The following is a 57,671-nucleotide window of genomic DNA, read 5'->3' on the forward strand; positions in this document are numbered from 1 at the left end:
TTCATTAAGGTCACGTTTGTAGCCAAAGTAGGGCAGAGGTGTCCAGAATGAATTGAGGAACAAATGACGAGTTTTCTCGCCACAATCTTCATTCCCCCCTAAAGCTAGTGATTCTGGTCGCAAAATCCGTTTGCAAATCGGGCAGAGGCAACCATAAAGCGCCCCGCGCGTTTTTGAACGCAGCAGAGTGTCTGTGTGTCACAGTGCACTCCCTGTTAAGACAACCCCAAACAACCATGATAGTGACAGTATGATCCAAGTGCAAAACCTCCGAAAAGTGTTCGGCAGTAAGGTGGCGGTGGACGACGTCTCCTTCTCTGTCGAAAAGGGTCAGGTCCTCGGCTTCCTTGGCCCTAACGGTGCTGGCAAATCCACCTCCATGCGCATGGTTACGGGCTACTTCCGCCCGACTTCCGGCAGCATTAAAATTGGGGGTATCAATATGCTGGAGGAGCCAGAACTGGCTAAGCGATCTCTCGGCTACTTGCCAGAAAACGCCCCTCTTTATTCCGATATGACCGTCGCGAGTTTCCTCGGCTTCTGTGCCGAAATCCGTGGCGTTACGGGTGCTGCTAAAATCAAAGCGGTTGATCGAGTCTTAGAACTTTGCTTCCTAGAAAGTGTGCGGAACCAGAGTGTGGACACGCTTTCAAAAGGTTACCGTCACCGCACGTGTTTTGCCCAGAGCATCATTCACGATCCCGAAGTGCTCATTCTCGATGAACCCACGGACGGTCTGGACCCAAATCAGAAGCACGAAATACGTGGCTTGATCAAACGCATGGGCGAGACAAAGGCCATCATCTTCTCCACACACATCTTGGAGGAGGTGGAGGCGGCCTGTTCACGCGCCATCATCATTGACCGTGGTAAAGTCATCGCGGACGGCACGCCTGACCAGCTCAAAAAACTCGTCCCAGGCGTCAATACCCTGGATGAAGTGTTCCGCGCGATCACTCGCCCTGACACCGTGAAGTAAGAACTTCTTCAACCCTCTTTCGACCTTTTTTAACAACCTCATGAAAAGCAGAGACCTGGAAAACACTCTGGCGATTTTTAAGCGGGAGTTCCTCTCCTACTTCAATTCCCCGGTGCTTTACGTCATCGTCGTGATCTACCTTTTGGCCACGATGGCTTTCACCTTCTTCTTCGGTCAGCAGTTGCTGGAGACGAATAACGCCTCACTTACGGAAACCTTCTTTGTCTGGCATCCCTGGATTTATGTAGTGCTGGCCCCTGCTGTGGGCATGCGCCTGTGGTCCGAGGAGCATCGTCTGGGCACCTTCGAACTCCTGATGACCATGCCGCTGTCTCCCTGGCAGGCCATCATTGGCAAATTCTTTGCCGCAGCGATGGTCTGGCTTATCGGTCTGGCCCTTACATTCCCGGTGATCATCACCGTTTGCTGGTTGGGTAATCCAGATCCTGGTCCCATGATCACTGGGTATGCGGCGAGTTATCTGTATGCCCTCGGCTGCCTGGCGGTGACGAGCGCGGCGAGTGCCTACACTCGCAGTCAAGTGGTGTGCTTCATTGTTTCTGTGGCCCTTTGCATCGCCCTGACTTTGATCGGCCACCCAGGTATTTTGAATACGGTGCTTAACACTGTGCCTTCAGTTCTTGAACCCGTGGTGCGTTTCATCAGCTACCTGAGCTTTATGGATCACTTCTTTGAAATGACCCGTGGCATCTTTGTGCTGAGAGACGTGCTCTACTTCGTTTCGGTGATCATCGTGGCGCTCATTGTGACTCACATGGGACTGCGTTCCAAACGTGCTTAAGCTAGGTGTTACTTTTCAACCCTTTCAGAATCCTTTTATGAATTTGAATAGCAAAGAAGGCACCGCAGGCATCACGGCACTGCTGGTCATCGCCATCGTGTTGGCCGTGAACTTCCTGGTCGGTGGGCTAGGCCTAGGCAATGCCCGTGTAGATTTGACTCAAAACAAACTGTACACCTTGGCCGATGGCACACGCAATATTTTGGATCGTCTGAATCCAGATAAACCCGTCACTATTCGTTATTACGAAACGTCTGATGATCGCATCATGCCCCCGCAGCTCAAGATGCGCGCCACGGTGGTTCGGGATCTTCTTTTGGAGTTTCAAACCGCTGCCAAAGGCAAAATCATCTTGGAGCGGTTGACGCCAAATCCGAATACGGAAGATGAAGACCGTGCCCGTGAAGATGATCTCCAGGGCATCCAAGTGAACCAAGATGGCGATACCCTTTACTTCGGTATGGCGATTCAGTCGGCCGCACAAAAAGAAGTGCTGCCTTTCCTGAATCCCGGTGAAGAAACGTCTCTGGAATACAACATCACCCGTGCCATCCAGAAAGTATCTAAAACATCCAAGACCGTAGTGGGTGTGATGACTTCCATGCCGATCATGGGCTCTCCAATGTTTCCTTTCCAGCAGCAGCGGGGGCAGCAGCCTTGGGTTCTCATCCAACGTTTGCGCATGGATTACGAGGTGCGTGATGTGCCCATGAGTTCTGATAAGATCGATTCCGATATCAACACTCTGGTCGTGATCCACCCTGCCGATATCACTGAGGCCGCCGAGTACGCGATTGATCAATACCTCCTCAAAGGTGGTAAAGTGATCGCCTTGGTGGATCCGCAGAGCATCGTGGCGAAGCGGGTTTACAGCAACCAACCCAACCCCATGACTGGTCAACCAGGTGGGGTGATCAATCCGACCTCAGATTTGCCTAATCTTTTAAAGGCATGGGGAGTCTCTTTCTCCAAAACGCAGGTCGTAGCAGATGTGAATTATCGCAGTGCTCAAGGGGGACAAAATCCTCTGGATCTCGAACTTCCTGCGGAAGCCTTAAGCCAAACGGATCGTATCACCGCCAGCTTGCAACCTCTGCGGGTGCTGGTTTCGGGGGCATTTACTTTGGATACTCGAGATGGGATTGAATCCACCATTCTTGCAAGCAGTTCTAAAGCCAACGAAATGCTCGATGTCTCAGAAGCAGAATCGCTGACTCCGGAACGCATGAATACTTTCAGCCCCACCGGTCGGCCTCAGATTTTGGCGGTACGGCTGAGTGGAAAATTCAAAACAGCATTTCCTGGCGGTCGTCCAAAAACCCCGGCGGCAGGATTGGAATCCGGTGGCGCACAAGAGGATACAACGGCCCCCAAACCTGCGGATGCTCCAGCTCCGCCTGTCGTGACAACATCACCTGCTGCACCAGTTGCTACACCAAAGGTGGAAACTCCTGCTAAGCCGGCCGAGAAGAAGGAAGAGTTTAATATCAGTGACGGCACCATCAAGGAATCCGTCAGCAGTGAAGGTATGGTCGTTTTGTTTGCGGACGCCGATATGATGTATGATGAACTCTGCGTGGCGCGAGATCGCTTGGGTGAAATGGTCGCTGCCAACGCAAACCTGCCTTTGATGCTCAACGCCATCGAGGTTCTGAGTGGTGGCGGAGACCTTCTCCAAGTGCGTAGCCGTGCTGCCACTCAGCGTCCATTCCTGAAGATGGCTGAATTGCGTGAAAAGGTGGATCAAAAGTTCCGCCCTCAACGTCAAGCTCTCCAGACTAAGCTGGATGAAACCGCTCAGAAAATGGGTCCTCTGCGCGTGAAAGACGGTCAGTTGGCTGATCCTAGTCAGATCAAAGAGCTCAATGAGTTGATGAAGACGCAATCGGATATCAACCGCAAGATTCGTGAAGTGAAACGTGAACAGAATAAGGAAATCGAGTTCACCAAATCCATGATCGTGCTGCTGAACTTCCTGGTTGTGCCTTTGCTGGTGGTCTCCCTGGGGATTCTGTTGGCCATTCGTCGGCGTGTGATCACCGCTGCAGTTTGATTTCTATTTTTTACACTCTTCAATTTGAATTGATCCATGAAGAAAATTCTCACACTTCTTATCATCCTTGTTGGGCTGGTCGGAGCCGGGCTTGTTTATCAAAAACAGCAGAATGAGGGGCTGAATACGGCCGCGAATCGGGGCGTAAAAACGCGCGAAATGTTGCTGCCAGATCTAGACATCCAAGGAATCAAAAAAATCCGACTGAAGGATGCGACTTCGGAAACCACTGTGAAAATCAGTGAAGATGGCAAATCGGCTACGGTGCTAGAACGTGGTGGGTATCCAGCCAGCATGGACCGAATCAGCTCCGTGCGTAGCGAACTCTACCAGCAGCGGATTGCCAACAAACAAGAAGTCCGCAAAGGTGCCTGGGCCGAAATCAAGGTGCAACCACCTGGGGAAGCTCCTGAGGGCGTAGGCACTCAAGTGGAACTGTCAGATGCCGGTGGTAAGGTCATCAAATCGTTCGTCTTGGGTAAAACCATTGACACCGCAGGTGGACGCACGAGCAACCAGTTCGGTGGCGGCAGCCAGCGTTTCGTTCGCATTCCGGAAGATGGTGATACCATCTGGGTGGTCAGCAATCCATTCACGGATTTGGAAGCCAAGCCTGATTCCTGGTTGGACAAGGCCTTCATTGATATCCAGAAAATCAAAGAGATCACCGTTGTTCCTCCTCAAGCTGAAGAAGGCTGGAAAGTCGGCCGTAAAACGGATGCTGAGTTGGAGTTTGCTCTTTTGGATGCTAAAGTGGGTGAGGCTCTGGATGGAACCAAGCTGGCTGTGAGCAATCTGCTTTCGACTCCGGTCTTCAACGATGTGGTGACGAAGGACAAAACGGCTGAAGCACTCAAAGGCGCGATCAAGGTTAACATCGTGACCTTCGAAGGTTTTGTCTATGATTTGCTGGTGGCTAAACAGCCTTCTGAAGATGGAGTTGGTCGCTTTTATCTGAGCGTGAAAGTAACGGGGAACTTCCCAAAATCACGTCCGCCAGTGAAAGACGAGAAGGAAGAAGAAAAGAAAAAAGCGGATGAAGCTTTCGCGACTCAGATCAAAGGCCTCGAAAGCAAGTTGGCCAAAGAGCAGAAGTTTGCAGACTGGGTGTTTGAAGTGTCTGAATACACCGTCAACAATATCTTCAAAAAGCGCAGTGAGATCGTGAAAGTCGATGCGAAAGCAACCCCTGCTCCGGCAGTGGCCAATCCACCTGTTTTCCCAACTCCTACTGCTGCGCCCTCGGCAGTAGCTACGCCACCGATTCAAGTGCCTGTAGCACCCACACCTCCAGCACCGGCTGCGCCTGCGACCGAAGAAAAGAAATAGAGCTTTTTCACAAAGCGAAGTGCTTCAACGGCAACCCGCGCAACACGGGTTGCCGTTTTTACTGCGAATGAACGACAGGGACAGTTATCAAGGTGCGTATCCCTTTTCTCCTCCTGATTATGTCCTCACGTCGCACTTTTTTCCGTCAGACTCTGGGCGTTGCTGCGCTCAGCCTCGCCCCGCATGTTTCATCGGCAGCCGTTGCACCTCGTAAGCTACGCAAAGCCATCATGGGCGGAACATTGGGAATCAAAGGAACTTTGATCGAAAAATACACCGCCGCTAAAGCTGCGGGTTACGAGGGAGTCGAGCCTGCTGGTGGTATGAATCAACAGGAGGTATTGGATGCTTTAGGTGTGACGGGTCTGGAGGCTGCTAGCGTGTGCTGTCACACGCATTGGAAGCAGACTCTGACGCACAATGATGAGTCTTTAAGAGAAGAGGGCCTGCAGGGCGTTCTCACGACATTGCGAGATGCGAAAGCTTATGGCGCGGGATCTATTTTGGTGGTCCCTGGGGTGTGCAATGAAGAGGTTCCGTATGATGTGGCTTGGGAAAGGTCCATCACTCAGCTCAAAAAAGCCGTGCCTTTGGCGAAGGAATTGGGGGTGAAGATCTCCATCGAGAACGTGTGGAATAATTTTATTCTGAGCCCCCTGGAGGCAGTGCGTTTTCTAGATGAAGTCGGTGACCCGATTGTTGGCTGGCATTTCGATATTGGCAATGTGCTGCGTTACGGATGGCCCGAACAATGGATCAAGGTACTCGGGCCACGGATCAATCGAATCCATGTCAAAGAATACAGCACCAAAAAGATGAAGGACGAAGGCGTGTGGAAAGGCTTTGATTGCGATCTCACAGAAGGAGACAACAACTGGCCTGCCATCATGAAGGCGCTTGATGATATCGGTTACACGGGCTGGGCGATTAGCGAGCAGCGAGGCGGGCTGAACCCAAACGGGCTCAAAATGCTGACGGAGCGAATGGACCGTATCTTTGCCATGTAAGATAGGCGTTGGAAAGATTCAGCAGCCTATCATCAGGGGGGCTTGGTGAATGGATAAGGTGGATAAACTGTCACCATCTTTTTTTTGGTTCAGGCTGGGGGAGCTGTTACGAAGCTCTCCCCCCCATGAAAACCAAGTTCAATCACTCTCCCCTGATCCATCTTTTAGCTTTGGGTCTCGTCGCCTTTTTTAGCTGGATGGCTTATCGTTCATCAGTAGATCACTTCGTTCGTGGCGGCCTGTTTCTGCGTGGGATCATGGTCGGAGGATGTGGACTGTTTGCATTGCTGACACTGGCGCTTTACTTGCGCAGCGGGGTCAATCGTTATCTCGTTGAAGAAGGAGGGTTGCGTATTCAGCGTCTTGGACAAAATACCTTTCATGCCTGGTCGGAAATCAGCCGAATAGATCACAACCAGCCGCTTCATTATCTCGTCATTCAAGGTCGTGATGGTGCTTTGGCTTTGACCTCTACAGATTACTTTCCTCGTCTTATGGATTTCGTTCGGGCTATTTATTTGCGTAGTCGCTGTGAACTCTCTCCATCACTGGCGGAAATGCTCGCCAGTGAATCAAATGAAACTGAAACTCCCACGGTCGCTTTAAGCATGGGGCTCTGATGAGTGTTCGCGGAAAACTCGAAAACCTTATTTAAGGGCTGAGCCGTTCCATCTTCCAGCCTCCCTCATGGCGGGTGTAGCGCAGGCGGTCATGCAGGCGACTTACGCGGCCCTGCCAAAATTCGATCTCAGAGGCCAGTAGGGTGTAGCCTCCCCAGTTGGGGGGGCAGGGGATGGGGCCAGTGCCGAAACGAGCTGCCATTTCGGTTTCACGCTGGTGCAGCCATTCACGTCCTGGGATAACCGCGCTCTGGTCCGAAACCCAAGCCCCTATCTGGTGACCGATAGGGCGGCTGTTGAAGTAGCTCTCCGCATCTTCACGGGGGAGTTTGGAAATCGTCCCTCGCACGCACACTTGATGATGGCGCTGCGTCCACAGGAAGGTAAGCGCTGCGCGTGGATTTGCAGCGATGTCCCGCCCTTTGCGGCTGTCGTAGTTGGTGAAAAAATGAAAGCCACGCTCATCCAGTCCCTTTAAAAGGACGGTGCGGCTGTTGGGCCCGCCATCACTGCCAATGGTGGAAAGAGTCATGGCGTTCGGTTCAGGCAGAGCATGAGCCAAGGCATCTTGGAGCCAAAGATTGAAGAGGATATGCGGATCGCTTGGGGCAGTCTCCTCGGTTAGGCTATCCAGATCGTAGCTCACGCGGAGGTCGCGTAGGTTGGTGGGTGGGAAGTCTAGCATGGGCTCAGCGAAAGAAACGTGCGTCAGGCCGTTGCGGCAATCCCATGTTTGCGCCTTTATCCAATATTCTTGCTATGCCTGTCCTTTCTGGAGTCTTGAGCGATCTACACCGTGTGCTGCTCAGCGCGGAATCCATTCGCAGTCGTGTCACTGAAATGGCCCGGACGATTGAGCGCGATTATGCAGGAAAAGAGATCACCGTGGTGGTGCTCATGGACGGTGCCTTGTTTTTTGTGGCAGACCTTCTTCGGCAGATTGACCTGCCGATGCGCATTGTCACGCTAGGGGCCAGCAGTTACCACGGAGGCACAGAATCTACGGGTCAGGTGAAGATTAACTGGCCGGCTGGGGTGGAGTTCTGTGGTCAGGATATTTTACTCTTGGATGATATTTTAGACACAGGACTGACTCTCAAAGCCCTGCGTGACCGATTGCAGGGAGAGTCCCCAGCCACACTGAAAACGGCCGTCTTGCTCGATAAAAAGCGGCCTCGGCAACATGTTGTCCCGCTGAATTACTGCGGGTTTGAAATCGAAGACGAATTTGTCGTGGGCTATGGCATGGATTATCAGGGACGATTCCGTAACCTACCGTGCATTGGTATTTTGAAGCCATGATCACACGTGTACTTTTTTTCTCAGTGTTACGCGACATCACGGGTCACGAAGAAATCACCTGGCAGATGCCAGAGGGTGCAAGTGTCGCAGATTTGCTGGACAGTCTTTACCGCCGATGGCCCAAGCTGGAGGATTGGGACTCTAGCCTACTGGTGGCGGTGGATCTAACCTATGTGAAGAAAACGGAACTTTTACATCCTCAATGCGAGGTCGCACTGATGCCTCCTGTGCAAGGAGGATGATCCTGCATTGACCACAGCCTAGAACCGTGCGAAACACCGCGCACTCTGCAATGAAGGACATCGTCGATAACCGCCGCCACATCTCGTTAGGTAAAAAACTGAGCCTTGCTTGGCTCATTGTGAAGGAGAACGGCATCATCTGGTGTGCCGCCTTTGCGACCTATTATCTCGCCAGTGCTGTGGGAGCCCGCGCCTTCAAGTTAATGGATCACATCCGCCGTCGTGATGGCGTGCCTGGGATGAATAGTCGCGCATTGAATAAAGCCATCTGGGAGGCCTGGGACTGGCAGGCTGGTGGTGAGGAATGGACGCCAAATGAAGCCTGGAAGACAGGAATCATTGAGCATGTCCTGCGTGGTTACATGCCGCAGGGTGGGCAGGTTTTAGAAATTGGCCCTGGTGGGGGGCGCTGGACGGGCGAACTCATCCAGCGTGCGGATGGACTGCTCGGTGTGGATATTTCAGCTTCCTGTGTGGAGGTGTGTGCAGAAAAATTTGGCAGCACGGGCAAAGCTAAATTTGTGGTCGGCTCAGGCAATGACCTTTCCGGCGTGCCAGATCGCAGCATGGATGCCCTATGGAGTTTTGATGTCTTCGTTCATATCAATCAGGCTGAGGTTGAGCGTTATGCAGATGAGTTTCGCCGAGTCTTCAAACCCGGTGCTGTGGGTATCATTCACCACGGCAGCGTGGGTGGTGGTCTCGGCGGCTGGCGCAGTAATCTGACCCATGAGGCTATGCTGGACCTCCTCAAAAAGCGTGGCTTTGAGATTGTGGCTTCCTTCAAGGAATTCACTCATGCGGGAGTGACGCATCAGACTGGCCTGTATGAAGATGTGGTGACGGTCTTTCGCCAACCAGCCTGATCGAGTGACGGACGAAGTTCTCGCTTAAACGGCAGGAGTTGCAAACTTTAGCCAGGCTTTCCAGCATGTGACAAAGCCTTTGGCAAAGTCTTGGGGACGGGCCTCAACCCAGGCGGTGATCTGGGCGGGGCTAAACCATTCCCCATAAGGAACTTCTTCTGGCAGGCAGCGTACGGGCCCATTGTGACGGGCGATGTGGAGTTCTACAAACTCGTGATCCGTGTGCTCCCCAGCCGGTAATTGAGCAGCTAGTTCTGTACCTGTGATTTCCAATCCCACTTCCTCACGGACTTCGCGGATGGCACAGGCGGCATAGCTTTCCCCGACATCCAGGTGGCCAGCGGCGCTGCTATCCCACTTCAATGGAGATACATCTTTGAGGTGTGATCGCATTTGCAGAAAAACATCGCCACGGGGGTTGATGACAAAGACATGCACTGCCCTGTGGAGCAGACCCTGCGCATGGACTTCGCCCCGCGGCTTTTGGCAGATGACCTCGTTTCGCTCGTTCACCACATCAAACATCTCGGAGGCCTTCTGCCCGGCATCGACCGAGTGGCGACCTTCATACCAGCGCGAGAGGTTCACCCATTGGCAAACGGAAAGTTCCTCCGCCCGCATCGTTACTGGCATCTGGAGGGATTCGCACAAAGCCTCCCAGGAATCTGGAGGTGGGGGAAGCAGATTCTTCATCTGCTTGCGACGTTGGCTAAAGCCCATGCGCACGAGTTTTTCAAAAGTGCGCCGTTCATACACCGGGAGGGTGGAGGGATCGCGCGGGGTAAACCGTACAATGGCACTGTCCACCTTGGGCTTCGGAGAAAAGGCTTCTGGTGGGATGATGCGTAGCAGTTCCACATCCCAATCGCGCTGAACGAGTACGGAGAGCGCTCCGTAGCCATCCTTGCCATGCTGGGCGGCGAGGCGTTCACAGACTTCCTTTTGCAGCATGAAGACGGCGCTCTTCACCGGGGTGGGTGGGGTGAGCATGTGCTTCATGATTTCGCCACCCACAGAGTAGGGTAGATTGCCGATCACGCGCACGTCGCCATACTGGTACCAGTCTCGCAAGTCCACCTGAGTGGCATCTGCGTGCTGCACGGCGACGCCTTGATGCCCATACTTTTTTTCCAACTGAGGGGCCAACTGATTGTCTTTCTCAATGAGCAGCAGCTTTTGAGGGCGGTTAACCAAATGTTGTGTCATGGCACCGAGGCCAGGCCCAGGCTCGACCACAAAAGCTGCGCCATCCGGCAGAATTTGGTCTGAGATCCAGCGTGCCACTTCCTCATCCACAAGGAAGTTTTGCCCCATGCTCTTGCGGGGGGTTACTTCCTGGCCGCCGATGATGCGGGTGGAGCGGAATTTGGGGCGTCGGTTGAATTGCATGGCTGCTCCATCGCATGGCAGGGGAAGGACTGGCAACAGGAAAGCACGGCACCTGCGGACTTCTCAATAGCTGAGCTTTTTGAGTAACGGGCAATCAATTTTCGAAAATACTAAATTCCCTTGGAATTAGGTTAAAAGAAAGGCACTGGATGAGTAAGTGATAATCATTCGCCATTTTTTATGCGTTGCTCTTTCATCTGCCTAAAAGCTTCTTTTTTCCTGCTTGGTCTCATGGTGTCTTTAGATGCTGCCGGTGCTGAAACGCCAAAAGGGGGAAACCACTCGGCGATCAAATTCACCGTAGATGGGATTCCTCTGACTCTCCCTGCCATTCCTGGGTATGGACGGTTGGATGGAATTTTGGACGAACTCGATGAAGGATTCCAGAAAGTAGCTGGTGCTTCAGGCGCAGAGGTGCTTGTCGTGCTGGCACCAGACATGGATGTGAGCCTTGCCCGGGCGGGCCAGATACCGCAGATGAAACAGAAAATTTTTATTCAGCGCAACGCAAAGGTTTCCGGGAAATTGCTGGCCAAGGAATTTCATAAACTCCGCAACGGGTTTGCTGCTGAGGCGGAGGCAACGAAAACTCGCACAAAAGACGAGACGGTGGAAGGCAGAGAAAAAGCCATCAACGAAGCGGTCTCTTATCTAGAGGTCAACCCGAAGAAGCGCAGGATCAACACGCCTGAAATGCTCGGCTTCTTCGATGAGGACGAATCCAGCTTCTGCTATGCGATGTTGGCCTCTCACACCATTGGTAATCCTGGAGAGGGAGTGAAGCTAAAGTCAAATGTGGTCTGCTTAGCTTTTGTCAAAGTCTCTGGCACGGTGGTCTTCGTGAGTGTGAATACTCCTTTCGAAAATAAGAAGAGTATGGACTGGGCCATGAAAATGACGAAGCAAGTTAAAGCAGGACTATTGGGGCGTCGTTAGTTGACGCGCTTCTTTTTGCGGTCGGATTCCCAAGCGCGTTCGGGATCATATTTCTCGTTCGCGACGGGGAGTTGGGCTCCCACCTGAGTGCGCCAATCGCTGAGTTGTTTTTGCATCTTCTGCGCGATGTCTGGTTCTGCAGCGGCCACATTGTCAGCCTCGCCGACATCGCGACGGAGGTTATAGAGCTCGACGTGCTGGTCTTCGAAGAATTCGATGAGCTTCCAGTCGCCGGCGCGGATGGCGCTGTAAGGTGTGGCGCTGCCAGGATGATAATGCGGGTAGTGCCAGTAAATGGCCTCCCGTTTAAGAATGTCCTTCTGAGTGAGTAGCGGCATCAATGATTCACCATCCACCACTTGGCCTTCTTTCAACGGCGTACCAGTCGCCTCAAGAAGGGTGGGGACGTGGTCATAGCTGATCACAGGAGAATCATTGATGGTTCCAGGTTCGATGGTGCCCGGCCATGCAATGATGAGTGGGATGTGTACCCCGCCATCGTAGGGGCCTCCTTTGCCTAAGCGGGAAGGACTGTTGTCCGTAGGCCCTGGTTTCCACCCCTGGGCCCCGACCATGTGGCTCAGCCCTCCATTGTCACTAGTGAAGACAAAAAGAGTGTTCTCGCTCAGGTCGAGTTTCTTTAATGTTTCCCGCATGCGACCCACACCATCGTCCACGCTTTCCACCAGGGCTGCATAAACGGGATTGCTGTGACCGCCGTCGGCTTTTTTGGCCTGATACTTGGCCACGACGTCGGGCTTGCCCATGATCGGTGTATGAACAGCGTAATGGGGTAAATAAATGAAAAACGGCTGGTCTTTATGCTTTTCAATAAACCCAATGGCTTCGGTGGTGAGGCGGTCAGTCAAAAATTCGCCTTGGGGCCCGTCCGGCAAAGTGGCGATCTTGTAAGGAGAGAAATAACTGGGCGGAGAACCTGCATCGGTGCCGCCGATATTAACGTCAAACCCATGTTTTTCGGGGTAGTGGTCGGTGCCGCCTAGATGCCATTTGCCGATGCTTGCGGTGGCGTAACCTCGTGTTTTTAAGCGCTCAGCCAGGGTTTCTTCGTCCTCAGGCAGATGTTTGGTCCATTCGGGAATGCTGAGGCGAGCATTGGGGCGATTATGTCCGGCGATCCAGTCTGTAACATGCAGACGGGCAGGGGACTTGCCGGTAAGGATGGCCGCCCGGGTGGGAGAGCAGACTGTACACGCGGAATAGGCTTGGGTAAAACGCATACCATCCTTGGCCAACTGGTCTAGGTGAGGCGTCTCGTAGTATTTGCTGCCGTAGCAGCCTAGATCCGTCCAGCCCATGTCATCAATCAAAATGAAGATGATGTTGGGGGGGCGATCTTGCGCCTGACTCGTGAGTGAAAAGGCAATCGCCAGTGTGAAAAGAAATCTAAGCAGCATGGTTGTGGCAGGAACGATGAATAAGACGCAAAGATTGCAACGATCTGTATGAGCAAAACCTGAATTTTAACCGGGAACGACACATCTGAGGAGGCTAAACACCACGTTTCAAACGCCAGCCTTGCCAGCTTTAAAACCCAGCCTAGTCTGAGTCATACATGGTGGTGCGAATATTTGACCGTTATCTGGGTAAGCAGGTTCTCTCAGCGACGCTGATGGGCGTCCTGCTGCTCAGTGGCGTGATGGTGCTGGGTAACGTTTACAAGAAGCTTGACGAACTCCTGGGGGATACACAACTGCCCCTAGGCTTTGTCTTGGAGTTCGTCGCCCTCATCATTCCGTTCTCGCTGATTTTTACTATTCCGTGGGCCTTTCTGACGGGCATCTTGCTCGTGTTTGGACGGCTCTCAGCGGACAATGAATTGGTTTCGCTACGGATGACCGGCTGGTCCATGTCTCGGATCTGTGCCGCCGTGTTTGTTTTAGCCTTTGGGCTATCCAGCGTTTGTTACTGGGTGAACGTCAGCGTCTCGCCCATGGCGAAGGATCGTATCAAGCGGATGTTCTTTGAAGTGGCCTTGGATAATCCTGCCGCTCTTTTCCAGGAAGGCCGTGTTCTGGATAAAGTGCCAGGTTTCCGCATCCATACAGGAAAACGGGACGGGAATGTGTTGAAGGATTTGGAAATTGTCGAAGTGGAAGGACGGCTGCCTCAGCGTGTGATCCATGCTCAACAAGCCACCCTACAGATGCAGCCTGGAGTGCTGGATTTCATCATGCAACTGGAAGGAGCAGAGATCGAAAACATCACCTACACCGAAGATAAAAAGGTGGATAAGATTGAGTTCGTCAATGCAGGCAAGATGGCCATGCTTTTTCCACTCTCGCGGCTCAAAGAGGATACCGTCAAAGTGAATGCTAGCATGAAGTCCACCAGCATCCTATGGGGGGAAGTGCGTAGCTGGATGGATGGGGTGACGGGCAAAAAAATGGATGAGAAAGAACATAGCAAGTCTCTGACAGAGCTGAGCAAAAGGTACAGTTTTTCTCTTGCCTGCGTAACGTTTGCCTTGGTCGGCATTCCGCTGGGTGTTACGGCGCAACGCCGAGAAACGTCCACAGGCTTTGCCCTCAGTCTCATCACCGCGACACTCTACCTGGTCTTCATCATCCTCGCAGACACCTTGAATAGTAAACCTGCGGCCATGCCACACCTCATCATGTGGGCACCGAATGTTCTTTTTATGGGCATTGGGGGATGGCTTTTTTACCGTTTGAGCCGTCGCTAGCTCTTGCTTGTTTGTATGAAAAACCGTCTTTTTGTGGGGTTGTCTCTAGGGGCTTTGAGTGCAGCCTTCTTGGTTGGGTGCGACCCAAAAGGGCCTGTGCAAACACAGCTGGAGGAACCTCGCAAAGTGGTCTTCCTCTCGGCGCATGGCGATCGTGCCTTTGAAACAGGGCAGCGCAATCTCTTGGCACGCTTGATGGCTAATGAGCCCTTTTATCAACTGCAAACTTTGGATGCAGGAGTCAGCCCAAACACTCAGCTCCAGCAGTTTCGAGATGCTGTGGCGAGTCAGCCTTATGCAATCATCTTGGATCCACTGAACGCCGAGCTCCTCGAAACCGAAGTGAAGGCAGCGCTGGCGCGAGGGGTTTGGGTGATCGGGCTTGGGGAAACCAGTGTGTCTTTGGGCTGCACGTCCGCGTTAGTGGCCGACCAGAAAAAAGTGGGGCAACTGGCGGGTGAATTGGTCATCAATGCTTTAACGGCAAAAGCTAGTGCCGCTGGGCAAACGGAGGTCTCCGGGCGAGTGATCGAGATCCGAGGGGATGATGAAAATGGCGTCTGTCAGCAACGACACGAAGGTTTTGAAGCCGCACTAAAAGCTGTGCCTGGCATCATTCTGGTGCATGACGCACCAGGTTTATGGAGCATTGCCGGAGGGCGCGAACGCACCCAAGATGCGTTGCGTTTGCAGCAAAGTTTCGACATTGTTTACGCTCACAATGACCTGATGGCCTTGGGGGCTGCATCGGCGCTTCAAGATCGCCGAGAGGATGTGATGATCATCGGCACGGATGCTTTTCGTGGCCGTGAAGGGGGCCTGACCTTGGTCGGCGACGGTGAAATTGACGCGACGGTTTATCAGTCACTTCTGGTGGATTTCGCCTGGGTGATTTTAAAAAAGCGAGCTGAAACAGCTGAGTTTAAACCTCAGCCGCGATACGAAATGCCCATGCGTTCCATTTTGCCCAAGGATGTGGACGACATCCGCTGGAATGGATGGCCCAAATACCCGGAGTTTTGAGGTGTATTTCACTCCCACCAGTGGAACCACTGATTCATCCAGCCGACAGCTGCAACGAGGGATGTGACCACCACCCCAAATTCTAGCATGAGGGCCATACGACGACGTTTAGCCGCACGAAGCTGGTGCAAGGGAACACGCTGCGGGGAACGCAGGGCTTTTTTGGAAAACATCGCTTCTGGGGCTGGCAAGACGTCTTTCGAGGCTATGCGACGCCGACGCAGGGTGTGAGGAGCCGCCACGATGGCACACTCCAGAGAATGAATTTCTTCCTGGAGGGCGAGTGAGCGAGATTTCATCTGCTTCAGCTTCGCGGGCTTAGCTTCCTGAGCCAAAGCCTGAACCGTTCTCGGACGACGTGTGGCGACGCGTTTGTTCATAGCGGAAGACATTTAAAACATGAGCTTGATCAAGATCACGGCAATCAAGATCGTGGCCATCAATGGTAAGGTGAAGGCGAAACCTCGACGCACCCATGTGCCGAGATCATCAGCACCGGAGAGCGCATTGGCCAAGCGGCCACTGGCGCTGTATTCCCCTTCGTCCTCGTCTTCACGTTCTGAATTTAAATGCAGAGGTGAAGTCTCTACGGGGCGATGGGAAGTGACACGACGGATGCCTTTTTCAAAGCTCGTTTCAGCCTCAATCAGCGCTGAAATGGCTTTGTCCAGTTCTTGATCGAGCTGGCTGCGGTGCCAACGCTCAGGCAAGAAGAGTTTGAGTTCATCCAGACGATCACGGAAGTCCTGCTGAGTGGAAGACATGTCCTCCACACGACGGCGGGCATCTTCAAGGTCTTCAGTAATGGCGCGCAGGCTGCGTTCCAGCTTTTCGGTGATGTCTTTGCGACCCGCGATGAAACGCTCCTGCTTTTGCTTGAGGTTTTCTAGAATTTTACGTTGGTGTTCCAGCTCTTCCTGCTCAGCGCGCAGCTTGGTGAGGCGGTGCTGGGCTTCACGGACTTGCTGGTCCATGTCCTCCATGGGAGATTCTTCGGCGTGGCCGATGGTGAATTCTGGGGCCTCATCGAAGCGGAGGATATTGTTATCCTCTGATGTGGGGACCGAAGCGAGAGCGGGAGAGCGGCGGGCCATGGCTGTCATGAATTTTATTTCAGTGACAGTAATATTACAGCTTTTTTAAATAATCTAGACTTTTCGTGCGCTTTTTCGCCATCCAGTAAGGAATGGCCCCAAAAACGAGCGATAGGAAGAGGACGGCCCCCAAACCGGAGAGATCCTGGATGAGGATCATGCGGGGAGACATGGGAAGCCCTGCTGCCTGGGCTTTCCAACGGAGCGCTTCTGGAAGGGCTAGAGCGGTGGCACTGAAGAGAATGTATAAAAAACTGCTGATGAGGCAGAGTGTACCGCCAAATCCCGAAATGATGCGAGCGGGATTTGGCTCACGAAAGTTAGGTAAAAGAGCTCCTAGAGACAGGGCTAAGGCATTCAGTGCATAACTCATCATCAAAACCGCTGCACAGAAGAACACCGTACGTTGCCAGGGAAGTGAGAGAGAGAGGCTGGAAGTAAAAACGAGAAGGGTGGTCAGCAAGCCCATGATGCCTGCACTGAGCCGGAGTTTGAGGCTTAGCACTCTTTGTAAAGACAAGGGGGAAAGACCCAAAATCCAGAGGCGCTGCCCCTCCATACTAAACTGGGGAAAGATGAAGCGTGTGGTCAGGGTGGAGAGCGCGAGGCAGCAGACGAGGAGATTTAAATGACTGATGACGATGATCCAAAAGGGACTTTGGAGGTCATACCCCAGCCGCCGCAGATTGGACGTATACATGAGCAGCAGACCGAAGATGAGGAGGCTCTGCCCCCACTGAGTGGGTTCGCGTAAAAAGGTGCGGATGTCTTTGAGGATGGCTGCATGCTCGGCCCGTTTTAGACCCCAAACCCGCGCGATTACACTGCGTTCCCTTAGTTTTTCTGGTTGTTTAAACCAGGCCTCTTCAGCAGCTTGTGCTCGCGTCATGGGAACGGCAGACATGACACGGTGCCAGGCTGGGTAAAAAAGGTGACTGCCTAATTTGGCGGTGAGAGTGAGCGCGAAGAGGGCATTGGCAAGCAAGGCAAAACTGAAAAAAGTAGCCTGAGGATATAGACCACGACCTGAAGCAAAAATGACCTCTGCGACCCATGAGCTAGGTAGCAGAGGATGCATGCAGATTTCCGTATGTTGCAGCACCCCATGCAGGCTAGAGACGATGTCATTACCATTGATGGATTCCAAATCTGCTTTGGAAAAAAAACTGTAGATGGTGGTCAGGACGATGTAGATCCCCAAGGCTGCGATGGGCTTCCACCACCAGGGGCGAGCATGGCGCACGAGGATGAGAAGAATCCAGGAAGAGAGATTGGCCGCAATGGTAACGAGGCAAAGTAGGGCAGGGGCTCCCAGGATGTAAAAGGATGGGCCGGCATCGTAGATACGGCCCAAGGCGACCAAAATGGGAGCGCTAAGTACCAATAATCCCCAACTGGCCAGTGCCATGCCTTCCAGTGTTTTCCACAGAACTAAACTGCGATAAGGCAAGGGCAAGGCTACTTGCCAATCCATGTCTTTTCTTCGGAATAGACCCATGCCTGTGATGGTGGCGTTCGAGATCACCAGCATGACAAAAAAGAAAAAGAACAAGATGTAGATGAGCCGCTCCAACAACAGGGGGCCGAAAAGTGGCATGCGGCTGATGAATTCTAGCCCGCGAGAAACCAATACGTAAGCAGCCACGCAGTAAAGCGCCAGAAAACAGCCGATCGTGAGAACCAGTAGCCGGTTTTCGGAAAGCCCATGCTGCACGCGATGCCGGAGCATCTGCCCGTGGACGCGGGCCAGCAAGAGCGTGGCGGAGGCAGATGACATGGGGGAGACGCGGCAGTTGCCAAGCTATGTTGACAGGTTGGGCGTGAGGTTGCTGCATTATTTATAATATTTCCGGCGATGTTTGTCCATCCGGCACAAAAGGGTGATCTATCTTCTTTCTTGGTCTGCAGGGTGTTTCTTCGTCCTTGCCGGAGCACGGATGCTGAGGCAGAGCTAAAGGACCCCATGCGTATCCTTGGCCTTTCAGCCTACTTCCATGACTCCGCCGCCTGCCTGATTGAAGATGGCGAGGTCGTAGCCGCCGCGCAGGAGGAGCGTTTCAGCCGGAAAAAACATGATGAGAAGTTCCCTCGTCACGCCGTGGATTTTTGTCTGAAACAGGCGGGTGTCACCATGCAGCAGGTGGATCATGTAGCCTACTACGAGAAGCCCTTTTTGAAGTTTGAGCGCATTCTGGAAACTCACCTCGCCTTTGCCCCGAAGGGGTTGAAAAGCTTCATGATGGCGATGCCGAGTTGGTTGAGTCAAAAACTTTGGCTACCGCAGGTTATTGCGGACGAATTGGGCTGGGACGGGCGCGTGCTGTTTGCAGAGCATCATGAGTCGCATGCAGCATCAGCCTTTTTCCCTTCTCCCTTTGAACGTGCTGCCATACTTACTCTGGATGGCGTGGGAGAATGGGCGACGGCTTCATACGGTGTGGGCCGTGGAAATCAGGTGGAGATCCTTCATGAAATGCGCTTTCCGCACTCGTTAGGATTGCTCTATTCGGCCTTCACTTACTTCACAGGCTTTAAAGTGAATTCGGGCGAGTATAAGCTGATGGGTTTGGCCCCATACGGTGAGCCACGGTTTGTGCAGACGATCCTAGATCATGTCATTTCGCTGAAGGCGGATGGCTCCTTTGCCATGAATCTGGAGTACTTCGACTATGCGGCAGGGCTGAAAATGACGAGTTCCAAGATGAATTCGTTGTTAGGCGGCCCCCCACGCCAGCCAGAGTCGGCTTTGACCCAGCGTGAAATGGATATTGCCAGATCCATTCAGGTGGTGACGGAGGAGATCGTACTTCGCATGGCCCGTCATGTGCGCCAGGAAACGGGAGAAAAGTACCTCTGCTTAGCCGGGGGCGTGGCATTGAACTGCGTGGCCAATGGCCGACTTTTGAGAGAGGGGATCTTTAATGATCTATACATCCAACCGGCCTCTGGGGATGCAGGGGGGGCTTTAGGTGCAGCGCTGGCGATTCAGCATCACTTCCTGGATCAACCCCGGGCTTTTAAAACCACAGGAAACTGGCAGCGCGGAAGCTACCTAGGCAGTGAGTATGGGCCTGAGGAAGTGAGGCAAGCTTTAATCCCTCTGGGGGCTAAGATGAGCTGCTGCGCTTCCATGTCTGAAATGGCGACGAAGACTGCTAAATTGATCGCAGAAGGGAAGGTCGTTGGCTGGTTTCAGGGACGGATGGAATTCGGTCCACGTGCGCTAGGAGCGCGTTCCATTTTGGGTGATCCACGTGTGGCAGATATGCAGCGCAGGCTGAACGTAAAGATCAAGTTTCGTGAGGGCTTTCGTCCTTTCGCGCCGGCCATTTTATCCGGGCGTGAGGCGGAGTGGTTTGACCTGGATCGCCCGAGTCCCTACATGCTGCTAGTGGCTCCAGTGGCAAAAAAGCATCGTTTGTTAGTCTGTGAGGCCGATGAGGTGGCCCTGTCCGGCTTGCATAAGCTGCGTTTACCTCGCTCTACAATCGCCGCCGTGACGCATGTGGATGGCTCTGCCCGCGTCCAGAGTGTGGATGCTGAAACGCATCCTGCGTTTCATGAGTTGATCCAGCGTTTCGATGAATTGACGGGATGTCCGATGGTGGTGAATACTTCCTTCAATCTACGTGGGGAACCGATGGTAGAGTCTCCTGCCCAGGCTTACACCTGTTTTATGCGGACCGATATGGACGTCTTGGTTATCGGCCCTTGGTTACTGCTCAAGGAAGAGCAACCCGCTTGGGCAGAAAAGGAAAACTGGAGGGAGCAATTCCAGCCTGACTGACATGGTTAGACAAAACATCATTCTTCAAGAACTACGCGAAGTGGAGCAGTCGCCACGCGCTTGGCGTGCTTTTGGTTGGGTCATGGCGGCGGCATTGGTAGTTCTGGCGGGAATCTCTTTTTGGAAACACGGCCAGATAACTCTCTGGACACTGGGCTTAGGCAGTACTGCGGTTGCATTTGCCTTGACGGGGCTGATCCTCCCAAGATTGCTCAAGGAGCTTCATCTGAGCTGGATGTTTATATCGCTTTGTTTGGGGTGGGTCATGTCGCGAGTGATCTTGATCCTGCTCTTTGTCTTGGTGGTGATCCCGACTCATGTGGCGGGGAGGGTATTTAACTTATCTTTTATGCAGATGCGTTCAGGTGCTGAAAAGGATAGCCTATGGGTGAAGCGGAAACCCCGTGAGAGAAGGCATCACGAAAAGTTATTTTAACCGAGCTAATATGCTCTAAAGCTAGAGACTTTCGCTCTGCATGAAACGCACCCAAATCATTCGCCAATTTCTGTCGTTCCTGGTTCAGTCCGGCAAGTGGTGGTTGATGCCTTTGGTCTTGATGCTTTTGCTGTTGGGTACGGTTCTGGTCTTTGCGAAAGGCAGTGCGATTGCCCCCTTTATTTACAGCCTCTTTTAGCCCGAAGCCAAGCCCCCTTCATGCTGCGCTGTCTTTGTGGAACTGAATGGCGGCGATTTTATCGGCCATGTCGTGGCTGGCACAGAAGGCGATTTCTGCACTGGCAGCACGGCTGAGGCGTGCACGAAAGGTAACGATTTCCCCCAGGCTAAGTCCATCCACAAAAGCTTCAACCGGACGGTGGTCGGGGCTAAGGCTACGAATCTCAACCGTGGTATCTACGGAAAGAAGCGCGCTACGCCAGTGGGCCGGTTCCATGACATTGGACCCGACCAGCAACCACGCGGGGGTATCTGCTAGCAAGGGGCTGGCCCCCATGCTCCGGGCATAGGCGGTGGAGCCTGCCGCAGTGGCGACGAGGGCACCATCACTGACGAGTTTTGGAATACGCTCGACCCCATTAACGATGATTTGTAGCCAAGCACTTTGACTGGTAGCTCGCTCCAGCCAGGCATCGTTAAAGCCGTACGATTTGTGAATCGTGCCCGCCTTGTCCTCCACTTCAATATAGAGCATAGGCATCTGGCGCAGAATGACATCGGAAGGCGGAAATGGGCAGCCGAGGACTTGTTCTGGCGCATTCATCAAGAAGCCGAGGTGGCCTGCATTGATTCCAAAAAATGGGCGGCGTTCACGCCAATTTTCACGAATGCAGCGCAGCATGGCCCCGTCGCCGCCGAGCACGGTGATGAAATCAGGCTTATCATTTGTTCCTGGGCCGATCTCTGCAAGCCATTGCTGGGCCTTGGTATTGTGGGGATCGGCTTCGATAGAGTAAGTCTTGCCATTGAGACTTTGACGGGCCCAGTTGCCTGGATTGGGGGCACGATACAGACCGTAACGTTCAATGTAAGCTTGGGCACGTGCATTGAGGAGCCCAAGGACGGGCTGCCCGTGGCTGAGATGATCACGAATCAGCGTGCTTGAACCATGTTCTTCGATTTCGAAGACGATGGATTGAGGGGGAAGATCGGCTTTGTTGAGGCTGTAACCTGGGCGAGTGAGAACCGCAAAGTGAGCGTGATTCCAAAGGTACTCGCCCTCTGCCCAAGTACGCTGGATCAATGACTTGCCTGTCGCACCGCCAGAAACGAGATCTCCACCCACGACATGCCAAATTTCACCTTCGTTTTCAAAACGAGTTTGCAGTGCGTGATTGCGGGTAAAAGTAGCTTGTTCAAGATCGAACAAATCCACGATAACACCTGGCAGATCACCAAAAGTCAGATCTGCAAGGGCGGCGCGATAAACGGCCGGGATGGAACCCGTTACGGGTTTGTCAGGCCGAGGGCCACACGGAATGATACGCACCTGATCAAACTCCCGCGCCAATCGCTGAGCGATGACGCGGTGATGCAGGCCAGGGGGATTGAAGCTGCCTCCAAAGAGGGCAATGCGCTGGGGCATAGCACACGGTGGCGCGGAGTGGCCAGAGGGCAAGTGCGGAGTGCCTGGCGAGTGTAAAATGCTAGATTCTTCCTCACTGGCGGGTGGGCCCGTGATGTTCTTAGCTCACGACACCTTCAGCTACTTTTCCAGAAACGTTGGTTAGGCGAAAGTCGCGGCCACCATAGCGGTAGGTGAGGCGAGAGTGATCAAGCCCTAAGAGATGCAGTATAGTAGCATGCCAATCATGAATATGCATGGGATTCTGCACGGCTTTATAGCCGATCTCATCTGTGGCTCCATAGGTATGCCCTCCTTTAACCCCACCACCAGCCATCCAAATGGAATAACCTTGATGATTGTGGTCACGCCCATCGGTTCCCTGTGCATACGGTGTGCGGCCAAACTCACCAGCCCAGACAACGAGGGTGTCTTTGAGCATGCCACGGGCTTTGAGATCCGTTAGTAAAGCAGCGATGGGGCGATCCGTAGCAGTGCAACTTTTTGCAAGGTTATCCTTGAGAAGGTTGTGGTGATCCCAATGGGTGGGCGAGGCAATCTCGATGAAGCGCACTCCTGCTTCGGCGAGACGACGAGCTAATAGGCATTGGCGGGCAAACTGGTCCTTGCCTTTCCCAATGCCGTAGAGCTTGCGTGTGGATTCCGGTTCACGGCTAATGTCCAACACTTCAGGAACTTCGCTTTGCATGCGAAAGGCCAGTTCAAAGGATTGAATGGCTCCTTCGATTTCTGGGTGGTGTATTTCGTGTTCTAGTTTGTGCTGATTGAGGCCGCGAATCAGGTCTAACTGTGCACGCTGTAGTTGTGGTGAAACTTGAGAATTGGCGATGTTTTTCATCGCTGGTCCAGGGGTCTCGTCTTTCTTGAGTAAAGCTGCATAGAGCTCTGGCAACTGGCTTCCACCCATTTTCGTTCCTTGGCAGATGGGCGGTAAGAAGGCACTGCCGTAGTTTTGGGAACCTCCGTTATCGGCTGGTGGATTTAGGGTGATGCAGCCGGGTAGGTTTTCGTTTTCACTACCCAAACCATACAGAGTCCAAGCTCCCAGTGAAGGTCGCACAAACTGAAAGCTACCTGTATGCATTTGGCCAAAGGCCTGTGCATGATTTGGCAGATCGGTGTGCATCGAATTGATGATGCAGAGATCATCTGCATGGCTGGCCAACTGTGGATATTGGCTGGAGATCCACAGTCCCGATTGACCGTGCTGATGAAGAGGATGAATGGGCCCCAGTAGCCTAGCACCATGGGCGGCTTTTCCCAGGCTGGCAGCCTGGCCGCTGTGGCGCATAAGTTCAGGCTTGTGATCAAACAGATCCACGTGGGATGGTCCTCCACGCATCGTTAGAAAGATCACCCGTTTGGCTCGTGCCGGGAAATGTGGCACTGGCAGCCGACTTTGGCTGCCTCCTTGTGCTAGGGCTGCAAAAGCCAGCCAGCCAATCCCTGAAGAGGTGGCCTGCAACATCTGACGGCGAGAGAAGGGCAATGTGTCCATGGATGACAAGGTGAGATTAGCCGAACAAAAGATGTGTTATATCCCAGTTATTCTGACACGGCTATCCATGCCTAGACGAGGAAAAAATCGAAGCGGTGCCTTGGCCATTGCGGCACTTGCACACCCATGCCGTCCCTGCTTCCTTTCCTAGATGCCGCTCCCTTTTATCAACGAACCCCACCCCCTGCTCCCGCAGATTCATCGAGTTTATCGGGCGGAGGAGATCAATGCCTTTGGCAAAGATCGGGGACCAGCGTTTTATGAGACTTGCCTTCTTTATGCGCAGAGTCTGTGGCGAATCGGCTTCCCGGCAAAATGCATTTTGCTCCTAAATCGAGCTCTTTCCTCCCCGATGCCAGGTCACGAAGCGATCTTGCACAAGTGGCCGCTACCCTATCAAGCCATGTCGTGGCTGCTCCTCCATCGGCCGCTAGGACAATTCATTGGCAATCCACGCCGTCACTGGCAGCACCTAGCCACGCGGATGGTGGAGCCTAACAAAGAACTGCGCACTTGGCGAGCCTGGGCTTGTTGGTATTTGGCCAAAGAGATCCTGCCTGAAGGAGATTTCCCTGCCGATCTGGAGCAGATCCGAGAGGAGGGCGTAATAGAGCCTACGCATGGAGAGATTGTGGCGAACCTTATCCGTCTTTCTCCAGCGGATGATCTTTCACGTTGGCTGGCGGCATTGGATTGGACTCATCAACAGTTAGGCCGTGAAAGGCGAATGGCAATGCCAGTTCGGGTCAGGCGCATTGGTGAAAGTGAGTTGCCTGTCATTCAGCGTCTTGGACATGAAATCTGGCGCAAATGCTATCCTGGCATCCTCAGTGAGGGGCAGATTGATTACATGCTGAGTGTCTGGTATCAACCTGATGCGATGGCGAGAGAGATGCATACGCGAGGTGCCTGGTTTGCCCTCGTTGAGGCCGAGGCCCTTGGCGCTGTAGGTTATTTATCTTTTGAGCGTTATCCGGAAAATGTATTGTTTATCAATAAGCTCTATGTGCAGCCTGAGATGCATGGACAGGGCGTTGGTGCTGCGGCATTAGCGTGGACGGAAGAACGGGCGCGAGAACTGGGCTGCTATCGCCTACAATTGCGTGTGAATAAGCACAATGCTCCGGCCATCCGTGCTTATCAGCGGGCAGGTTTTAAGTTCCTCGAAGATGTGTGCAGTGATATTGGAAATGGCTATGTGATGGACGATTTCCGCATGGAGAAATCACTTTTATAAACTCTGCAATTCCCAGGTGCCTAAAATCACACCTGGGACCGTAGTGATGAGCGCTGCTACTTGAGCGTTTTGATGTACATCACCAAACTTTCGATCTGAGACTCATTGAGGATGCCCGCATAGATGGGCATGCCGGTATCAAATTTTTCAAACCCTTTCACCACTTTGGCACTGGGGTTAGTGATGGATTCACGGAGGTAGGCCTCGTCCGCTATCGCGGTTTTGCCGCCTTTGCCGAGAATGCGTTCCGTTCCGTAGATACCTTTCCAGCTTGGCCCGACTTTGCCGACGGTACTGCCATCAATGCTGTGACAGGCCATGCAGCCGATCATCTGATAAAGCTTGGCTCCTTCTTCCACGGTAGGCTTGGTCATGGCGACCGATTCGGTTTTTCGCGGGGAGAGATCCACGGAAATGTCTCCAAAACCTTCTTTTTTGGGATCAAATTTTGCCAAGTCCCATGGGCTAAAGTAGGCGGTGTTGGCAGCCTTGAGCCCATCGGTACTTTCCAGGCCCCAGCCGATGCGCATCTGGTGGACTCCTGCTTTCATGTCAGGAATTCCCACGAAGATGCTCATGCCATCTTGGCTGAGATAGGCGCTGCTGGCGGTCATCCATTCCTGGCCAGTGCTACCATCCAGTTTGAGGTGCGGGGAGCCATAGTCAAAGGTGCGCTTGTAATTCCAACGTTCGGCGCTGTAACTTGCTGGATCAGTGGCCAATTTCTCATTCATGGGGGCATTGAAACGCAGCAGCAGGCCTTGATCCATGGGGGTGACTTCTTTGAGAAGCACGCGGGGTTTGTCCGTGTAGCGGACCCGGACGAGGCCGCTGAGCTTCTTAGCCGTGGTGCCCCACACCTGGAAACCGACAACATAAAGCTGGCCATCGGCTGGATTCACGATGGCATTCAAAGGGCCAAAGTCGAACTCGCGCTCAAAGCTCATGACAGTGGCCTGGGGACGCTTGAAGCGGTCATTCATCAGCACGCGGAAGAGTTCTGGGCGGTTGTAGCCGACGTGAATCAGTTCGTCATTCAAGGGGCCCATTTTGGCACCGATGAGCCAGGTCTGGGTGGTTCCACTGGGATTCACCGGATGCGGCAGCCAGACCAGCGGCTCGGCAATAGGAGCTGGATAAGCTTCCTTGGGAGCGATGGTGGGTAGGTGACCGTAAAATTGGTTATCCCGAATGATCTGGATGGGGGTGGAGGGTACGTAGTTGCCCTGCTGATCGCTGGCGGTGACGAGGCCCGTTTTGGGGTTTACGCCGATAAAGGGCTGGCGCAAGCCGTGGCCGATGACTTCAAAGGATTTGCCATCGGGGGCGACCTTGATGACGGTGCCGTTGTGCTTGCCAAAAGTGGTGCCTTCCTGGCCACCTTTGGAAATGTAGAAGGCACCGTCAGGCCCAAGTTTCATGGAGTTAGGGAATTCGCGTGTTTCGGCTGTTTGCGAAAAAAGATTGCAGAACATTTCATACTGGTCGGCTTCATGATCACCGTTGGAATCAGCTAATTTCCAGATGCCGCTTCGGTCGAAAACAAAGAGTTCTTTGTTGCGAAAGACGATGCTCATGGGCTCATGCAGGCCGGAGGCAAAACGTTTCCAGGTAACTTTTTCCAAATCGCCTTTGAGTCCTGAGATGAGCCACACATCACCGTCAAAGGTCACGGCTGCGGCATCGCCCTTGTCATTGAGGAAGGCGATGTCAGCGAGGCGGACATTGCGCTTCCAGGGATTGGGGACGGGCAGGGGAATATCGTCAATGACGTAGGCGTCGGGAGATTTGGACAAAAGGGCCTGAGTAGCGATGGTTTCAGGCCAATGAGGTCGGCCAGCTTTCTGGTTGGCGATTGCGGGCTCCTTCGTTGCTATGGGCAGAGTGACGGTGAGGATAGTATCTAAAGTGCTAGGTTCGGTGGTTGGAAGTAAGATGACCCAGACGTGATTAGATTCGTCGTGCTGAATTTGGATACTGCTGTTGGAATAACAATGAATGCCGAAATAACTGTCTTTGGTTTTGTTGGCCCCCAGAGTAAAAGCCTCTACTTTTTCTGGACTGAAACTGAGGTTTTCCAATGGCGGAAGCTGTCCTATCTGAAAGGTAAGTGGCTGAGCGTGCGGTGGGATTTCCCAATTCTGTGCGAGAGTTTTTTCCGTCACGTCCAGCATGATGTGACCGATGAGTTCCATTTCGCCCAAAGTGGCGCGGATTTCGAGGTGCTGTAAGCTCTCCATGCGGAGAGATTTAAATCGGGCGCTGACGGCAGGCAGAGCACCACGGCCTACTTCTTCAGGACTTGGTCCTGGTTCACGTGGATCGGTGAACGTGGGCTGGTTGCCGATCTGCCAGCCCGGGTAGATGCCATTGGTCAGCCACACCTTGCCCACAGGTTTGGGCAGGTATTCTTGGCCATCCTTGGTTTTTTGCCCGGCGATATGGTAGGAACCGGGGGCTAAGGCTTCAGGAGTGATGGGGGGCTTCCCGGGTTCGCCTTCCCAAACACATGAAACACGGAGGAGGTCCGTATCGAAACAGGCCCAGAGATTATGACCAAGATTGAAAATCAATCCGCGTGGAGTTAAATTATCCTTAGGAAAACTGGCGCCCAGCTCACGGCAATCGAGGACGCTGCTGAAGAAGGGAAAATCTTTTTCCACGAATTCTCCCCAGGGCGTGTCGGCAGGGACTGTCGCAGCTTTTGGAGCAGATGCGGCTTTTTTGGCCTTTTGTTGAGCAAAGGCAGGGACAAGGGTGACAAAAAAACACGCGAGGAGGGTGAAACGCATCGTGTAAGAACACATGAAAAACCCCATCTCTGTCAACGTGGATGAGTCAAGAACGCATTCCTTGGTGACATCTGGTTTGCCAAATGCCTGAAATTGCCTAATCTGGATGACTTGTTTGGCGGCTCAGCCGCGTTTTCCACGCTGTTCGCTTTCCATGAGATTTGTTATGCTTGCCCCACTCCGAACCGTCCGCACTCTCACTTTGGCGCTGACGACCCTCGCTTTTGTAGCAGCTCAGGCTGATGTAAATACTCCTGAAGAGGACAAACCTGGCTTTATTGGTCGAGTGCTCAGTTTTGGGAAAAAGAAGGAGGAAGCTCCGCCTCCTCCACCTGCACCGTTGGTGGAAGAAAAGCCGAAACCCACCTCCCCAGGGCCTAAGCCTAAAGTCACAACGATCAAACCTAAGTCGGGTAGCAGCTCGAAATCCTCAGCAACATCGGCCAAAAAAACGAACCCGGCTCCTGCTAAAAAATCAACTCCAGCGCCAGCCGTCGTTAAAAAGACAGAAGTGCCCGCGACCAAACCTGCGGACACTGAAAAAGCCATGGCTGGTAAGGACAGCGATGGCGATGGCGAATTTGGTCATGCTAAAGATGATGATAAGCCGGAGGAGGTCAAGCCGACCGCTCCCGTTCGCCCCGATGTGGCAACGAAGCTCCCTTCTAATGCAGGCTGGCAGATCGTCAAGATCAACGGCCGGGACTACATTACGGGAGAGAGCATGCATCAATTCTACCGCTTCAGTTCCTACAAGGTCGAGGGCAAGCATGTTTGGTTTCGCTCTAATAATCTGATTCTGAAAGGCACGATTGGCAGTCAGGAGTTGTTGATCAATAACATCAAATTCATCCTCAGTTATCCTGTTCAGGAGTCGAGCGGTCGTGCTCTTTTTTCTCGAATTGACCTCTGCAAATTAATCGATCCCGTCCTGCGCCCCACCTACATCACGGATGGTGAACCTTTTGATACGGTCGTTGTGGATGCCGGCCATGGCGGCCATGATGCCGGGGCACGTGGCATCTATGGGTATGAGAAGGACTTTGCCCTAAAGATGGCCGAAGTTCTAAAACGGGAGCTGACGAGACGTGGTTTTAAAGTGGTGATGACTCGCAGCACAGATACATTCATCACGTTGAGCGGGCGGGTGGCTGTGGCCAATTCGACGCCTAATAGCATCTTCCTTAGCCTTCATTTTAATTCGGGGCCCAACAGCGTGGCCAGTGGGATCGAGACTTTTGCCCTGACACCCCAAGGAAGCTCGGCCAGTTTAGAGCGTGGCGGTGGTTACAATGCGAGTGGGCTGACTGGAAATTCACATGATTCTGCGAATATCGCCCTGGCCACAGCCGTGCATGCGATGGTGATTAGCAAATTCAAGTTTGTGGACCGGGGTATTAAACGCGCGCAATGGAGCGTGCTGACAGGGTGCAAGCGCCCGGGTATTCTTTTTGAGGGGGGCTTTGTGACAAATGGCAATGAGTGTCGTTTGATCGCCTCTGACACTTATCGTCAATCCGTGACAAGTGCGATCGCTGATGCAGTGGTGAATTACCGCACAGCCCTTCGCGGTGCGATGACACGAACCCGGTAATATCCACTTTGGCAAACGATGCCAAAAATCGCTAAAAGTGATGCGCTTGTGAGCAGGTGAGGGCAGTGATGACAGGAATCCTCCTTTCGATGCGTGGTATCATACATGCTGATCAAGGAAACTCTCGCTGTCCTGCTTTTTTGCTCAATGGCTGCCAAGCCTCTGCGGGCGGCTGATTTACCTCCCGATTCTAGTGATCAAATTCCGGCTGAAGGCAAACGAGAGACGGTGATTATTCGTGCAGGAAAACTGCCGGAGGCCCCACCACATACTTTGCCGGACCGCTACGAACTTGAAGTGGCCGCAGCGTCTCCGTTGGTGACGCACCCCATCATGGGCTGTGTGGATGATCAGGGAAGATTATTTATTGGTGATGCTGTGGGTGTTAACTGGAATAAGGCCCAATTGGAGAAAAATCCACCTAACCGAATCTTGGTTCTCGATGATACCGATCAAGATGGTGTTTACGATCAAAGCACCGTCTTTGCAGATAAGATGACTTTTCCCCAAGGAGCGGCTTGGCTGGATGGCAGCCTGTATGTTTGCAGCCCGCCGGGACTGTGGAAGCTTACAGATAAAGATAAGGACGGGGTGGCTGAGGAACGAGAGATGATTGTCAGCGGTTTTGACTACACAGGAAATGCGGCAGATGTTCATGGCCCCAAGTTGCACCCCAATGGTCGACTTTACTGGTGCCACGGACGCAAGGGGCATGTCGCTGCCGGAAAGGATGGCAAAGTGGTGCATGAGGGCAAAGCCAGTGGGGTCTGGTCATGCCTGCCAGACGGCACGGATTTGCAATGGCACTCTCTGGGCTGCGCTGACAATCCTACAGGACTCGCTTTTACCGCTGAGGGGGATATTTTAGGCACCTGCAATCTTTACTACAGCAACCCACGTGGAGACACCCTCATGCACTGGCTGTATGGCGGCGTGTATGAGAGGGCAGACCAGATGCAGGCGATTGCCGGGCTACCACGCACGATGGATGTCATGCCAGTCATCCATAATTTTGGTCATGTGGCGGTCAGTGGCTGTGCCTTTGGTGGGTGGGGAAGTGAGCATTCGAAGGATGACAAGCTCCATTTGTACGTGACGCATTTTAATACCCAACGCCTCGTTCGCATGGAGTTGACAGCGAGTGGAGCCACTTTCAAAGCCACGGAGAATGAGTTTCTGAAAATCAAAAATCCGGATGTTCACTTGACCGATGTCATTGAAGATCAAGATGGCTCTTTGCTGGTGTTGAATACTGGCGGTTGGTTTCGTATCGGTTGTCCATCTTCTCTGATGGCGAAGCCCGATATGATGGGCAGTGTTTATCGAATCCGAGGTCCCAAAACTTGGAAGAAACTTCCTGAAAGCCCAGCGCAGGCTGTGGATTCTGATTCTTTGTTGTTAGGCCTTCAATCGACCAATCTACAAACGCGGAGACGTGCTTTGGAAAAGGTGGCTCATTTAGACAGCCCAGATATTCCTCATGAACTTCTGATATCTGTGTTGGCCAGTGTATCAGATGCCGCTTCGGAGCATGCAGCCATTTTGGCGAGTTCACGCGCTCTGCGTTTGGAATCAGATGCCCGTAATTTTCTACATCAGGCAGTGCTACGACGTGATGCGGCGCTAAAAATCTCAGTGGCTCCTTTGAGTCCAGAAAACCAATCAAGACTGGCAACAAAAGAGGAAAATTTCGCCGCTCCCGAATATCTCGCACGGGTCTTAAAAGTGGCTGATCTCTGTGGCGTCAAAGATCAGGCTTTTCATAAACTTATCATCCAAAGTTCCATCTATCCCGATGCAGCTTTGTTTAAGACTGCCATGGGTATAGCTGCACGTGATCCTGAACTGGTGCGTGCCGTCATTGGCGAGTTGTCAGAGCAAATTGCTGTGACGGATCCTACGAAACTGGATCAAAGATCACTCGATGAATTGAATGCTAAAAAACGGCAGACTTTAGCCTCGCAGGTCGAGGTTTTTCTTCCAGCCTTGCTTAGTCAGATCCAGGCCCAAGAGCTCTTGACTCAGATGCTGGTTTCCAACCATGATGCCTTCAAGCAATGCGCTCTCCGTATTTTGGCTGGGCAGACCTTGGGGATTATCCATGAGTCTTGGATTGAACCCTTGAAAAGTCAGCTCGTTAAAACGCCAACACCTCTGCTGCTGGATGCCATCAAGAAACTGAAGTCTGCCCACTTTGATGGTGTCTTGCAGGATTTAGCGGCCAATACCCATTTCCCGCTGTCTATCCGACTTAAAGCTCTGGATGCGGTGCGGAATGTGAAGCTCACGGCAGAACTTTTTGAGATGATCACTCATGTTTTGACGGACGCAACGGCCTCCCCTGCTGCTCGCATTCAAGCCGCAAATATGATTTCCTCCGTTCCAATGACGAAGGAGCAAGTATTATCGGTTGCTCCGCTACTGGCTTCAGTGGGGCCGGTGGAACTTAAGTCCATGTTGACCCTAGCACGAAAAACCAAGGACCCAGAAACGGGACGAAAATTAGCTCTGCACCTAGCTGCAAATCCTGCGATAGGCAGCCAGCAGGAAAGTGTTTACCGGACTGCATTTAGTGATCACGCTCCCGAGATTTTTGAAACTCTTCTTCATCCCGCTTATGAGAAGGCGACTGCTGCGATGGAGAGCAAAAAACGTCAGTTGGGTGCGCTAGCGGATCGAGTCATTCAAGAAGGCCGGATTCAGGAGGGGAAGAAACACTTTGAGTTAGGCAAAGGGACCTGCATAGCTTGTCATAGGGTTGGTGCTGTTGGTCGGGCGCTAGGGCCCGATCTATCCAAAATCGGTGCCATTCGTACCGAGAGAGACTTGCTGGAAAGCATCCTTTTCCCGAGCAACACTTTGGCGAGGGATTATGAGGCGCATGTTATCGAAACTCGCGATGGCCAAAGCACCTTGGGCGTGATTCGAAGCCATACGGCTGAGGGGCTTTTACTCATGGATGTGGCAGGTCAGGAGAAGACAGTGGCACATGATCACATCCTTTCAGACACGACGCTCATGACAAGTCTTATGCCCATGGGGCTGGATGCGACCATGCCTGAGCAAGAGCTGTTGGATTTAGTCGCTTATCTGCGGAGTTTGAAGTGAATTATGGAGGGCATCCTGAAGCTGCCTTGGGGATAGTTGGATGGGGGCTTGCTCTGAGCGAGGGTCCCCCTTAATCTGAGGCATGGCTGCTTCCAGACCTCCCAGTCTCCCTTTTCCCCATTCCTCCAACCTCAAGATTAACCCTGGCCGCATTCTCATGGGCGTTTTGGCTCTGCTTGTGGGCATTGGTATGCTGTCCAGCTTTTATCAGGTGCCTGCTAACTCGGTGGGGGTGGTGCAGCGTTTTGGTAAGTATTTGGACACCACTCAACCTGGCCTCAACTTCAAACTTCCTTTTGGGCTGGATCAAGTTACCCAGGTGGAAATTCGCCGTCAGCTCAAACTCGAGTTCGGTTACGGCACGTCTGGGGCGACCAATGCCTACCAGTTCAATGAGGACTACACCGAGATGGAAAAGGAGAAGAACATGGTCACTGGAGACCTAAATGCGGCTGTCGTCGAATGGGTGGTACAATTTCACATCGAAGATGCACGTGACTACGTCTTCAATTTCCTTGAGCCTCAGGCTACCCTCCGAGATATGTCAGAGGCAGTCATGCGTGAAATCATCGGTGATCGTTCCATTGACGAAGTTCTCACTGTTGGCCGGCAAGAAATTGAGGTTAAAGCTTTGGAAAGATTGCAACTGATCGTCCATGCATTGGAGATGGGGATTCGCATTGACCAGATCCAGCTTGGCAATGTCAATCCGCCTGCTGAGGTCAAGGACAGCTTTGATGAAGTGAACCGAGCGCAGCAGCAGAAGGAATCCTCCATCAACCAAGCGAACGGCGAGTATAATCGCGTCATTCCTGAAGCCCGAGGCTTGGCCGAGCAGAGCATCAGCCAAGCTGAGGGTTACGCGACACAGCGAGTGAATGAAGCCGAAGGTGACGCCTCCCGATTTACAGCCCTTTTAACCGAGTACCAAAAAGCGCCCGAGGTCACCAAAAAACGCATTTACTTGGAAACCTTGAGTGAAGTGCTGCCAACGATCCCTGGTAAAATCATTGTGGATGATCGTGTGCCGCAGTTTCTCCCTCTCATGCACTTGCAGCAAAATCAGCCCGCGTCTGCACCAAACCCCGTTCGCTCTTCCCGATGAAACCTGCTTTTTCTCTTCTCGCCCTCATCGCCCTTTTTGCATCTTACGTTCTGGGCACGGCTAGTTTCTACACGGTCAGTGAGACGGAACAGGTCATCATCACTCAATTCGGCAAGCCCGTAGGTGAAACCGTTACTGAGGCTGGACTGCATGTGAAGATGCCTTTCATCCAGAAGGTAAATCGTTTTGAAAAGCGCATTGTGGAATGGGATGGCCCACCCGCCAATATGCCCACCAAGGATAAAGTGTACATCGTGGTCGATAACTTTGCCCGTTGGCGTATCACGAATCCGCGCCTTTTTTTTGAAAACCTGCGTGATGAACGTGGTGCCCAGTCTCGCCTTACAGACATCTTGGGAAGTGAAACCCGCAATGTGATTGCAAAGCATGATTTCATCGAAGCTGTGCGTTCCACGAAAGACCGCAAAGTGGCCCGAGATGCGAATGTGGGCACCTCCATCGCGGATGCACGGATTGGCAACTTGCCTCCGATCGCCAAAGGTAGGTCAGAACTGGAAAAAGAAATTTTTGCGAATGCTTCTCCTAAAATGGCAGGCTTTGGCATTGAGTTGATGGATCTCCGTTTCAAACGCATTAACTACAACGAATCGGTGAGTCAGACCATTTACCAACGCATGGTTAGTGAGCGAACACAGATCGCTGAGCGATTCAAATCCGAAGGAGCAGGGGAGGCCGCTAAGATTCTGGGCCAGCGTGAAAGAGACCTGAAGCTGATTCAGTCAGAGGCTTACCGAAAAGTGCAGGAAGTGGAAGGTGCGGCGGACGCGAAAGCCACGGAGATCTATGCCAAAGCTTACGATGCCACGCCTCAATCACGGGAACTTTTCGAGTTTCTTAAAACCATGGAAGCTTACAAGAAGGTGCTGACGCCTGATACAAGTCTGGTTCTGAGCACGGACAGTGACTTTCTACGTTATCTTAAATCACCAGAGAAACCTGTGCCGAGTCCCAGTAAATTGATGCCTGCTTCGGCGAGTGACGATCCTTTGAAAAATCTGCCGACGCTTTTAGACGTCGCTAACCCCCAATAAAAAGTCATGGCGATTCTGATACGCCATTTTTGGGGCTGGGAGGCCCCCGTCTTGGATAAAGCTGTGAGTTATCTCATGCGTGAACGCACGGGAGATACGGCGCTGGATCTGGCAGATACACTATTGATCGTGCCCACTTCAGAGGCGGGTCGTAGGATCAAGGAAGCGCTGGCACGTGCAAATCAGCCTGGGGCCTTAGTTCCCTGGGTATGGACAGCGGAGCAGGCGTTGTTGCCGGTGGCTGCTAGAAAATGGGCGGCCTCCCCACTTCAGTCTCAGATGGCATGGCAGAAGGCTGTCAAAAAGGTGGACCTAGCCCAGCTCAAGTCCTTGTTCCCGGTCCTGCCAGAAGATCTCGGCTGGAGATGGCAGTCAGAAATGGCGCGATTGCTTTCTGAACTCAATACTTTGTTAGGTGCAGGAGGGCAGACATTTGCGACCGTCGGCCAGCGGGTGAATCAAGATAGCTCACGCTGGGATGACTTGGCAGTGATCGAAGCATTATACCACCAGGAGCTTGCAGAGGTGGGCTTGGTGGATGCGCAGTCTCTGAAGTCGAATGGGGCTGAGAAACCCCAGTTACCTGAGGGAGTGCAACGTGTGGTGGTTTTGGCCTCACCAGATCTGCTGCCTCTCTTCGGGCGTTGGGTGCAGGCCTGTGAGGTGCCTGTGACGGTGGCGGTACAGGCTCCAGAAGAACTTGCACACACTTTCGATGAGATTGGTCGTCCGCTGCCTTCTTTTTGGGGAGAGGATGCTAACGTGACGGTGCCCCTGTCTCACGATCAAGTGCATCTCCATCACGATGCCTCTGCGCAAGCGGCTCAAACGATCCGACTGTTAGCAGATCTCGCGCCTCAGGGTAGGGTGGCTGTTGGAGTGGGAGATTCAGAAGTAGGGGCGGTTTTACAGGAAAAACTTTCGCTGGAAGGAGTCCGTGTCTTTGAGCCTGGGGGAGCGGCACCTACCGAAGTAGGGCTTTGGCATGTGTTGGCACAAATGCTGACACTCGTGAGTTCTCGCTCATGGAAATCCTTTGCGACTCTGCTGCGGGTGCCCGAGGTCAGAAGTGCCTGGATGGGGAAAAAGGCGGAAGGGATGAAGTTGCTCAGGGAGGCCGACGACTTTGCTTTGATGCACATGCCTGTCACCTTGGATCATGCGGCAGAACTCGGGAAGCTGTGGCCAGACGAAATTCAGTTGCTGAAACCTGTGATGGACGCAGCGCTTGCTCTAGTGGCGGAGTTTCGAGATTCACCTTTGCCTCAGGCGGCACGCGCGTTGCTCATCCTACTTTATGGTGATCGAGATTTCGTTCCTGATGCTCCTCAGGATCAACTCACCACGTCATTGGCAGATGCTTGGTTAGGCTGTTGCCGTGAGATTGAGTCGGAAATCGCTCGTTTTGGGTTAACTCCAAACCCGGAAGAGGCCCTGGCGCTTTCCTTGGAGGCTTTGTCGCGGGCTTCACTTTCTGAGCCTCGTGGCGAGATTGATTTGGTCTTGCAAGGATGGCTCGAATTACTCTGGGAACCTTCACCAAATCTCGTGATCGCTGGCGTGAATGAAGAGCATGTTCCTGGCATTCTCATCGCGCATCCTTTTCTGCCAGATCGTGTGCGGCAGCAGCTAGGGCTCCCTTGCCAGGCGACTCGATTTGCCCGTGATGCTTACACGCTAGCTGCTTTGACGGAACAAAGAGTCTCTGGAGGGAACTTGCATGTGATGTGTGGTCAATGGAGCGAGCGGGGCGATGCCCTGCGGCCCTCCAGACTGCTCTTTCTCTGTGACGATGCCATTCTGCCTCAGCGTGTGACGCATCTTTTCCCCAAGGAAGAATCTGTCGGAACGGAAGCGCAAGAGCCTGTCCGAACATTGGCCTGGAAATTGACTCCTAAAGTGATGCGATCGAAGGTTGAGACGATTTCCCCCTCTCGCCTCCGATCCTACCTAGAGTGCCCGTTTCGCGATTATTTGAGCCATGAGTTACGTATGGAAGAGACGGAAGTGGGCAAACGAGAACTGGCTCCCAATGAGTTTGGTACTTTAGCCCACCATGCTTTTCAAAAACTTGCCGTGCATGCTCAGATGAAACTGAGTGCAGATGCAGGTGCGCTGGCTGATTTCTTGATTGAAACAGCTGTGGAGCAGGCTCATCAGCTCTATGGTAAAAGACCAGCTCCTCTCATTCACCTCCAGTTAGAAAGTCTAAAGCAGCGTCTGAGGCATGCGGCGGAAACGGAGGCAGCGGAGCGTGCGGCAGGATGGATGATTTATGCTGCGGAGTGGGTGGCTAATCCTGAATCCCCCTTGATGATTGAAGGTGCCCGGTTGAGTTGCAAAGTAGATCGCATTGATCGTCATCAGCTGAGCGGCCATCTACGTGTGATTGATTTCAAAACCGCTGACAAGGCATCTGATCCACTCGAGGCGCATGTGCGCAAACTGAATAGCCGTAGCCAAATTCTGGAAAGCGATGAATGGAAGTGTTTTGAGTTGAGAGATGGGAGTCGCTACCAATGGAAAGATCTACAACTGCCGCTATATGCAGCGGTGCTTCAGCAGCAGGGATTACGCCCTGACAGCGTAGGCTATTTCACCCTGCCTAAAAGTGTTCAGGAAACCAAGGTGCTGACTTGGAAAAACTTCAGTGAGGAGTGGGTGGATCATGCCTTGGCCTGTGCGGCAGAGATCGTGCGTCGCCTCCGCGACGGCTTGTTTTGGCCACCAGCAGCGAAAGCTTACAGTCGTTCATTCGATCCGCTCTTTTTGGGTGATATGACGGGAAGCATCGCCTGGACTGGCCCAAGGCCACCTGAGTCTTTTTCATTAACCGAGGGGCAGAAGGACTGACTTTATTTGAGTCTTGTCGGATTCTTTGACTCAGCGGAAATTCAGCGCATCATGAAGGTCTCCCCCGTGAAAAAGAAGGCTGCAAAATACCGAGGCTGCCTCAAGACGCTGCTGCTCCTGGCGCTGGCTGCTTGCGTCTTGCTATGGCTGGGAGGAGTGGCCTTTTTTAACTTAGATAGCAACGTTGTTGCTTTGACAATAAGAGATTCTAAAGAGCCTTTGTTAATTCAGAGTGGACGGGGAATGTGGAAAGCAGCTCCTCAAATCACGGCGGCTGAAATCAGTCAAAGCCTGATCGAGCGTCATGCAGAACTGGGCATGCGCTGGTGCACGCTCAAGGTGAGACGTGAAGGCGGTGTGCTGGCCAAAGTAGCGCACCAAATTCTAGGAGCGGAAATCCATGTCGTCACTTTTGCACCGGAGCATTTTGAATTCATGACCAGTTTTGAAACGCAGCCTAAGTTTGCAGGCACCACAGCAGCGCGGAGAATGGAGGCGGATAACCTGTGGTTTTCCATCACCGCAAATTTTCGTGATCCGAAAGGCAAGCCTCTAGGGTGGGTCTGGCATGAAGGAGTGCAGGTGAATGGAGCTTTCCCTGAGTGGAGCGGCTGTTTTTTTGTCAAAGCTGGGCGTCCTTATTTCGGCCCTAAATCACTGCTGGATGATGTGCCGGGCCCTGTGGAGGAAGGAACTCAGGGATACCCTTCGGTGATGAAAAACCACACCACGTTCTCTTACGTTTCTATGAAGCCAGATCAGTTTTTTGATGGATCTAAGATCAGCTACCGGTCCCTGGCTGGCATGAAAAAGGATGGCTCCATTATTTTCATCGTTTCTGGGGATGGGGGAGTGATGAATGTGGCTGAAGTGACGGAGATTGCACGAAAGCTAGAAGTGCAGCACGCAACCCTTTTGGATGGCGGCAGGGCATTGCAGTATAGCATCCGCACAGAGGATGGTCCCTGGCACTTTGCAGCGCTCAATACGCTGCTAAACATCAAGCATCGGTGGTTTGAACGGCAGCTTTCCCCGGTCTTCATTGGAGCGCGTCGCCGTGCCCCCAATATTATTCGGGTACCCTTGGCTCCTTGACCCGTCATGAAAATCTCCACTTGCCACGTTAAGTCTGCGCGGGATGGATGAGGGCTGCACGCACCATGCCTTCGTCACCCGCTATTTCTGTCGTCGTTCCTTTATACAATGAGGAGGACAACGTTGTCGAACTCCAGACTCAAATCGCCTCCGCTCTTGCGGGGATGGATTACGAATTGGTGCTGGTAGATGATGGAAGCACCGATGCAACGGTACAACGAGTGCACCGAAACGAACGGGTGAGATTACTGGAATTTGCCAAAAATGCCGGCCAAAGCGCGGCTATGCATGCAGGTATTCATCAATCTTATGGAGATGTCATCGTGACGCTAGACGGCGATTTGCAGAATGATCCTTCGGATATTCCGGCGATGATCGCCAAACTCCACACGGGTTTTGACTTGGTGTGTGGATACCGAGCCAAACGCAAAGACACTCCTTTCAAGCGCCTGCAAAGTCGGATTGCAAATGGGGTTCGTTCACGCTTCATCGGCGATCACGTCCGTGACACAGGCTGCACGCTGAAGGTTATGCGCAAGGAGTGCCGTGAAGCTCTGTTACTGTTCAATGGCATGCACCGCTTCATCCCGGCGCTCATCCGTAACATGGACTTTCGCGTGACTGAAATGCCAGTAAATCATCGCCCCCGTGTGCATGGCGTCAGCAAATATGGATTTGGTAATCGGGCCTGGAGAGCCACCTGTGATATGTTTGGCGTGCGCTGGCTGAATAGCCGCCGCACTCGCTACCAGATCAAAAGCTGAGGCTTGGGCTTAGACGATAACTTTTTCTTTCTCGCTTTCCATCTTGACCAACATGGTCCGCCTCTTGCATTCTCCAGCCTCTTCAGATCCCTTCGCTGGAATGAACCTGCGCGAACAACTTCGACACATCCTCCCGGACATCTTACCTGATGATCCCGAGGAGGCTATTAAAGGCACTGAGCTCATCCGCTTGGTGCGACTGCGCTTAGGCGATGATTACAGCGATGCCACGCTGCGTTATCATTTTTCCATTCTAAGCTATGATTCGACCTCGCCCATTGCGAAGGTGGATCAAGGGCAGGGGTACTATCAGCGCCTGAGTAAACCTGCACAGGCTCATGGCACGGGACGTTTATTGTTTGGCGGGGAAATCGAGGGAGATTCAGTGCAATCTCGTTTTCAGCGTTTGCTGGCCATTTACGAGCGGCTTTGCCTTTTGCGCTCTCATTATCCTTTCCGCCTGAATGGTCGCGCTAGTACACCGCTGGATGAACGCGGGCTGTGGGACATCCCGGACCTCGTGACTGCCGAGTGGGATCTGGAAACGGGGGCTGATGAAGTGACCCGATTTGATTCAGGCATGCTGGATCTGCGTCGTCACTTGGGAGGGCCAGAAGTAGGGCTAAGTGGTGTTCAACTCAAAATGGGGCTGACCCTGGACAATTATACGGCTCAATTCTTCCAAGCTCTGAGTGCGACTCGCTGGACCCTACAGAGTGAATTGGTGATTGCCGAGCCTCTCAATGACGAAGCGCTGGTGGATGCACTACGCAGTCTAGGAAACCAGTTTGGCGTCGGCATAAGCACCTTGGGGATCAATGGCAGCCAACTGGATGAACTCCCTACTGCAAGTGATCTGCGCACCATGAGTGCGGCTGAGTTTGAAATTGTGCAGGGAAAACTGCGCATTCAGAAAATCACCGTAGCGGCACCTCGCCAGCGGATTGACTGGCAGTCCCTCTCGGCTTTGAAGAAAAAGCACGAGGCTGTGGATGAATTGGTTCGCTGGCTCAGTGAGTGTCTGAACCGCCGTCAGCCGGAGTGGAAGTGAAGGCGGGCTCTGAGCCAGGAGTGCGTATGTCTGTGAATTGTCTGTGAGTCTCTGCGTTAAGCGACGTTTGTTCTGCTGGATCATCTTCACCAGGACACTTCCATGCAAACGCTCACTCTATTGGCCGCCCTGGCTCTACAGCTTCCTGGCACTGCTCCGCTGGAGCCCCAGCGTGATTTTTCGGCTGCGATGGTGGAGGGGATAGATCGTTTCCTTCTACGGCAGACCGAACTGGCCAAAGAAAAGCGCGCTAGCTACTGGAACCGTGATTTCACCTCTCCTTCAGCTTATGAGGTCTCTGTGCAGCCTAACCGAATGCGGTTAAAGGAAATCTTGGGGGTGGTGGATCCTCGTTTGCCTATTTCTGCGTTGGATTTCGTGAGTGATACACAGACTTCTGCCGTCGTTTTGGAGTCTGCTACAGTGACGGTTTCTAGAGTGCGATGGAGAGTTTTTGAGGGCGTCCATGGAGAGGGACTGTTGATTCAGCCCAAAGGGGCTGTGCTATCGCGAATCATTTGCTTGCCAGATGCGGATACTCCTCCTGAAAAGATGCTGGATGCAATGCTGGTGAATGCGGGGGCACAAATTGTCATCCCCATGTTAATCTCGCGCGACTCGTCTTACTCCGGCAGTGAACGTTTGGGCATCTCGACCAATCTTCCCCACCGTGAATGGATTTACAGGCAGTCGTTTATTTTAGGGCGGCATGTTCTGGGCTATGAACTGCAGAAGGTGTTATCTCTGGTAGATTGGTTCAGAAATCAGCCAGATCAACGACCTGTCTGCGTGGCTGGATTTGGTGAAGGTGGCCTGTTGGCGCTATATGCTGGGGCTTTGGATTCCCGCATCGATTCGATCTATGTGTGGGGGCACTTTGGGCCTCGTGAAGGGCTTTGGCAGGAACCCATCTATCGCAATGTCTTTGGTCTCTTGCGTGAGTTTGGTGATGCCGAGTTAGCCTCCCTCATCGCGCCTCGTCACCTGGCCATTCAGTATGCTGGTTTCCCCAAAATTAAGGGGCCGCCTGTCGCGGCTCCTGGCCAGCGGAATGTGGCTGCGCCTGGTTTCATCACGATGCCTTCATTAAGTGCTGTTCAGGAAGAAATGGAAAGGGCGAGGCAGTTGGTACCAGCTTTTCACGATTGGGCACGTCTGTATGATGCGAAGAGTGACAATTCGGATATCGTCGCGCATCTCTTCCCGGATGAGACTGCCACTGCGATGATGACTGGTATGACATCATCGTCCAAGGATTCGCTTCCCAGCATTCCACCCGGACGAATGATGGCACAGCGGGAGCAAGTGCGTGAATTGGAAGTGTTCACCCAGCGCTTGCTGGTGACTACCGAGGGAGAACGCAAAAATGGTTTTTGGAAGAAGCTGTCGCTGTTCTCAGTGCCGGCGTTTGAAAAACACATCGCTACGGAGCGTGAACGGTTTTGGTCTCAGGTAATCGGCCGGTTTCCTGATCCTGATGTACCGATAAATCCACGCAGTCGAATGATCAAAGAAGTTGGGGAGGTCGTGATTCATGAGGTGACCCTGGATGTCTGGTCCGATGTCTTTGCTTGGGGGTGGCTGGCTTTGCCCAAGTCCCTGAAACCGTGTGAAAAACGTCCCGTCATTGTTTGCCAGCATGGCCTGGAGGGGCTGCCGGAGCATTGCTTTGAGACAGATGAGAATTCTGCGGCCTGGAAAGCCTACAAAGCCTTTGCACTGAGATTGGCCGAGCAAGGATACATAGTCTTTGCCCCCCATAATCCCTATCGTGGGCGTGATGCTTTTCGTTCACTTCAACGGAAGTTGAATCCTCTGGGAAAATCCCTTTACTCAGTCATCAACGGGCAACATCAGCGGATTCTAGAATGGCTGAAAAGCCAGTCGTTTACGAGGCCGGACAAGATCGCTTTTTACGGTCTCAGTTACGGCGGTAAGAGTGCAATGCGCACTCCTGCAGTCCTTACAGATTACTGTCTCAGCATTTGCTCAGGAGACTTCAATGAATGGGTGCGGAAGTGTGCAACCACAGATCTAGCGTTGAGTTATGTTTTTACCGGCGAATATGAGATCTGGGAATGGAATCTGGGGCGCACTTTTAATTATGCTGAAATGGGCGCTTTGATCGCGCCACGTCCCTTCATGGTGGAACGTGGTCATAAAGACGGTGTAGGAGTGGATGAATGGGTGAACTACGAGTATGCCAAGATTCGCCAGATGTACGACCAGATTGGCATCGGCAACCGCACGGTTATTGAGCACTTTGACGGACCTCACACCATTCATGGTGTAGGAACCTTTGAATTTTTACATCAATGGTTAGGTGATCCACATCGCTAGATTTGATCACCCCACATTCATGGGATCCACATCCCAACTGACATAGATTTCAGAGGGGACAGTCAGCCCCTCGACCACCCGTTTAACATGGGCACACAATGCCCGGATTTTATCACTCCGCAGCAACAACTGAAAGCGATGCTGCCCATGGGCCTTCGCCAGTGCAGCGGGAGTGGGCTCGCCCATGATGGTGCCCTCTGGCAAGTCCTGCTCCAGCCGTTTATGCAGGGTTTGCAGAGTGAACTCGGCCTGAGCTTCATGCTTGCCGCGTGCACTGATCAGCACCATATGAGCAAAGGGGGGATACTTGAATGCTAAACGGTGTTCTAACTCCTGGGCGGCGTAGCCCTCGTAGTCATTGTGACGGCTGAATTGAATGGCTGGGCTGTGGGGGGCATGAGTTTGAACAAAGACCTCGCCTTTCACTTCGCCTCGGCCTGCTCTACCTGCTACCTGGACCAAGAGTTGAAAAGTACGCTCGGCTGCGCGAAAGTCAGGAAGATTCAGAGCCGAGTCCGCATTCAAGACGCCCACCAGGGTAACATTTGGGAAGTCTAGACCTTTGGCGATCATCTGGGTGCCAATGAGGATGTCCAGCTTCTGGGCGCGGAAATCCTTGAGAGTATCGCGCAGCTGATTCTTGCGCTGCATGGTGTCTGTATCCACCCGGGCCATACGGGCTTGCGGGAAGACTTCCCGCACCGCCTGCTCCACACGTTCCGTTCCAAAGCCTGAATACTTGAGCCCAGGTTCCTTACAGCTCGGGCATTTGGTTGGGGGCACACGCCGGGCACCACAGATGTGGCAGACCAGCCGATTGTCCTTTTTGTGCAGAGTCATCGGGATGGCACATTCTTGACACTGTACCGTCTCACCGCACGAGACACAACCCAGGCTGGTATTAAAACCACGACGATTGAGGAAGAGGATAGTCTGTTCCTTTTTTTCCAATCGGTCATTGACCGCATTGCGCAGTTTTTGTGACAGGATACCCGTGTTGGTAAAGGAAACCTCAGTGCCTTTGCGTCGTTCCAGACGCATGTCCACAATACGGATCAGCGGCATGGACTTGCCATCAGTCCGCTTGGTCATGTGGAGCAGTTCGTACTTGCCGGTGGTGGCGTTTTGAAACGACTCCAGGCTGGGCGTGGCAGAGCCTAGCAGGACCGCACAGCGCTCAATCCGGCCCCGGACGACGGCGACATCACGAGCGTGATAGCGCGGTGCATCCTCCTGTTTATAAGAGGGCTCATGCTCTTCATCTACGATGATGAGACCGAGATTATCCAAGGGGGCAAAGATGGCACTGCGAGCACCAATGACAATCTGGGCACGGCCTTCGTGAATCTTAAACCATTCATCATGCCGCTCGCCATCACTGAGATGGCTGTGCAAGACGGCAATGGCATCCTTTTGCGCGGAGAACCGAGCCTTAAAACGCTCAATCGTTTGAGGGGTAAGACTGATTTCTGGCACTAGCACCAAGGCCGTTTGCCCCCGCTTGAGCACCTCGGCGATGCTTTGCAGATACACTTCAGTTTTGCCACTTCCAGTCACGCCATGAAGCAATAGAGTGGGATGAGTGCGCAGTTCTGGGCGTGGAGTTTTCGCTAAAGTATCGGCTTCCCCCTTCACCTTTCCATCCAGTGCAGCGATGATAGCTTCATACGCGATCTTTTGTTCTTCAGTGAAGGTCAGAGGCTGGCTGGGTAAAAACTCCTCGGTTTGAAACGGATCTCTTTCCACTCGGACCTCACTGCGTGTGATCCAACCCGCTTTGAGAAGGGGTTTAATGATGGCTGTCGCACGAGGCAGTTCTCGTCGCAATTCACTGAGGGTGGCCTCGCCTCCATTGCTGCGCAGTTTTTCCAGAATGCGAGCCTGCATGGGGGCCGTGCTATGGAGCTTTTCAAAGACATCCGGGGGCGGTTCTTTGGCCAGCTTGAGATGGCTGTCGGTGAGAAAGGTTTCTGGCTTTTCCCGCACCGCTTGCGGCAACATTGTGCGCAGCACACGGTTTACTGGCACCACATAATACTCGGCGATCCAATTGGCGAGTTTGAGGAGCCCTGGAGTAAACATGGGGCGAGAGCCTACTAAGGAGGCGATTTCCTTTAACTTCGCGTTGTACTCGGTGGATTCTAGGAGCTCAATCACGACTGCCGAAACGCGCTGATGTTGCAGGGGCACCATGACACGTGTGCCGATGCCGATCTGGCGTTCTAACTTTTCAGGAATGGCATAGTCCAGTTCCAGCGCGGCAGCGGTCTCAATCTGAACGCGGGCAATCCGCTGCGCCATCTGTAGGGAAGGTGAATCCTCTCCCCCAAAGCGTGGCATGCCCAAGTCAAACAAAGACTGGGCAGCGGGGCGGACGGAACTGGCTGGGTGGTCAGGCATCAGAGGCTCCTTTCTGAACCACGGATCCCTCCGGTTTGCACGGAGGATTATAGTTGGAAGTTAGCCTGCACCAAGAATTTCTCATTCGCAACAAAGCCTAGCCTCGCTACGTAGTTCTAACATGGCTTTAGATCCAGTTGGTTCTTGTTCTCCTGCACCTTGGTCGCGCCGTCGGTTGCTTTCGGCTGGCGGTCTAGGAATGTTAGGTTTGACGATGCCGCGCATCCTTCGTGCGAGTGAAGCGGTGGTGACGGAGAAAATGATCGCGAGAGCGAAGTCGGTGGTGTTCCTGTTTCAGTGGGGTGGGCCGAGTCATCTGGAAACCTTCGATATGAAGCCGGATGCCCCAGAGGGAATTCGAGGCTTTCATAAACCCATCAAATCAAGCGCGGACGGTATTTACGTTTCAGATCGTCTGCCCAAAACGGCCAAGATCATGGATAAGGTGACGCTCATCCGGTCCATGCATCACACGATGAAGAATCACAATAGCGCGGGTTATTACGCGCTCAGTGGTCATGCCCCGCCGAGTGACGATCAACGCCTCAAAGATTCACCAGATCTTTTTCCTGCTTATGCTTCCGTGGTGGATCGTTTAGCTCCAGGCAGAGGGGAGATCCCCACTGCTGCCAGCTTCCCGTGGACTGTGAGCGATGGCTCATTTACCCCAGGGCAGCGTGCTAGTTTCCTGGGCAAGCAGCATGATCCTTTTTTTGTGCTGCGTGATCCTAGCGCTCCCGATTTTGCACTGCCAGAATTGAGCCTACCCTCGGGCATCAGCTATGAGCGACTCACAGCCCGGCGGGAGTTGCAAAAGCTTGTGGATTCCCAGACCCGACTCATGGACCATTCGGCCGAGGCCCAGGGCATTGAGGGATATTACGAAAAAGCGCTTTCCATGCTCCACAGTGAGAAGCTGCGGGCTGCATTCGATCTCTCCCAAGAGCCCGAAAAAATCCGTGATGCTTACGGGCGCACGGCCTATGGACAAAGCTGCCTCATGGCGCGTCGGCTCGTCGAGGCCGGAGTCAAGTTTGTGACGGTCAACTTTGCCCCCGGTATTGGTGGGCAGAGCACAACCTCCGGAGGCTGGGATACCCACGGATTCAATGATACCCGAATGTTCCCCATCATTGATGCTTACCACATGCCGATGACAGATCAGACACTGCCCACATTCCTCAATGACATGGATGATCGTGGTTTGCTGGATGAGACCCTGGTGGTATGGGTCGGTGAATTTGGACGCACCCCTAAGATCAATAAAAACATCAGTCGCGACCACTGGCCTCAGTGTTACACCGCTCTTCTGGCAGGAGGCGGTGTGAAGCGTGGTTTCGTCCATGGTGCCTCAGATAAAAATGGCGAATATCCAGCAGAAAAACCTGTGAAGCCAGATGACCTCGCAGCGACCATGTATCATTTGTTAGGCATTCGACATGATACAGAAGTTCATGATGTGGCGAATCGTCCTGTGCCGATCAGTTACGGCAAAGTCATCCGGGAAGTGATTGCTTGATTGCCGTGTTCTTCAGCGTATGGCCGCTAGGAAGAACTCACGCATTTGATGCGAGCACTTGCATTCATCCTATAGACGATTATCAATAAGCCCCAAGGGTTACAACAACCCCTTTCACATTATGGCTAAAGGCAACAACGCTCACAAAAAAGAAGTCAAAAAGCCAAAGAAGGAAAAGCCGAAGCCCGCCCCTACGGCGCGCAAGCCTTAATTCCGTCTCGTTTTTAATCACCATTCAAAGTGGAGTAAGCTCGCCTCGTTGCGTTCGCTTACTCTTTTTGTTTTGGCGTTGCACCACGCGCCGAAACTCGGACTTGCCCGCATGCTAGACGGCATTGTAACGTTTGCAGATGAATTCCACACGCCGCGCGTTCCTCCAGCACCTCAGTCTTGGCAGCGTGGGTTTTTGGCTGGCGCCGGCATTGGCGGAGACCACCGTACTAGCGAGTGGTAAGTTGCCACGCAGTAGTCCAGCGGATCAATCCGTTTCCTCAGAGGCCATCTTATCCTTTTTAGGAGCCGTGGAGCAGAATAAGTTTGAGCTGCACAGCTTCATGATGCTTCGCCACGGGCAGGTCATTGCAGAAGGTTGGTGGGCACCTTACGGGCCAGATGAAGTGCATACGATGTATTCGATGAGTAAGAGCTTCACCTCCACGGCGGTGGGGATGGCTGTCGCTGAAGGGAAGCTGAGTGTGGAAGACAAGGTAGTGTCTTTTTTCCCTGAGGATTTGCCGGAAACCATCAGCGAAAATCTGGCCTCACTGAGGGTGATGGATCTGCTGACCATGTCGGTCGGTAATGAAAAAGAGCCGACTCAGATAGTAGTGAAATCGGAAAACTGGGTGCGCACGTTTTTGGCCCAACCGATCACCCACAAGCCTGGAACGGTATTCATGTACAACAGTGCTGCTACTTACATGTGTTCCGCCATCGTGCAAAAAGTGACCGGGCAGAAGATCCTGGATTACTTAACCCCGCGTTTGTTTGTTCCGTTGGGCATCACAGGAATGAAATGGGAAACCTGCCCGCGCGATATCAATACGGGGGGCTGGGGGCTCAGCATCCAAACGGAGGCCATGGCCAAGTTTGGCCAGCTTTACCTGCAAAAGGGCAAATGGAAGGGGAAACAACTCCTGCCGGAGGTGTGGGTGAGCGAAGCCACCGCTTTCCATATTCAGCAACCCGGCGGTGACAAATCAGACCGCCCGAAAGCCCAGAACGACTGGCTCCAGGGGTACGGTTACCAGTTCTGGCGCTGCCAGCATGGTCACTACCGGGGAGATGGTGCTTTCGGTCAATTTACCCTCGTGTTGCCGGAGCATGAAGCCGTCATTGTAATGACGAGTGAAAACAAAAACATGCAGGGGCAGCTTGATCTCGTGTGGGAACATTTGCTCCCAGCGATGAAGGGCTCCAGTCCCGAGTCGGATGCTGCCTTGGTGACAAAGACAAAATCCCTGAACCTGCCCCCAGCCAAGGGCAGTGCGGAATCGCCTAACATGGAGCGTGTCAGTGGCAAGGTTTTCACTCTGGCTGAAAACCCCATGGGACTCACGACCGCCACCTTTGTTTTCCAGGGAAATACCTGTGTCTTTACCGCACGTTCTGCCAAAGGCCCGCATGTGATTGCCTGCGGCATCGAGCGCTGGCAGACGGGTATTACCGCTTTTCCAGAAACTCCACCACGCCTTATCTCAGGTGGGAAACCTAAAGCGCAAACTGCTTCGAAGGTTGCTGCGAGTGCCACATGGTCGGATGAGAACACATTGGTCATGACCTGGCGTTATTATGAAACGCCTCACCACGATATGGTGACCTGTCGGTTTGAGGGTAATAAGCTAAACATCAGTTTCCTCAACAGCATCACGGCGATGACCCCCAAAGCTCAGGATATTCGTTTGCCGCTCACGGGTCAATTCACTGTCTGACCTATAAATTTAGAAGGATCTCTAAATCGTGGGCGGAAGCTTCGCCCAGCGATTCGCTAGCAGGCCGTTGACGAAGAGTTGGAGAGGGTGGTAAAGCATGACCGGAAGTAGGATCAGGCTCAGGTCTTGGCGGTCACCGAAAATGAGCATGGCTAAGGGAACGCCCATCGCGAGAGTTTTCTTCACCGAGCAAAAATAGGCTGCAATCAAGTCTTCATGATTCAGCTTCAGCGCTTTGCAGCCCCCCCAGACGAGCAACGACATCAAGGCGAAAAGAAACATTACCCAACCGCATGTTTTTGCCGTCAGAGAGGGGCCGTAACGATGCCAAACCTGCTGTTCCACCGAATCACAGAAGGCTGCATACACGATAAAGAGGATGACTAAGTTACTGATCCTGGCTAGCCAGGCTTTGTTTCGGTCCACCCAATATTTGAGGCTGGGGCGCAGAAGAATGCCTAACGAAAAGGGTATCAACGTCAGCAAGGAAATTTTCAGAAGTAAGGGGCCAAAGTCACCGCTCTGCCCCGTTTTTTGCATGAGCAGGTGAACTAAAATGGGGGTGATGAGAACTCCCAAAATATTTGAAAAAGCAGCGTTGAACAGTGCGCCAGCGGTGTTCCCACGAGCTAGTGCGGTGAGAACCACCGAAGTCGAAATCGTGGAAGGCAAAACACAAAGGTAGAGAAATCCGTCGCTCACGGCCTGTGGTTGAGTGGTCCAAATCAAAGGCACGACGCCATTGAGCAAAAGACCTACCAAGGGGAAGATCCCAAAAGTAAAGGCTTGAATCACCAAGTGGAGACGCCAATTGGCCATCCCGCTTTTGATTTTTTCTAAGGCTAAAGATAATCCCTGAAGAAAGAGAATGAGAGCAATACCTGCATTGCTCACGATGTCAGGCTTTAGAATGCCATGGCGCGATCCTGGCCCTGGAATGACAAATCCTAGCACCACCGCCACGCCCAGCCCGATGAGAAACCCATGAACACGCCACCAGGCAACTTTCGGGGTAGATTCAACGGGCGCCTGAGAGGGGAGAGTGGAACTCATTTCGGTGCCACGACAATCAGGCTACACGGCATCTTAGCAACCAAAACGCCAGCCATCTAAAGAAGGAACAACTGGACGGTAGGTAGCATCCCGCCGCACTATAAAAAACGCGGATGGCCTTTCAGCCACCCGCGCTTCACGGTTTTGGGGTTTAAAAATCAGGCGGACGCCGGATTAATAGCGGTAGTGGTCCGTCTTGTAAGGGCCATCAACAGGCACGCCGATGTAGTCGGCCTGGTCCTTGGAAAGGACGGTCAGCTTGACGCCGATCTTGGCCAGGTGCAGGCGGGCGACTTCTTCGTCCAGCTTCTTCGGCAGCACGGTCACGCCGATTGGGCGGCTGTCTTTGGTTTCCCAAAGCTCGATCTGGGCCAGCGTCTGGTTGGTGAAGCTGTTGCTCATCACGAAGCTCGGGTGGCCAGTGGCGCAGCCCAGGTTCACGAGACGGCCTTCAGCCAGCATGAAGATGCTGTTGCCAGCCGGGAAGGTGTACTTGTCTACCTGGGGCTTGATGTTCAGGCGCTTGACGTCCGTACGGGCGTTCAGCTTGTCCACCTGGATCTCGTTGTCGAAGTGACCGATGTTACAGACGATGGCTTGGTCCTTCATCTTCTCCATGTGCTCCAGGGTGATGATGTCCTTGTTGCCGGTGGTGGTGACGTAGATGTCGCCATAACCAAGAGTGTCTTCGATCGGCATCACACGGTAGCCTTCCATGGCGGCCTGGAGGGCACACACAGGGTCGATTTCCGTCACGATGACCTGAGCGCCCATGCCGCGGAGAGCGGCTGCACAGCCTTTGCCCACGTCGCCATAACCGCAAACCACGCCGACTTTGCCGGCGATCATGACGTCTGTCGCGCGCTTGATGCCGTCCAGAAGGGACTCGCGGCAGCCGTAGAGGTTGTCGAACTTGGACTTGGTGACGCTGTCGTTGACGTTGATGGCCGGGAAGAGCAGCTTGCCTGCCTTCGCCATTTCATAGAGGCGATGCACGCCCGTGGTGGTCTCTTCGGACACGCCTTTGAGATCCTTGACGATCGTGTGGAAAATGCCAGGCTGGTTCTTGGCGATGTCCTTGAGGAGGTCCTTGATGACCTTCACTTCGTGGTTGTCCGAAGGGGTGTTGACCCAATCGTCACCGTTTTCCATTTCATAACCCTTGTGGATCAGGAGCGTGACGTCGCCGCCATCGTCCACGATCAGTTGTGGGCCTTTGTCTCCTGGGAAGATGATGGCTTTCCAGGTGCACCACCAGTACTCTTCCAGAGTTTCACCCTTCCAGGCGAAAACAGGGGTGCCAGTAGCGGCGATGCCTGCAGCAGCATGATCCTGAGTGGAGAAAATATTGCAGGAAGCCCAGCGCACGTCAGCGCCCAGTTCCTTCAGCGTCTCGATGAGCACACCCGTCTGGATGGTCATGTGCAGGGAGCCGGTGATACGGACGCCAGCGAGGGGCTTCTTCGGGCCGTACTTCTCGCGGGTGGCCATAAGGCCGGGCATTTCGCTTTCCGCGATGTCGAGTTCCTTGCGGCCAAAATCGGCGAGGCCGATGTCTTTTACTTTATAGTCGGACATGTGTGGTGTGTCGTGGTTCAGGTTTGAGATGAAAATAACAAATCATCGCATCAAGATGCGTTGATATGTTCCTGAGCGGAGGGCGAGTGTCAATCAAGGATTTTGACTTGTAACGGCTTCTATTTCGGCGCCTGCCGAAAACAAAAAACCACTCCCGGCGGACCCAGGAGTGGTTCTTCAGTGATAGGATGCGGGCTGTATTAAGCGCCCATCACTTCCTTCAAATAGCGGATGCTCTCACGGGCAATGTGCTGTGGGCCTGGTCGGTAATCGAAGACTTCGACCGAGAGGTAACCCTGGTAATCCACCTCGCGCAGCGCACCGATGATCGGTTCAAACTTCACCTCGCCCATGCCTGGGCCGAGAAGGTTTGGATCATTGGCATGGAAGTGGACAAACCACTCCTTGCTATCGCGAATGATGTCGGGGATGGACTTGGCTTCATCACTCATGGCCTTCACGTCGAGGTGCAGCTTGCAACTCGGGTGATCCACCATCTGGCAGAGGCGGATGGTTTCCTCAGCGGTATTGAGGAAGTTGGTTTCCTTTTTGCCCAGAGGTTCCATAGCGATGACCACGCCATACTTGCCTGCTTCTTCAGCCACTGCGCGCACGGAATCTGCTGCGCGCTTGAAGGCATCTTCATACTGCCATTCAGGCAAGGTGTTGCGGGCTTTTGGGCTACCCCAAACCATGATACGACCGCCAGTCATGGCACAGAAACGAGCAAGGTGTTGGCCGAACTTAGCCGTCTCTTTACGCAACAGTGCATCGGGAGTGGTGATGTGGAACCAGGAAGGTTTAGTCAGCAGCCAGTGCAGGCCCAGAATTTCCAGGCCAAAGGAAGAGGCGATGCGGCTGAGGCGCAGGGCATCCGCTTCAGTGAGGTCGCGGGGATCTTCCTTGAGGGTGAAGGGGGCTAGCTCCAGCGCGTGATAACCCGCGGCTGCGGCATCTTCACACACTTTTTCAAAAGGCCAGTCAGGATAGGTCTCGTTGCAGATGGCAAAGCGCATAGGGTGCGCAGACTGGAATGGAGGGGAGCAGGCGTCAACCTTGCTTTTGCCCATCGGACTTCAATCTCCAAGATGGGAAAAAAGTTGGTCCATGGCATTGGCAATGCGCTCATGCGCGGTCAGTTTTGCCAGCCAGGCCTGAGGTAGTGCCTCATAACCATGAACAGCCCCCAGCCACGCGCCGACCATGCTGGCGCGCCCGGCATTGTCTCCCCCCGCACGGACAGTGTTTAAGATCGCGTCCTCAAAGCTGTCTTGATGACGCCAGGCAGCGTGCAAGGCAGACGGGAAACTCTGCGGGAGGGGGCAGCTTTGGCCAAAGCGCCCAGTGGCGGTCACCACATCCAGCTCACGCAGCATGTAGGCAAACTCAAAGTAGTCGGAACCATCGCAACTCACTTCACGTGACTTGCGGGTGAGCTCGAAGGCTTCCCGAAAAGGCGTGCCCTGAAGGAGGGTGCGAAGCAGCACAGCACACGCAGCCGCACAGGCATCGGCGGTCGTGTGATTTTGCGTCACCAGGGTCAGCCGATGAATGGCATCCGCCATCGTGATGAACTCCTCTTTTCGGTAGGCGACCACCACTGGGGCTAGCCGACTGACGGTGGCTAGCTGGTCATCATCGGCACCGTTTTGAAAATTGCCCGGTTGCTGCTGCAGGTGCTCCAATGTTTCACGGGTGGCATGGTCCCTGTAACTGCGACAGTTGGCGCTGCCAAAGAAGCTTTGAAAGCGCATGCCAAAGTCATTTTCGCGGAAGCGCCCCCCGCAGGCGGCCAGTGATTCCAGCAGCAGCAGGGCTGCATCGCCATAGTGGGTCTGATCGCCACTTTTCTTACCTTCATGGTAGTGGCCTTTGAGCGGTGTCTCAAAGCCATGGACGCCTTGGGGAAACTTGCGCCCCATGTCTGCCAGATCATAGATCCAATGCGTGCCCAAGGCAGCAGCATCGCCGATAAATTGGCCCCAGAGAGCCCCACGAAGACTGGACAGAGATGCGTTCACGGTTCCAGTCTGTGCCTCACTTCCCCCGCCAGGGCAAGCCGGAACGTGTGAATGTTTCCCTCAGCGTGTGCTGGGGGAGACCCTGACGGCGCAATGCTTGTAGTTGGGCTGGCGGCTAAATGGATCCACCGCCCAATGGGTGAGTTGATTCACGCGGGGATCATGCATAGGAAGAAAGACCTGGCCCTGGCAGACACCAGGAGAAATGCGCGCCTTCATTGTCAGGGAAGCACGGCGAGACTCCACCATCACCACCGACATGTCGCGGATGTTCAATTGGCGGGCATCCTCGGGATGGATGTCCAGAAACAACTCTGCCGGTGCCAGTTTGCGCAGCACTTCAGATTTGGCGGTGCGTGTCTCCGTATGCCACTGGGCGCTGGTGCCACGGCCTGTGATGAGGATGAGCGGAAAGTCTGCATCTGGCAGTTCCGGCGGTGGGACTGTAGGGTCAAAGATGAAGCGTGCACGTTGATCGGGTGTGAAAAACCGACCGTCGGCAAAGAGTCGGCGTTCCGTGGCAAAACCGGGAGCCGCAGCATCCGTAACTTTCAGAGGCCACTGGATGCCGCCGCTTTTCTCAATCATCGCATAATCCTGGATCCCCGAAATTTCACAGGGCTGATCCTGGGTGCATCGTTTGAGGATCTGAAACACAGCTTCAGGGGAGGTCCATTCGGAGAAGAGATCGCCCAGCCCCCAGGCATGGGCGATGAGCCGGAAGATGCGGAAATCGCTGAGGGCCTGGCCGGGCGCACGGCGCACCTGGCGACTGAAGCCAATGCGACGTTCCGAATTGATGAAGGTCCCATCCTTTTCGCCCCAAGCGGCGGCGGGTAGAAATAGGTGGGCCTGCCGGGCGGTCTCCGTGGTACCATACATGTCCTGAACGACGAAAAAATCCAGTTTGGAGAGCAGGTTGTTGAAACGTTTTTGGTTAATCCAAGAGTGGCTGGGGTTGGTGGCAATGATCCACAGTGCCTTGATTTTTCCGGACTCAATGCCCTCAAGGATCTGGTCATAAGCGAGGCTCGGCTGGTCCGGTATGCGTTCGACGGGAAAGCCCATGGCCTCGGCAATTTTCGCCCGGTGAGCGGGGTTTTTGAAATCGTGACCACCGATGAGGTTGGTGGTGTTTGAAAACAACCGCGATCCCATCGCATTGCATTGGCCGGTGATCGAATTCGCCCCAGTGCCGGGCTTGCCAATGTTGCCCGTCATCAGGGCCAGATTGATGATGGCCTGGGCGGTGCGGGTGGCCTGGTGGCTTTGGTTTACCCCCATGGTCCACCAGAAGGAAACCCTCGGCGTGCCTGCGCGGATGGTATCCGCAAAGCATTGCAACTGGGCCACGGTGAGCCCTGTTGCTGCCGCGACTGACTCAGGTGTGTAAGCCTGGACAAATGTGGAAAACTCCTCAAAGCCGGTGGTGCTTTCGCTCACGAATTGAGTATCCACTGCCCCCTCACGGATCAGCAGATGCGCGATGCCGTAGAGGAGGGTGAGATCGCTTTTCGGTTGGATGGCGTAATGCTGGGTGGCAGCCATGGCCGTCTCCGTCGTACGTGGGTCCACAACGATGATCTGGGGCTGGCGTTTGTTGCGTAGCACCCGCTGCCACATGATGGGGTGGGCGATGCAGGGATTGGCCCCGATGAAGACCATGACATCGCTTTCCTCAAAATCGGCATAGGTGAAGGGTGGGGCATCAAAGCCGAAGCTCTCTTTGTATGCCGTCACTGCCGTGGCCATGCACTGGCGCGTATTGCCATCGCCATGGATCAGGCCCATGCCGAATTTCGTCAGGCTCCCCAGGAAGGCCATTTCCTCACACATCATCTGCCCCGTGCTGATGAATGCGGCAGATCCAGGTCCATGCTGGTCCAGCACCCCCTTCATCTTTTCACAAAAGACGTTCATCGCCGTCTGCCAATCCACTGGTTGGCCATGCAGCAGGGGGGTGGTGGCGCGGTCCGCAGCATCCAGAGGCGTCAGCGCCTCCCAGCCTTTGGGACAGGCGGTGCCGAGGTTCACCGGATAGTCCGGATCTGGCGTTGCATTGATAGCCACTCCATCTTTGAGATGCAGCTTCAAACCGCAGCCCGTGGAGCAAAAACCACAGATCGATTTGGCCGTGCCATTTGGCTGAAGACGGCGCGGCAGTTGCCCTAAACCAAATCGTGCCGGATCACGAACAAGATCCTCTGTGAGAGGACCATTCCATTCGCGAAAGGTTGGGGCGGGGAGAGTGAACATGACTTTCAGTTTCCTGGCATTTTCGAGCCTGCCGCAGCGGTGAAGAAATAGCGCCGCTCAATCAGCTGGCTGGTAAAAGTCAGCAGCAGAGATAAAGGTAGCAGCCAGCGGAATGAGGCACCTGCGGCGAGGGTTACGGGAATGACAAGGCCAGTAAGGATCAGCAGGATACCCCGCACTTCGATGTGCATGCGCAAATGCTTGTGAAGAATGCTGGCTGAGCGATGCCAGGAAGATTCCTCATCTTCCAAAGCCCGCCAATAGCGAGACATTTCCCAGATGGAAAGCGACCATCGAAACAACAAGGTTGCTGGCATAGCCCAGGTGACCGCTGGATGGCCTAACCAACTCCAGGTCACGGCGCAAAGACCCGCACCAAGCACCAGCATGGTTCCCAGGAACTTACCCGCTGTCAGCGGCAGGGCCCAGAAGGGCCGCCGAGTATCCACATAAACCATGACGGAGCACAGCACCGCTGCCAAGGCTGCGCCGGCTGTGCCCGTGACGGCCAAGCGCAACCACTCAGGATTGCTCAACCACCAAGTGGCGGCGATCGCGATGCCACCGGCGGGCAGTGCACCGAAGGCCAGGATCTCGCGGGAAAGCCAGGATTTTTTCCACCCCATGAAGGCTCTCCAGGCTTTTAGCGGCTGCCCTAGATGCAGCACGCTGAGTGCGATGCCAATGAGCCCAAAAAAGAGAGCTGCGGCGGAAGTGATGGCGGCTTGGTCGGGCGAAAGAACCCCGGCCCACATGGCGGTCGCACACCCGATGAATGCACCCGCGCTCATTTGGGTGAGCACCAGCATCCAGGCCAGGGGATCGTGGCCATGGTCTAGCTCCAACCGCGCACTGTCCGCCGCGCGTGCGTGATCAGGCAGTGGCTTGCTGCTGATGTAACGTGTCGCTGGACGTGTGTATCCGGAATCATGCGCCCCCGCGAGGATACTGCCAAAGACGGGGATCGATTCCACCTTCAAGGTCTTGATCTTGATCGCCTCATTCGGGCATGCCTGTACACAGGCGGGGGCCTCACCTTCTGCCAGGCGCCCCTGGCACATATCGCATTTGCGTACGATGCCACGCTTGAGGTTAAACTTGGGTACATCGTAAGGGCACTTGAGGATGCAGTAGCTGCAACCTATGCATTGATCATCCAGATGGCGAACGATGCCTGTGATGGGGTCTTTGTCGTATGCCAAAACGGGGCACCCATTCAAACATGCTGGGTCAGCGCAGTGATGACAGGCGGTGGTGACTGTTTGTAGATAAGGTTTTTTCCGGGTGCCTACGAGCAGCCCCATATCTCGCCAGCTTTCATTGTCGTCTAGCCCATTGAGCGAATGGCAGGCAGTTACACAGGCCTTGCACCCTGTGCAAGCATCCAGGTTAACTTCAAATGAGTATTGCTCATCGGTCTGCGGCTGGCTCAGAGGAATAAGGTGGGCAAAGCGTTTTGCTGGAGTGTCTTGATCATGCGCTTTTGAAAAGACTGCCACGGGAGTGCGTAGGCACTGCTGTTCTTCCAGCAAGTTTTCCAATAACAAGCTATCTAGAAGTGACGATTTATGCGCGTCGTTCCCGCTGGTTGCTTGGCTGCTTCCAATACCGGGTTGATCGAGATCATAAATCATAAGTCTTAAATCTTCACTCAAGCACGGTTACTCTTCGCAAAAAATCTCCTGTAACTGGCCCACAGTGTGGCGATTGCAGAAGGCGTGGAAGCTTTCCTCTGGAGAGCGTTTTTTGAGGAAGCCTTTTAGCATGGTTTCCAGAGTGGTGCCGAGGGATTCAAAAGGCACACCGCTGAATATTTGTCGGCCAATTTTACGATTCTCACCAAAGCCGCCTCCAACGGTGATGTGGTAGCCTTCTCCTGAGTCAGATTTCACCTTCGTGCCTAACAGGCCAATGTCCCCCATGAAATGCTGAGCGCAGGAGTGGGCACAACCTGTGAAGTGAATGTTGACTGGATTGTCCAACTTCACTCGTTTGTCCAAATACTCCATCATCGCGATCGCATGTCCTTTGGTATCACTAGCAGCAAACTTGCAGTAACGATTTCCCGTGCAGGCCACGAACCCGCTTTTGACGTTTGATTGCTCGCAAGGAAATCCCAGTTTTCTTAAAGACTTAGCCAGGGTGGCGGCATAGGCTGACTTTACGTTGGGAATGATGAAGTTTTGCCAAACTGTGAGGCGTACTTCACCGGAACCATAGCTCTCAGCGAGATCGGCGATACGCTC

The 57,671-nt window shown here is 53.4% G+C and carries 45 protein-coding genes (2 of these 45 only partly in view); 27 read left to right on the plus strand and 18 right to left on the minus strand.

Features of this window, described 5'->3' with window-relative positions; all coding sequences use genetic code 11:
- A protein-coding gene (locus HNQ64_RS16450) for a Gfo/Idh/MocA family protein (protein ID WP_184210574.1) crosses the window boundary here: on the minus strand, positions 1-5 show its 5' end (the start). It extends 1,357 nt beyond the left edge of the window; the window shows 5 of its 1,362 coding nt (coding positions 1-5); its start codon is at positions 3-5; its stop codon lies off the left edge, out of view.
- Positions 6-250: 245 nt separating this feature from the next.
- On the opposite strand from HNQ64_RS16450, the gene HNQ64_RS16455 reads away from it, so the two are divergent.
- The 6 genes from HNQ64_RS16455 (at position 251) to HNQ64_RS16480 (ending at position 6,790) form a co-directional block, all read left to right on the plus strand.
- Positions 251-979 (plus strand): ABC transporter ATP-binding protein, encoded by a 729-nt coding sequence (locus HNQ64_RS16455; RefSeq protein ID WP_184210576.1) that lies wholly within the window; start codon positions 251-253, stop codon positions 977-979.
- Positions 980-1,019: 40 nt separating this feature from the next.
- Complete coding sequence (locus HNQ64_RS16460; protein WP_184210578.1) at positions 1,020-1,781, plus strand: ABC transporter permease; 762 nt, start codon at positions 1,020-1,022, stop codon at positions 1,779-1,781.
- 37 nt (positions 1,782-1,818) lie between these two features.
- Positions 1,819-3,834, plus strand: a complete 2,016-nt coding sequence (locus HNQ64_RS16465; protein WP_184210580.1) for a GldG family protein — start codon at positions 1,819-1,821, stop codon at positions 3,832-3,834.
- A gap of 36 nt (positions 3,835-3,870) precedes the next feature.
- Positions 3,871-5,163 (plus strand): DUF4340 domain-containing protein, encoded by a 1,293-nt coding sequence (locus tag HNQ64_RS16470; protein WP_184210581.1) that lies wholly within the window; start codon positions 3,871-3,873, stop codon positions 5,161-5,163.
- Between the two features lie 119 nt (positions 5,164-5,282).
- Positions 5,283-6,170, plus strand: a complete 888-nt coding sequence (locus tag HNQ64_RS16475; RefSeq protein WP_184210583.1) for a sugar phosphate isomerase/epimerase family protein — start codon at positions 5,283-5,285, stop codon at positions 6,168-6,170.
- 125 nt (positions 6,171-6,295) lie between these two features.
- Entirely contained in the window at positions 6,296-6,790 is a 495-nt protein-coding gene (locus HNQ64_RS16480) for a hypothetical protein (protein ID WP_184210585.1), read from the plus strand.
- 31 nt (positions 6,791-6,821) lie between these two features.
- On the opposite strand, the gene pdxH is transcribed toward HNQ64_RS16480, so the two are convergent.
- Positions 6,822-7,475 (minus strand): pyridoxamine 5'-phosphate oxidase, encoded by a 654-nt coding sequence (gene pdxH / locus HNQ64_RS16485; protein WP_184210587.1) that lies wholly within the window; start codon positions 7,473-7,475, stop codon positions 6,822-6,824.
- Between the two features lie 74 nt (positions 7,476-7,549).
- Here pdxH and hpt point away from each other — a divergent pair, with 74 nt between their 5' ends.
- The 3 genes from hpt to HNQ64_RS16500 are packed head-to-tail and all read left to right on the plus strand — an operon-like array spanning position 7,550 to position 9,200.
- Positions 7,550-8,092 carry a hypoxanthine phosphoribosyltransferase gene (gene hpt / locus HNQ64_RS16490; RefSeq protein ID WP_184210590.1) on the plus strand — a complete coding sequence of 181 codons (543 nt, stop codon included), beginning with the start codon at positions 7,550-7,552 and terminating at the stop codon, positions 8,090-8,092.
- Positions 8,089-8,334: a MoaD/ThiS family protein gene (locus HNQ64_RS16495; protein WP_184210592.1), complete on the plus strand. Its 246-nt coding sequence runs from the start codon at positions 8,089-8,091 to the stop codon at positions 8,332-8,334. The genes hpt and HNQ64_RS16495 overlap by 4 nt, the downstream gene beginning before the upstream one ends.
- A gap of 50 nt (positions 8,335-8,384) precedes the next feature.
- Positions 8,385-9,200 carry a class I SAM-dependent methyltransferase gene (locus HNQ64_RS16500; RefSeq protein WP_184210594.1) on the plus strand — a complete coding sequence of 272 codons (816 nt, stop codon included), beginning with the start codon at positions 8,385-8,387 and terminating at the stop codon, positions 9,198-9,200.
- A gap of 24 nt (positions 9,201-9,224) precedes the next feature.
- Here the strand turns inward: HNQ64_RS16500 and rsmA are convergent, their stop codons facing one another.
- Entirely contained in the window at positions 9,225-10,589 is a 1,365-nt protein-coding gene (gene rsmA / locus HNQ64_RS23985) for a 16S rRNA (adenine(1518)-N(6)/adenine(1519)-N(6))-dimethyltransferase RsmA (RefSeq protein WP_246431078.1), read from the minus strand.
- Positions 10,590-10,769: 180 nt separating this feature from the next.
- Here rsmA and HNQ64_RS16510 point away from each other — a divergent pair, with 180 nt between their 5' ends.
- On the plus strand, positions 10,770-11,525 hold the full coding sequence (locus HNQ64_RS16510; protein ID WP_184210597.1) for a hypothetical protein: 756 nt from the start codon (positions 10,770-10,772) through the stop codon (positions 11,523-11,525).
- Here the strand turns inward: HNQ64_RS16510 and HNQ64_RS16515 are convergent.
- The gene (locus HNQ64_RS16515; RefSeq protein WP_184210600.1) at positions 11,522-12,943 is read right to left on the minus strand and encodes a sulfatase; all 1,422 of its coding nucleotides are present in this window, start codon (positions 12,941-12,943) and stop codon (positions 11,522-11,524) included. The genes HNQ64_RS16510 and HNQ64_RS16515 overlap by 4 nt on opposite strands.
- Positions 12,944-13,101: 158 nt before the next feature.
- Here HNQ64_RS16515 and HNQ64_RS16520 point away from each other — a divergent pair, with 158 nt between their 5' ends.
- Together HNQ64_RS16520 and HNQ64_RS16525 are read left to right on the plus strand one after the other, a co-directional pair.
- Positions 13,102-14,232, plus strand: coding sequence for an LptF/LptG family permease (locus HNQ64_RS16520; RefSeq protein ID WP_184210602.1), 1,131 nt, complete (start codon positions 13,102-13,104; stop codon positions 14,230-14,232).
- Between the two features lie 96 nt (positions 14,233-14,328).
- Complete coding sequence (locus tag HNQ64_RS16525; protein ID WP_184210604.1) at positions 14,329-15,255, plus strand: substrate-binding domain-containing protein; 927 nt, start codon at positions 14,329-14,331, stop codon at positions 15,253-15,255.
- Positions 15,256-15,263: 8 nt separating this feature from the next.
- On the opposite strand, the gene HNQ64_RS16530 is transcribed toward HNQ64_RS16525, so the two are convergent.
- The 3 genes from HNQ64_RS16530 to HNQ64_RS16540 are packed head-to-tail and all read right to left on the minus strand — an operon-like array spanning position 15,264 to position 18,126.
- Positions 15,264-15,635, minus strand: coding sequence for a hypothetical protein (locus tag HNQ64_RS16530; RefSeq protein WP_184210606.1), 372 nt, complete (start codon positions 15,633-15,635; stop codon positions 15,264-15,266).
- A 12-nt stretch (positions 15,636-15,647) separates the two neighbouring features.
- Positions 15,648-16,349, minus strand: a complete 702-nt coding sequence (locus HNQ64_RS16535; protein WP_184210607.1) for a hypothetical protein — start codon at positions 16,347-16,349, stop codon at positions 15,648-15,650.
- A 34-nt stretch (positions 16,350-16,383) separates the two neighbouring features.
- Positions 16,384-18,126, minus strand: coding sequence for a putative ABC transporter permease subunit (locus HNQ64_RS16540; protein ID WP_184210609.1), 1,743 nt, complete (start codon positions 18,124-18,126; stop codon positions 16,384-16,386).
- A 186-nt stretch (positions 18,127-18,312) separates the two neighbouring features.
- Between HNQ64_RS16540 and HNQ64_RS16545 the strand changes: the two genes are divergently transcribed.
- Genes HNQ64_RS16545 through HNQ64_RS16555 form a run of 3 tightly spaced genes read left to right on the plus strand, consistent with a single transcriptional unit; the run spans position 18,313 to position 20,771 of the window.
- On the plus strand, positions 18,313-20,136 hold the full coding sequence (locus HNQ64_RS16545) for a carbamoyltransferase family protein (RefSeq protein ID WP_184210611.1): 1,824 nt from the start codon (positions 18,313-18,315) through the stop codon (positions 20,134-20,136).
- A 1-nt stretch (position 20,137) separates the two neighbouring features.
- A complete protein-coding gene (locus HNQ64_RS16550) occupies positions 20,138-20,572 on the plus strand; it encodes an SxtJ family membrane protein (RefSeq protein ID WP_184210613.1) in 435 nt (144 codons plus the stop codon).
- 40 nt (positions 20,573-20,612) lie between these two features.
- On the plus strand, positions 20,613-20,771 hold the full coding sequence (locus tag HNQ64_RS16555; RefSeq protein ID WP_184210615.1) for a DUF5989 family protein: 159 nt from the start codon (positions 20,613-20,615) through the stop codon (positions 20,769-20,771).
- 18 nt (positions 20,772-20,789) lie between these two features.
- Here the strand turns inward: HNQ64_RS16555 and HNQ64_RS16560 are convergent, their stop codons facing one another.
- The gene (locus HNQ64_RS16560; RefSeq protein WP_184210617.1) at positions 20,790-22,178 is read right to left on the minus strand and encodes an NAD(+)/NADH kinase; all 1,389 of its coding nucleotides are present in this window, start codon (positions 22,176-22,178) and stop codon (positions 20,790-20,792) included.
- A 100-nt stretch (positions 22,179-22,278) separates the two neighbouring features.
- Positions 22,279-23,676 (minus strand): DUF1501 domain-containing protein, encoded by a 1,398-nt coding sequence (locus tag HNQ64_RS16565; RefSeq protein ID WP_184210619.1) that lies wholly within the window; start codon positions 23,674-23,676, stop codon positions 22,279-22,281.
- A gap of 403 nt (positions 23,677-24,079) precedes the next feature.
- Between HNQ64_RS16565 and HNQ64_RS16570 the strand changes: the two genes are divergently transcribed.
- A complete protein-coding gene (locus HNQ64_RS16570; RefSeq protein ID WP_184210621.1) occupies positions 24,080-24,913 on the plus strand; it encodes a GNAT family N-acetyltransferase in 834 nt (277 codons plus the stop codon).
- Between the two features lie 56 nt (positions 24,914-24,969).
- On the opposite strand, the gene HNQ64_RS16575 is transcribed toward HNQ64_RS16570, so the two are convergent.
- Complete coding sequence (locus HNQ64_RS16575; RefSeq protein ID WP_246431079.1) at positions 24,970-27,720, minus strand: DUF6797 domain-containing protein; 2,751 nt, start codon at positions 27,718-27,720, stop codon at positions 24,970-24,972.
- Positions 27,721-27,871: 151 nt separating this feature from the next.
- Here HNQ64_RS16575 and HNQ64_RS16580 point away from each other — a divergent pair, with 151 nt between their 5' ends.
- The 9 genes from HNQ64_RS16580 to HNQ64_RS16620 all read left to right on the plus strand — a co-directional run bounded on the left by HNQ64_RS16580 (position 27,872) and on the right by HNQ64_RS16620 (position 42,667).
- On the plus strand, positions 27,872-29,299 hold the full coding sequence (locus tag HNQ64_RS16580) for an N-acetylmuramoyl-L-alanine amidase family protein (RefSeq protein ID WP_184210625.1): 1,428 nt from the start codon (positions 27,872-27,874) through the stop codon (positions 29,297-29,299).
- A 147-nt stretch (positions 29,300-29,446) separates the two neighbouring features.
- Entirely contained in the window at positions 29,447-32,407 is a 2,961-nt protein-coding gene (locus tag HNQ64_RS16585) for a PVC-type heme-binding CxxCH protein (RefSeq protein ID WP_184210627.1), read from the plus strand.
- Between the two features lie 82 nt (positions 32,408-32,489).
- Positions 32,490-33,512, plus strand: a complete 1,023-nt coding sequence (gene hflK / locus HNQ64_RS16590; protein ID WP_184210629.1) for an FtsH protease activity modulator HflK — start codon at positions 32,490-32,492, stop codon at positions 33,510-33,512.
- Entirely contained in the window at positions 33,509-34,564 is a 1,056-nt protein-coding gene (hflC, locus tag HNQ64_RS16595; protein WP_184210631.1) for a protease modulator HflC, read from the plus strand. The genes hflK and hflC overlap by 4 nt, the downstream gene beginning before the upstream one ends.
- Before the next feature lie 6 nt (positions 34,565-34,570).
- Complete coding sequence (locus HNQ64_RS16600; RefSeq protein WP_184210633.1) at positions 34,571-37,417, plus strand: PD-(D/E)XK nuclease family protein; 2,847 nt, start codon at positions 34,571-34,573, stop codon at positions 37,415-37,417.
- A gap of 51 nt (positions 37,418-37,468) precedes the next feature.
- Positions 37,469-38,512 carry a phosphodiester glycosidase family protein gene (locus HNQ64_RS16605; protein ID WP_184210635.1) on the plus strand — a complete coding sequence of 348 codons (1,044 nt, stop codon included), beginning with the start codon at positions 37,469-37,471 and terminating at the stop codon, positions 38,510-38,512.
- Positions 38,513-38,577: 65 nt separating this feature from the next.
- Positions 38,578-39,276 (plus strand): glycosyltransferase family 2 protein, encoded by a 699-nt coding sequence (locus HNQ64_RS16610; protein ID WP_184210637.1) that lies wholly within the window; start codon positions 38,578-38,580, stop codon positions 39,274-39,276.
- Positions 39,277-39,328: 52 nt separating this feature from the next.
- Positions 39,329-40,327: a hypothetical protein gene (locus HNQ64_RS16615; RefSeq protein ID WP_184210639.1), complete on the plus strand. Its 999-nt coding sequence runs from the start codon at positions 39,329-39,331 to the stop codon at positions 40,325-40,327.
- A gap of 102 nt (positions 40,328-40,429) precedes the next feature.
- Positions 40,430-42,667: an alpha/beta hydrolase family protein gene (locus HNQ64_RS16620; RefSeq protein ID WP_184210641.1), complete on the plus strand. Its 2,238-nt coding sequence runs from the start codon at positions 40,430-40,432 to the stop codon at positions 42,665-42,667.
- Between the two features lie 6 nt (positions 42,668-42,673).
- On the opposite strand, the gene priA is transcribed toward HNQ64_RS16620, so the two are convergent.
- Positions 42,674-45,067 carry a replication restart helicase PriA gene (gene priA, locus HNQ64_RS16625; RefSeq protein ID WP_184210643.1) on the minus strand — a complete coding sequence of 798 codons (2,394 nt, stop codon included), beginning with the start codon at positions 45,065-45,067 and terminating at the stop codon, positions 42,674-42,676.
- Positions 45,068-45,281: 214 nt separating this feature from the next.
- On the opposite strand from priA, the gene HNQ64_RS16630 reads away from it, so the two are divergent.
- Positions 45,282-46,586, plus strand: coding sequence for a DUF1501 domain-containing protein (locus HNQ64_RS16630; RefSeq protein ID WP_246431080.1), 1,305 nt, complete (start codon positions 45,282-45,284; stop codon positions 46,584-46,586).
- 350 nt (positions 46,587-46,936) lie between these two features.
- On the plus strand, positions 46,937-48,517 hold the full coding sequence (locus HNQ64_RS16635) for a serine hydrolase domain-containing protein (RefSeq protein ID WP_184210647.1): 1,581 nt from the start codon (positions 46,937-46,939) through the stop codon (positions 48,515-48,517).
- Between the two features lie 21 nt (positions 48,518-48,538).
- Here HNQ64_RS16635 and HNQ64_RS16640 read toward each other — a convergent pair whose 3' ends face one another.
- The 7 genes from HNQ64_RS16640 to HNQ64_RS16670 form a co-directional block, all read right to left on the minus strand.
- Positions 48,539-49,570, minus strand: coding sequence for a bile acid:sodium symporter family protein (locus HNQ64_RS16640; RefSeq protein ID WP_184210649.1), 1,032 nt, complete (start codon positions 49,568-49,570; stop codon positions 48,539-48,541).
- A 174-nt stretch (positions 49,571-49,744) separates the two neighbouring features.
- Positions 49,745-51,148, minus strand: a complete 1,404-nt coding sequence (gene ahcY, locus HNQ64_RS16645) for an adenosylhomocysteinase (protein ID WP_184210651.1) — start codon at positions 51,146-51,148, stop codon at positions 49,745-49,747.
- 200 nt (positions 51,149-51,348) lie between these two features.
- On the minus strand, positions 51,349-52,164 hold the full coding sequence (locus HNQ64_RS16650; protein ID WP_184210652.1) for a sugar phosphate isomerase/epimerase family protein: 816 nt from the start codon (positions 52,162-52,164) through the stop codon (positions 51,349-51,351).
- A 60-nt stretch (positions 52,165-52,224) separates the two neighbouring features.
- Positions 52,225-53,169: an ADP-ribosylglycohydrolase family protein gene (locus HNQ64_RS16655; RefSeq protein WP_184210654.1), complete on the minus strand. Its 945-nt coding sequence runs from the start codon at positions 53,167-53,169 to the stop codon at positions 52,225-52,227.
- A gap of 60 nt (positions 53,170-53,229) precedes the next feature.
- Entirely contained in the window at positions 53,230-55,425 is a 2,196-nt protein-coding gene (locus tag HNQ64_RS16660) for a molybdopterin oxidoreductase family protein (protein ID WP_184210656.1), read from the minus strand.
- Between the two features lie 5 nt (positions 55,426-55,430).
- Positions 55,431-57,059 (minus strand): DmsC/YnfH family molybdoenzyme membrane anchor subunit, encoded by a 1,629-nt coding sequence (locus tag HNQ64_RS16665; RefSeq protein WP_184210658.1) that lies wholly within the window; start codon positions 57,057-57,059, stop codon positions 55,431-55,433.
- A gap of 27 nt (positions 57,060-57,086) precedes the next feature.
- Positions 57,087-57,671, minus strand: the end of a protein-coding gene (locus HNQ64_RS16670) for a NirA family protein (RefSeq protein WP_184210660.1). 1,167 nt of this gene lie beyond the right edge of the window; 585 of the gene's 1,752 nt are visible here — the last part of the coding sequence; its start codon lies off the right edge, out of view — the gene reads right to left on this strand; the stop codon is at positions 57,087-57,089.

It is taken from the genome of Prosthecobacter dejongeii (genome assembly GCF_014203045.1).
Classification (GTDB): domain Bacteria; phylum Verrucomicrobiota; class Verrucomicrobiia; order Verrucomicrobiales; family Verrucomicrobiaceae; genus Prosthecobacter; species Prosthecobacter dejongeii.

What these genes read in the sequence shown, in the direction of transcription:
- HNQ64_RS16605 (WP_184210635.1), top strand. Translation starts at nt 37,469, where the DNA reads ATGAAGGTCTCCCCCGTGAAAAAGAAGGCTGCAAAATACCGAGGCTGC.
- HNQ64_RS16565 (WP_184210619.1), bottom strand. Translation starts at nt 23,676, where the DNA reads ATGGACACATTGCCCTTCTCTCGCCGTCAGATGTTGCAGGCCACCTCT.
- HNQ64_RS16530 (WP_184210606.1), bottom strand. Translation starts at nt 15,635, where the DNA reads ATGAACAAACGCGTCGCCACACGTCGTCCGAGAACGGTTCAGGCTTTG.
- HNQ64_RS16480 (WP_184210585.1), top strand. Translation starts at nt 6,296, where the DNA reads ATGAAAACCAAGTTCAATCACTCTCCCCTGATCCATCTTTTAGCTTTG.
- HNQ64_RS16555 (WP_184210615.1), top strand. Translation starts at nt 20,613, where the DNA reads ATGAAACGCACCCAAATCATTCGCCAATTTCTGTCGTTCCTGGTTCAG.
- HNQ64_RS16500 (WP_184210594.1), top strand. Translation starts at nt 8,385, where the DNA reads ATGAAGGACATCGTCGATAACCGCCGCCACATCTCGTTAGGTAAAAAA.
- HNQ64_RS16615 (WP_184210639.1), top strand. Translation starts at nt 39,329, where the DNA reads ATGGTCCGCCTCTTGCATTCTCCAGCCTCTTCAGATCCCTTCGCTGGA.
- HNQ64_RS16535 (WP_184210607.1), bottom strand. Translation starts at nt 16,349, where the DNA reads ATGGCCCGCCGCTCTCCCGCTCTCGCTTCGGTCCCCACATCAGAGGAT.
- HNQ64_RS16515 (WP_184210600.1), bottom strand. Translation starts at nt 12,943, where the DNA reads ATGCTGCTTAGATTTCTTTTCACACTGGCGATTGCCTTTTCACTCACG.
- HNQ64_RS16465 (WP_184210580.1), top strand. Translation starts at nt 1,819, where the DNA reads ATGAATTTGAATAGCAAAGAAGGCACCGCAGGCATCACGGCACTGCTG.
- HNQ64_RS16455 (WP_184210576.1), top strand. Translation starts at nt 251, where the DNA reads ATGATCCAAGTGCAAAACCTCCGAAAAGTGTTCGGCAGTAAGGTGGCG.
- HNQ64_RS16475 (WP_184210583.1), top strand. Translation starts at nt 5,283, where the DNA reads ATGTCCTCACGTCGCACTTTTTTCCGTCAGACTCTGGGCGTTGCTGCG.
- hflC (WP_184210631.1), top strand. Translation starts at nt 33,509, where the DNA reads ATGAAACCTGCTTTTTCTCTTCTCGCCCTCATCGCCCTTTTTGCATCT.
- pdxH (WP_184210587.1), bottom strand. Translation starts at nt 7,475, where the DNA reads ATGCTAGACTTCCCACCCACCAACCTACGCGACCTCCGCGTGAGCTAC.
- HNQ64_RS16545 (WP_184210611.1), top strand. Translation starts at nt 18,313, where the DNA reads ATGCGTATCCTTGGCCTTTCAGCCTACTTCCATGACTCCGCCGCCTGC.
- rsmA (WP_246431078.1), bottom strand. Translation starts at nt 10,589, where the DNA reads ATGCAATTCAACCGACGCCCCAAATTCCGCTCCACCCGCATCATCGGC.
- HNQ64_RS16620 (WP_184210641.1), top strand. Translation starts at nt 40,430, where the DNA reads ATGCAAACGCTCACTCTATTGGCCGCCCTGGCTCTACAGCTTCCTGGC.
- HNQ64_RS16575 (WP_246431079.1), bottom strand. Translation starts at nt 27,720, where the DNA reads ATGTGTTCTTACACGATGCGTTTCACCCTCCTCGCGTGTTTTTTTGTC.
- HNQ64_RS16470 (WP_184210581.1), top strand. Translation starts at nt 3,871, where the DNA reads ATGAAGAAAATTCTCACACTTCTTATCATCCTTGTTGGGCTGGTCGGA.
- HNQ64_RS16665 (WP_184210658.1), bottom strand. Translation starts at nt 57,059, where the DNA reads ATGATTTATGATCTCGATCAACCCGGTATTGGAAGCAGCCAAGCAACC.
- HNQ64_RS16460 (WP_184210578.1), top strand. Translation starts at nt 1,020, where the DNA reads ATGAAAAGCAGAGACCTGGAAAACACTCTGGCGATTTTTAAGCGGGAG.
- HNQ64_RS16580 (WP_184210625.1), top strand. Translation starts at nt 27,872, where the DNA reads ATGCTTGCCCCACTCCGAACCGTCCGCACTCTCACTTTGGCGCTGACG.
- HNQ64_RS16510 (WP_184210597.1), top strand. Translation starts at nt 10,770, where the DNA reads ATGCGTTGCTCTTTCATCTGCCTAAAAGCTTCTTTTTTCCTGCTTGGT.
- HNQ64_RS16520 (WP_184210602.1), top strand. Translation starts at nt 13,102, where the DNA reads ATGGTGGTGCGAATATTTGACCGTTATCTGGGTAAGCAGGTTCTCTCA.
- HNQ64_RS16570 (WP_184210621.1), top strand. Translation starts at nt 24,080, where the DNA reads ATGTCGTGGCTGCTCCTCCATCGGCCGCTAGGACAATTCATTGGCAAT.
- HNQ64_RS16540 (WP_184210609.1), bottom strand. Translation starts at nt 18,126, where the DNA reads ATGTCATCTGCCTCCGCCACGCTCTTGCTGGCCCGCGTCCACGGGCAG.
- ahcY (WP_184210651.1), bottom strand. Translation starts at nt 51,148, where the DNA reads ATGTCCGACTATAAAGTAAAAGACATCGGCCTCGCCGATTTTGGCCGC.
- HNQ64_RS16585 (WP_184210627.1), top strand. Translation starts at nt 29,447, where the DNA reads ATGGCTGCCAAGCCTCTGCGGGCGGCTGATTTACCTCCCGATTCTAGT.
- HNQ64_RS16560 (WP_184210617.1), bottom strand. Translation starts at nt 22,178, where the DNA reads ATGCCCCAGCGCATTGCCCTCTTTGGAGGCAGCTTCAATCCCCCTGGC.
- HNQ64_RS16600 (WP_184210633.1), top strand. Translation starts at nt 34,571, where the DNA reads ATGGCGATTCTGATACGCCATTTTTGGGGCTGGGAGGCCCCCGTCTTG.
- HNQ64_RS16610 (WP_184210637.1), top strand. Translation starts at nt 38,578, where the DNA reads ATGCCTTCGTCACCCGCTATTTCTGTCGTCGTTCCTTTATACAATGAG.
- HNQ64_RS16650 (WP_184210652.1), bottom strand. Translation starts at nt 52,164, where the DNA reads ATGCGCTTTGCCATCTGCAACGAGACCTATCCTGACTGGCCTTTTGAA.
- priA (WP_184210643.1), bottom strand. Translation starts at nt 45,067, where the DNA reads ATGCCTGACCACCCAGCCAGTTCCGTCCGCCCCGCTGCCCAGTCTTTG.
- HNQ64_RS16635 (WP_184210647.1), top strand. Translation starts at nt 46,937, where the DNA reads ATGAATTCCACACGCCGCGCGTTCCTCCAGCACCTCAGTCTTGGCAGC.
- HNQ64_RS16495 (WP_184210592.1), top strand. Translation starts at nt 8,089, where the DNA reads ATGATCACACGTGTACTTTTTTTCTCAGTGTTACGCGACATCACGGGT.
- hpt (WP_184210590.1), top strand. Translation starts at nt 7,550, where the DNA reads ATGCCTGTCCTTTCTGGAGTCTTGAGCGATCTACACCGTGTGCTGCTC.
- HNQ64_RS16550 (WP_184210613.1), top strand. Translation starts at nt 20,138, where the DNA reads ATGGTTAGACAAAACATCATTCTTCAAGAACTACGCGAAGTGGAGCAG.
- HNQ64_RS16640 (WP_184210649.1), bottom strand. Translation starts at nt 49,570, where the DNA reads ATGAGTTCCACTCTCCCCTCTCAGGCGCCCGTTGAATCTACCCCGAAA.
- hflK (WP_184210629.1), top strand. Translation starts at nt 32,490, where the DNA reads ATGGCTGCTTCCAGACCTCCCAGTCTCCCTTTTCCCCATTCCTCCAAC.
- HNQ64_RS16630 (WP_246431080.1), top strand. Translation starts at nt 45,282, where the DNA reads ATGCCGCGCATCCTTCGTGCGAGTGAAGCGGTGGTGACGGAGAAAATG.
- HNQ64_RS16660 (WP_184210656.1), bottom strand. Translation starts at nt 55,425, where the DNA reads ATGTTCACTCTCCCCGCCCCAACCTTTCGCGAATGGAATGGTCCTCTC.